Below are 55,893 nucleotides of genomic sequence, written 5' to 3' on the forward strand. Positions count from 1 at the left end.
CCGGCATCGCCGGCCGCAATCAGCAGCGCCAATTGCTCGGGCGTGGTGAGCAGGATATCGGGCGGCGCCAGCTTCTGGCGCTGCCGCTTGTGGGAAGGCGTGTCGCCGGTGCGCGTCTCGATGGTGACGGGCAGGCCGATCTCCGCGACCGGCTTGCCGAGATTGCGCTCGATGTCGACGGCCAGCGCCTTCAGCGGCGAAATGTAGAGCGTATGGATGCCGCGCCGCGCCATACCGGCTTTGCGTCTGGGGCGGTTGGCCAGTTCGGTCAACGATGGCAAGAAGCCGGCCAGTGTCTTGCCGGCGCCGGTCGGTGCGATCAAGAGCACCGATTGCCCGGCTTGAGCCTTCGCCAGCAGCTCGATCTGGTGAGCGCGCGGCGACCAGCCTTTTTCGCCAAACCATCTGATGAATGGCTCGGGCAGAAGGACGGCGGCATTTTGTTTGGCAAGGCGCGGCTGCTCGGTCACGCGAAAGAGGTAGCGCGACGGCGCGCGATCGCCAAGGAAAATCGGAACAAAAGGTGATCGGGTGAGTTATCCTCACCCCGTACGGGAGAGGATGCCGGCAGGCACGTGAGGGGCAGCGCGAGCTTTCAATCGCTGGCGCCGCCCCTCATCCGCCGTTCGGGCACCTTCTCCCCGTGAACGGGAGCGAAGGACGAGGCGCTACGGCCGCCGAAAGCCCGTCGGCCCGCCATAGAGATACCCAATCCGGCCGATCGCCTCCTTCAGCCCTTCGCGCGAGACCAGCATGGTGTGGCCGTTGGCGTGGATCATGGTCTCGGCGTCGGTCATGATCGCGACATGGCCCTTCCAGAACACCAGGTCGCCGCGTTTCAGTCCGGCATAATCGAATCCCGGATCGAGCGGCTCGCCGAGGCCTGCCGCTTGCATGTCGGAATCACGCAGCACATTGCGGCCGGCCATGCGCATGGCCAGTTGCACGAGGCCCGAACAGTCGATGCCGAAGCCGGAGGTGCCGCCCCAGAGATAGGGCGTGCCGAGAAACATCTCGGAGACCGAGACATAGTCGGCGGCGATGTCACTGACCGGGCAAATATGGCCGGCGCTCAGCGCCTCGCCGGAGGGCAACAGCGCATAGTGCGTGCCGCGCGTTTCGGCGGCACCGGTTACCGTCACCGTCGAGCCCATCGACAATTGGCCGCTGATCGGGAAGCGCAGATCCGGGCCAGGATAGAGGAAGGTGCGCGGCGCCGTGACGATGTGGGTTGGCGCATGCTCGCGTGCGCCCAGCATGGTGGCGCCGACGTAGCCGACATAGCCGTCGCGTTCGGCCTGGACCCAGGCCCATCCCTCGGCTTCCTCGAAGACAAGCACATCGTCGCCGAACAGTACCTGCGTGTTGACGCCGGCATCCGGGCGCGGTGCCTTGCGCACGTCAGCCACGGAGGCTGTGATCCGAGCCGGACGGCCGGTGACGAAGCGATCGGCCGAAACCTTCCCTTTCAGCCTTGCATCGGCGAGGTCGGAACGGAAGGCGTGGAGGCGGGCATCCCTGGCAGTCAAATCGGTACTCGTTCTAATTCATGGATTGATCAGATGGGCAGTTCATGAGCCCTGGCAACGATACCATCCCCGAAGCGCTCGACAAAGAGCGCGCCTTCGACCGTGCGCCGGATCAGCACATTGCGCTTGTCGAGCTCGTCGCGATGGCGTGACACCAGTTTCAGCGCACCCATAGTGTCGAGGGCGCGGGTGATGACCGGCTTGGTGACATTGAGGCGGGCTGCCAGGCCGCGCACCGTGTGCGGCGGCGGGTCGAGATAGATGGTGAACAGGATCGCCGTCTGGCGCATGGTGAGATCTGGCGCGCCGGCGCGCACCTGCGACAGCATCACCTGCTGCCATAGTCGCATCGCCTGGCTCGGACGCATCGAAATCGACATCGCGCGAGCATGACGGCAAATTGTTTCGGTTCCGTTTCAGTTTAGAGGCAGTGTGCTTTGCTCACGACCCTAGGCATAGCGCCTCGAAATGACCCGCTCCAGTGCACGGATGCCTTGCGCCTCGCCGCCGGCGGGTCCATAGGGGCGATCGGACGGGTTCCAGGCGAAGATGTCGAAATGCGCCCAGCCCGTTGTCCGTTCGACAAAGCGCTTGAGGAACAGCGCCGCGGTGACCGAGCCGGCGAGACCGTCCGTGGTGACGTTGTTGATGTCGGCGATCTTCGACGCCAGCCTGGCGTCATAGGGCCGCCACAACGGCATGCGCCACAACGGATCCTCGACGGCCACCGAGGCCGCAGCCAGTTCGGACGCCAGCGCTTCGTCGCCAGTGTAGAAAGGCGGCAGATCGGGACCGAGCGCGACACGCGCTGCCCCGGTCAGCGTCGCCATGTCGATCAGCAGTTCCGGCTCCTCGTCATCGGCCAGCGCCAGCGCATCGGCCAGCACCAGCCGCCCTTCGGCGTCGGTGTTGCCGATCTCGACGGTAATGCCCTTGCGGCTGGTCAGTACATCTCCAGGCCGGAAAGCGTTGCCGGCAATCGAATTCTCGACCGCCGGGATCAGGACGCGCAGCCGGATCTTCAGCCCGGCAGCCATGATCATCGAGGCCAGGCCCAGCACATTGGCGGCGCCGCCCATATCCTTCTTCATCAAGAGCATGCCCGACGACGGTTTGATGTCGAGGCCGCCAGTGTCGAAACAGACACCCTTGCCGACCAGCGTCACCTTCGGCGCGCCTTCCGGTCCCCAAACCATGTCGATCAGTCGCGGCGCTCCGACCGAGGCCCGGCCGACCGCATGGATCATCGGGAAATTCTGCTTCAGGAGATCATCCCCCTTGATCACCGACACCTCGGCCTTGTGAGTGGCCGCCAGGGTCCGCACGGCCTTCTCCAACTCGTCCGGTCCCATGTCGCTGGTCGGCGTGTTGACGAGGTCGCGCGCCAGGAAGACGCCGTCGGCGATGCGCCGGACGCGTCCTGCATCTACGCCGAGCGGCAGCGCAAAACGCAGCGTCTTGCCTGATTTCTTTCCGTAGCGAGTGAAGACGTAACCGCCGAGCACCAAGGCTATGGCCGCGAGTTCCGGCTCGGCTGGAGCGGCGGCAAAATGCCAGTCGCCTTCCGGCAAGGCTCTCGCCAGCATGCCGACGGCCAGCGCGCCCTCGCCATCACCGACGCCGAACAAGGCGCCGGCAAGGGAACCGTTGTCGCCGGGAACGGCGAGCGTCCTACCGGCTTCGCCGGAAAAGCCGTTGGCGGCCGCCCATGCGGTCATGGAAGGCGAAAGCCCCAAGGCCTCCAGTCCATCGCTCGCGACCAGATGGACCGGCAGGGCAGTGTTTAGTGTCTCGATGAGTTCGACGGGCATTCGATGGTCTCCGGGAGGCTTGCAGGTCGTCCTCAGTCAAGTGACAGGGACGTCGGATGATTTCAACATCTATGCACAGGGGCCGGCATGGGACTGCTAGGCCAAAGGCTTCCGGCGGGCCGTTCACCGATCCGACGGCTCACTTTTTAACTGTCCGTTAGGGTTAACAGAATATTTCTGCGGGGATGAAGATGGCCACGTGAATGGCCACGCGCAGGAATGGAGAGCCCCGTGCCGATGCCCACCAACCGCAGGATGAACGTCACGGGCAAACGGTTGGTCACCACGGCACTGCTGATGGCGCTGGCGGCCGGTGTTGCCGGGTGCGGAACCAGCAAGCTCACGACCGGCTCGATCGGGCGCACCAGCGGCAAACCGCTGGAAACCATGTCGGCCAGCGAGTTGCACGGGGCGACCGGGCGGCTGGGCGAATCCTACGCAAAGAACCCCAACGACAAGCGGCTGGCGACAAATTTTGCGGCGGCGCTCCAGATGGACGGCGATGCCGACCAGTCGCTTGCCGTGATGCGCAAGCTGGCGATCGCCTACCCCAAGGATCGCGACGTGCTTGCCGCCTACGGCAAGGCGCTGGCCGCCAACGGCCAGTTCGAGCCGGCGCTCGACGCCGTGCGCCGGGCGCAGACGCCGGAATATCCGGACTGGCGGCTGATGTCGGCCGAGGCCGCCATTCTCGACCAGCTTGGCCAGAAGGATGAAGCGCGCCAGAACTACCGCAAGGCGCTGGACCTAAAGCCGAACGAACCCTCGATCCTTTCCAATCTCGGTATGTCCTATGTGCTGGAAGGCGATCTGCGCACCGCCGAGACCTATATGCGCTCGGCAGCCCAGCAACCGAATGCCGACAGCCGGGTGCGCCAGAACCTTGCGCTGGTCGTGGGACTGCAGGGCCGCTTCGACGAGGCCGAGAAGATCGCGTCGCAGGAGCTTTCACCCGAACAGGCGCAAGCCAATGTAGCCTATCTTCGCCAGATGCTTGCCCAGCAGAACGCCTGGAGTCAGCTCAAGGATCAGGACAAGGCAAAGCCGGCGACCAACTGAGCGCCGCATGGGCGCCGGCTCCGCACAGCGCAAATCCGTCCACGCATCAACGCTGAAAACCAAGAGCCGCACTGCATTGGCAGTGCGGCTCTTTTGTACGGCTGCAACCGAGGCCTACTGGCTTGAGGAATTGTGCTGGTCGCCGAAGATGCCGCGCTGACTGACCTGAATGCCGGCTGGGCCTAGAATGATGGCGAACAAAACCGGCAGGAAGAACAGGATCATCGGCACGGTAAGCTTCGGCGGCAGGGCGGCGGCCTTCTTCTCGGCGGCATTCATGCGCATGTCACGGCTTTCCGAGGCCAGCACGCGCAATGCGTGCGCCACGGGTGTGCCGTAGCGTTCGGCCTGGACCAGCGCCTGGGACACTGACTTCACCGACTCCAGGCCGGTACGAGCCGAGAGGTTTTCATAAGCCTGCTTGCGCTCCTGCAGATAAGAGAGTTCGGCGTTGGTCAGCACGAATTCCTCCGCCAGCGCCACCGACTGCGAACCGATCTCCTCGGAGACCTTGCGCAAGGCGGCCTCGACCGACATGCCCGATTCGACGCAGATCAGCATCAGGTCGAGCGCATCCGGCCACGCCGCCTGGATCGACTGCTTGCGCTTGGCGGCACGATTGTTGACGTAAAGGATCGGCGCGTAGAAACCGGCGTAGGCGACAAGGATGCAGACGAACAGTTTCACGAAGGCCGGCCGGTCAGGCAGTCCGCCGAGCACGAACAGATAGATCGCTGCCAGCGCGAAACCGACAAAAGGCAGGATCAGGCGGAAGAACAGGAAGCGGGTCAGCGGGTTCTGGCCACGAAAGCCCGCCACCTTGAGCTTCTGCAACGTGCCTTCATCGGCCAACGCACGCCGCAGGTCCAGCCTGTCGACGATGTTGCGCATGCCGATCGACTGCTCTTCGCGCAGCCCCTTGCGGCGACGATCGGCTTCATTGGCAAGCCGCGCGCGCTGCTTGGCGCGCAATTCGTCACGCTCCAGCGCCACCGATCTCATGCGAGTCTTGAGCTGATTGCCACCAAGGGCCGGCAGCACCGTGAAGACGGTCGCGAACACCGCAATGCCAACCAGCAACGCTATCAGGAAGGCAGGATCGGTCAGCGATTTTACGACTTGGTCGGTCATTCGTTTTCAGTCTTTTCGTTTCGAGCTTTCCAAGGTCGGCCTAAACTTCAAAGTTCATCATCTTGCGCATCACCAGAATGCCGATCGACATCCAGACGCCGGAACAGCCGAGGATCAGATTGCCGGTGCTGGTGGTGAACAGCGGCATGATGTAGTTCGGGCTCGACAGATAGACGAGAAGGGCGACGACAAAAGGCAGCGCGCCGATGATGACGGCCGACGCCTTGGCTTCCATGGAAAGCGCCTGGACCTTGGCCTTCATCTTCTTGCGATCGCGAAGCACGCGCGACAGGTTGCCAAGCGCCTCGGAGAGATTACCGCCGGCCTGTGACTGGATCTGAATAACGATGCCGAAGAAGCTTGCCTCGCTGCACGGCATGGTTTCAGCCATGCGCAAGGTGGCATCGGGGATGGACATGCCAATCTGCTGTGAATCGACGATCCGGCGGAACTCGGTCTTGACCGGCTCCGGCGATTCACTGGCGATCAGGCGAATGGCGTCGTTGAGCGGCAGGCCGGATTTGACGGCGCGCACGATGATGTCGAGGGCGTTGGGAAATTCGTTGAGGAACGCCTTGACCCGGCGCGCGCGGCGAAACGAGACGAACCAGCGCGGCAGGCCGAGCGCCCCCGCCAGCAGCGCGCCCGGCAGGACCAGAAGCGGCGCGCCGGCGAGATAGGCAAGCACCGTCAGCGCGATGCCGCAAATGACGGAGTAGATATAGAAACGCTCGATCGAGACCTGCATGCCGGCCTGACGAATCTGGGCCTTTAACGGCGGCTTCTTGACGGCGAGTTCGTTGGTTTTCTGCTTTTCGTCGAGCTGTTTCAGCGTGTCCTGGACAGATTTACGCCGCTTGACCGCCTCCGCGACACGGTCGCGCGAAGCCTTGACGACCGAACGATCGGTCTCGGCGGCCTTGATCGTCTCGAGCCGCTTGCCGGCCTGCTTCTCGTTGCTCATCTTGGTGAACAGGAAGGCATAGGCGACCGCACCGGCGCTGAAGCCGGCGAGCACGATGAACGCCAGTACGGTGGTGTCAATTCCGAACATCGACCTCGGTCCCCAGCGCATATCGCCGTTTCAAGGAAACGGCGATATGCGCTATCGCTTTGTTTTGACGCAATTCCCAAGGGAAAGCACTACGCGCTTTTCCCGGGAAAACCGCTTCACACTTTTTCTGGAATTGCTTCCAACCTCGATATGCGTCAGTCAGCGCGTTTCTCCATCGATTCCAGCGCATTGGCGAGGCGCTGTTCCTCGCCATAGTAGCGGGCGCGATCCCAGAAATGCGGACGGCCGATGCCGGTCGACACGTGCTCGCCAAGCAGCCTTCCATTCGAGTCCTCGCCCTTGATGTTGTAGAGCACGATATCCTGCGTGATGATGACGTCGCCTTCCATGCCGATCACCTCGGTGATGTGGGTGATGCGGCGCGAGCCGTCGCGAAGGCGTGCTGCCTGGATGATGACATCGATGGAGCCGACGACGATTTCACGCACGGTCTTCTGCGGCAGCGAATAGCCGCCCATGGCGATCATCGATTCGATACGGTTCAGGCATTCGCGCGGGCTGTTGGAGTGGATCGTTCCCATCGACCCGTCATGGCCGGTGTTCATCGCCTGCAGCAGGTCGAAAACCTCCGGTCCGCGCACTTCGCCGACGATGATGCGTTCGGGCCGCATGCGCAGGCAGTTCTTGACCAGGTCGCGCATGGTCACCTCGCCTTCGCCCTCGAGATTGGGCGGGCGGGTTTCGAGACGCACCACGTGCGGCTGCTGCAGTTGCAGTTCGGCCGAGTCTTCGCAGGTGATGACGCGTTCCTCGCGGTCGATATAGTTGGTCAGGCAGTTGAGCAGCGTCGTCTTGCCGGAGCCGGTACCGCCGGAGATGACGATGTTGCAGCGGACGCGGCCGATGATCTTGAGGATCTCGGCGCCCTGCGGCGAGATGGCGCCGAACTTGACCAGCTGATCGAGCGTCAGCTTGTCCTTCTTGAACTTGCGGATGGTGAGCGCGGTGCCGTCGATGGAGAGCGGCGGGGCGATGACGTTGACGCGGGAGCCGTCGGGTAGGCGGGCGTCGCAGATCGGGCTCGATTCGTCGACGCGGCGGCCAACCTGGCTGACGATACGCTGGCAGATGTTGAGCAGTTGCTGATTGTCGCGGAAGCGGATGCCGGTCTGTTCGACCTTGCCGTTGACTTCGATGTAGACGTTCTTGGAGCCGTTGACCATGATGTCGGCGATATCGTCGCGGGCGAGCAGCGGCTCCAGCGGGCCGTAGCCCAGCACATCGTTGCAGATGTCCTCGAGCAACTCTTCCTGCTCGGCGATCGACATTGCGAAATTTTTGATGGCGATGATGTCGTTGACGATGTCCCGGATTTCCTCGCGCGCGCTCTCAGGGTCGAGCTTGGCGAGTTGCGACAGGTCAATGGTGTCGATGAGCGCGGAGAAGACCTGGCTCTTGGTGTCGTAGTAGGTTTCACTTTTTTCGCGCTGGATCTTTTTTGGCGGCTCCGGCGCCATCGACGGCGCCTCAACGGCACGGCGAGTTGGCGGGGTTCCCGGCGCTCCAGGCGGCGCTGCCGCGGGCCGGGCAAGTACCGCCATGTCCGCAGGCGTTGCAGTGGCCGGCGCCGCTGGCGCCGGTGCTGGCTGACGGAACTCCGGGGTGAACCGGCCGCCTTCGTCGGAGCCTCTTTTACCAAACATGATCGACTACCAATTCCGTCCAGAACATGATGCCGAAGCGGTTTTCGAACGACATCATGCTCTACTTCTTGATTTGGAGGGGAGCGTCATTTCTTGTTACGCGAGAGCTTGCCGAGCAGGCCGCCAAGGCCTGCCTTCTTCCTGGCCTTGATTTCGCTGCGACCGGTCAGGACATGCGCGATTTCGTTGATCATGCCGACGACCGGGCTCCTGGCATCCATCTCGCCCAGCATGCGGCCGTTGTTGGCGGCATTTCCAAACAACAACGGGTCGAAGGCGATGACCGACATCGGCGTGAGGCTGAGCGGCTCGGCGAAGTCGGAAGCGGAAATCTCGGGCCGTTTCGGCACGCCGGCCTGGTTGATGATCAGCTTCGGCGGCGGATCGTTCGGGCGAAGCCTCGTCAGCATATCGACCAGGTTCTTGGTGTTTCGCAGATTGGCCAGTTCCGGCGTCGCCGTGATGACGATCTCGTCGGCCTTGATCAGTGTGTTCTTGGTCCAGCCCGTCCAGATATGGGGGACGTCGAGCACCAGCAGCGGCACGCTGCGCTGGGCGGTATCGATGAGTTGCGTGAAGGCATCGGGATCGAAATCATAGACACGTTCCAGTGTGGAGGGCGCGGCGAGCAGCGACAGATGTTCGGCGCACTGGGCAAGCAGACGGTCGAGATAGACCTCGTCGACGCGTTCGGGCGAAAATACGGCTTCGGCGATGCCTTGCGCAGGGTCCTGGTCGAAATTTATGTTGGCCGTCCCGAAAGCCAGGTCGAGATCGGCGACGACCACTTCCGACTTGAACAGCGATGACATCGCCCACGCTACATTGTGGGCGATGGTCGAGGAGCCGACGCCGCCCTTGGCGCCGATGAAGGCGATCGAGCGGCCGATCGGCTCGGCTTCCGGATCGACGAAGATCGATGACACCACGGAGACGATATCGGCCATCGACACCGGTGCGATGACATATTCGGAAATACCGAAGCGAATGAGTTCGCGGTAGAGACCGACATCGTTGTAGTGGCCGATCACCACGACTTTGGAGGAGGGATCGCAATATTCTGAAAGCTGGGCAAGCTGCTCCAGCAATTGCTTCGGTTCGCTGCGCGATTCCAGCAGGATGAGGTTCGGCGTCGGCGCCGATTGATAGAATTCGATCGCCGTGGCGATGCCGCCCATATGCACTTTCAGATGCGCCTTGGCCATGCGGCGATCCTCGCCGGCCCGCTCCACCGGATGCGCGACACCTTCCGTCTCGCAAAATGCCTGGATAGAAATACGCGGCACCGGCCGCAGCGCCTGCATCGCTGCAACATCCGATTGGGAGCTGTCGCCGCCGTCTCCGGGCGTGTCGTAGGCAAGATTGCTCATCGTCATGCTCTTTTCCGTGACTTCTCTTTCCGGTCTCTACGCGGGACCGGCGCTCCTAATACGTCACTTCCGAACTGCCGAGGAACTCGTCCGAAATACCTCTGCCGCGATAGACGTCGATCACCGCGCCGCGGTTCTCGGCGTCGATATCGGACGACTTTCTTGGCCCGAGCAGATCGGCCGGATTGGCGAGTTGCGCAGCGAGGTTGTTTTGAGAGGAGCAGCCGTAATCGGCGTAGTGCTTGTTTTCGGAGGTTGCGAGGATGTCTTCGGGCCAGCGCCCGCATTTGTCGGTCTGGGCTCTCACCGAAATATAGGAAACGCGGATAGGCGCCGAGGCTTCCGGGGAAACCGACTGGTAGGAGGTCACCACGATCCGGTTTCGCTTGATGCCGCTGGCAACCGCCAGCCTGGCGAAATCGCGCGCCGCGGCAGTCGCCGCCACCTCATTGGCCGAGCCGATCGGGGTTGCGATCGTCAGCGCCGGGGCAGCGCTCCTGTCGTAGCCGTCAAGGAAGCCCAGAAGCGTGTCGCGCTGCGAGCCGGTCATGCCGCGATCGCCGGCGCCGACCGGGAGGTCCAGCTTCTGGTTCTTCTCGGCAATCACGATCGGATGCGTGGTGCGATAATCATCGGGAATCGCCCCGACCGTGATGCTGTCGCGCTTGGCACAACCGGCGAGCGAGGCCGCGATCGCGATCGCCAGGATCGGCATTGCCGATCGGCTGATCCGCGCACCACCGGACCGCACTGTCGTGGCGACCGGTATGGCCTTCGATGCTGACTGAGACATGTCCGCTCCCCGCTTACTTGTAGATGAAGCCGACAACGCCGTGGTAGCGGCCGTTGGGCTTGTCTGTCTGCATGGTGCCGTAGACGCGGTTGACGCGGCCAAGGAACATGGCCGGGCCATCGCCGGCGGCGTTGAAATTGTCATCCGGCTTGGCCAGGTCGTTGCGCGCCACCGGCCGCGCCAGATAAGGCGTGATGATGATGACCAACTCGCTTTCGTTGCGGACGAAATCGCGGCTGCGGAACAGCGTGCCGAGCACCGGGATCTTGGTCAGTCCGGGCAAGCCGTTTACCGCCTGCCTGACGTCGTCGCGGACGAGGCCGGCTATCATCATCGATCCACCCGAAGGCAGTTCCACGGTCGTGTCGGCCAAACGTTTGCGCAGCGATATGACGTTGGTGTCTCCGAAAGAGACCGCGCCTTCGGTGGTCGGTTCGGAAACCGACGTCCTGACCTTCAGGCTGATGCGACCGGGCGACAGCACCACAGGCTGAAATTCCAGGCCGATGCCGTATTCGATTTTCTGAGCCGTCCAAACCCTGTCGGCATTCTGATTGGCATCCGACTTGGCATTTGTAACGGCGCTGACCATATTGTACTCGCCGCCGACCTTGAAGGTCGCCTTCTCGCCGGAGACGGCCGTCAAAGTAGGCTCGGCCAGCGTTTTCATGACGCCGGACTGCTCCATCGCAGTGATGTAGCCCTGCAGAGCAGAGGTGGCAAAATTGACCCCCGAACTCGACAACGGCTTGCCTAGGCCGGGGAAGGTGTCACTGGTCGCATTGAAGCTGATGCCGTTGGAGCTGCCTTTGCCAACCATGTTGACGCCGAGCTGCTTCATCACCGAGCGGCTGACTTCGGCCACGGTCACCTTCAGCGTCACCTGGTCGTCGCCGATGATCTGCAGCAGGTTGACGATCTTCGAGACCCGGCGTTCGGCATCCGGATTGTTGATGTCGACGCCGCCATTGGCATTGCCGCCTGCCGCGGTCTGCGAATACTGACCGGTCGTCGCTTCACCGCCGGACACGAAGATGGTTGCCAGATCGACGGCGCGCTTGGCATCGAGCGGCGTGTCCACCGTCCCGGTCAGGACGACGTTGTCGTTCAGCAACTCGACCTTGATCTCGGCATTCGGAAGGAAGCGCTTGAGATAATCTTCCAATCCGGCGACGTCGCGTTCGACGGCCAGATCCAGGCTGGCGATCTGCTCGCCATTGGGACCGAAGACGAAGATGTTGGTTTCGCCCACCGACTTGCCGAACAGATAGATCCGCCTTGCGGTGCGGGTCACCGCATCGGCGACCGCGGGGTTGGCGACCAGGATGTCGTAGGCGTCGCTCGGCAGATCGATGACCACCGATTTGTTGAGGCCAAGCTTGACACGTTGCGTGGCCGACGACGCCGTGACCCCGACGCTCTTTCCGGCGGCCTTGGCGTCGACAAGGCCACTTGCATGGGCTCCGAGAAAAAGCAGGCCGATGGCCGCAGCCGTGGTGACCGGCAGTCTAGCGACTAACCTCATTTCCTTGCCCCTACTTCGGAAACTTCGCCCGATTTGATCAACCGCACCGTTCCGCGCCGCCCATTGCCGGAAACGAGGTAGTCGGCTTCATCGGTACCCTTTTCCTTGTTGTCGGTGATCGAGCGCAGCGCCAGCGTCAGGCGATCGGCCATCTGCTGGGCGACGGTGATGATCTCGGCCTGCTGCGGCGTCAGCTCCAGCGTCGCCGTCTGTCCGACCCTGGTCTTCTTGCCTTCCTCGTCCTCCTGGATGGTCTGATCGATCGCCAGGACGCGGATGTTCTTGAGGATGGTCTCGGTGGTGAATCCGCTACCGCCGTTGCCGGTGTCGGATCTGCGGGTCATGATGACGTCGACAAAATCGTTAGGCAGTATAAAGCCGCCTGCCGACGTGTCGGCCGAGATCGCGGTGGCGACGGCACGCATGCCGGTGGGCAGGATCGAAGACATGAAGCTCTGCCCCTCGCCGATCAGCTTGGAGCGCCGCAACGGCTCACCGGTGTACATCGCCATGCGGGCGACGGAGCCCTTCAGCTTCTCCCGCGCTTCGGGTTCGGCGGCACGGGTGATGAAATTCGCATTGATGCCATCGGACGGCCAGGACTCCCAGCTGAGATTGTTCTCAAGCGGGCTTCCCATCGGCACGTCGCCGGAAAGCACGAGCACATCCTGCAAGGCGATGGCCGGCGCCTGCGGGGCATCGACGACGACCTGCTGGGGCGGGACCGCCACCATATTCTTGGCAACATAACCTGCACCACCCGCCGCGGCCACCGCCACGCCCAGAATGATCAGTCGGGATGCTGGCATCTGTCCGAACCCTCGCCTTTAGGCAACCACCTAGCCAGGCCGGACTTTGCAGCGGCAATCGTCAAAACAAGGTTAATATAATGCTTACGATCGTGATTAATTCAAGGTTTACATAATTACACGACCATGCTCCGACAAATGAAAAAGGCGGCCAAGCCGCCTCTTTTCAGGATCGATGCCGGAAGGGCAGAGGAGGTTCGCTACATCAGGTCGCCAACCTTGCCAATGCCCATTCCATCAAGGGCGAATCCGGATAGGTCAGCAGCCCGCCAATGCCGAGTGCGATGCCATAGGGAACGCCATTCATCTCGTCGGCGAAATGGCGCAGGACCGGATTGTGACTGGTGTAGGTCGCCAGCGGCGATTTCCGATAGAGGAGAATGGCGAGCGTCAGCAGGCCACCGATGAACGTCGAAGCCACGAGGTAATTGACAAGGTGAATGTTGAGCCCCATCCAGATGGACGTGGCTGCCAAAAGCTTGGCATCGCCGCCGCCCATGCCGCCGAGCGCAAACAGACCGAAAGTCACGGCCAGCACCAGGCCGCCGGCGGCGAAATGCCAGCCATAAGTTGCCCAGTCCATACCCGTCAGTGGCGCAACCACGGCAAAGACGGCCACAAGCAGCACCGGCACCCGATTGGAGATTGTCATCGACAGCGCGTCGGAGATCGCCGCAAAAAGCATGCAAAACGGAAAGACAACGAAGATCAGTGCGTTGAGCATCGGTCTCTCATGGTTGGAAAGGCAACGATGGCTGCAGGTTAGGCGGCTTGGGTTAAGGATTGGTGAGTTCTGCTCATCCGGGTCAAATCCCGAGAAATGTCAGCGCGCTAAGCGGCGCAGCAAGACCAAAGCCAAACGATCTTCAAAAGACAAAAGGGCCGCCAGCGAGGCGGCCCTTCCAGTCTACCCGTCGAAACGGGATGCTAGATCATTACTTACAAGCAGCGTTCGTCGGATCCTTCACGCAATCCGCGATGGTCGTGAACTTGGCGTTCAGGGCATTGCCGAGCTGACCAGCGCCAACCATGATGGCAAGCGCGATGAGAGCGGCGATCAGACCGTATTCGATAGCGGTCGCGCCGGATTCGTCCTTCGCGAAACGTGCGATGAGATTAGACATTCGAGAGCTCCTACTCCACGTGTTACAGCACTTCCGTCAACTTCTGTGGTGGTTGATCGGATGCTGCCAATCTACGGAGAAGCTCTTTCAATCGGCTTAATAAACAGCCTTACCGATTCCTTTCCCGCTTCGAACAGCTTGCGTGGTTAACCGTAAACTAAACGCTGGACAGTAGCTCGCCTGCCCGTGAAGAGCTGTAATTTCACGGCTATCGGCAGGATGCATTGTTACATTAGCTGGCAGCAGGATTGGTGCGAATACCCCGGCGCCGGTCAAGGGTTTAACCGTTGGTTCACCAATCTCCTTCATGTTTCTTTGAACAAGTTTTGCCGCTGTGGAGCGCCTTGATGACTGCCATGAAATCGTCATTCCTGCTTGTCGCGCTTCTCGCCGTCCCGGCTTTTGTGCTGCCGGCCAAGGCCGGAGCCGGCATCGAAGTGACGATGAATCAGGCCAAGATCGTCAAACTGACACGCCCCGCCGACACCATAGTCGTCGGCAATCCGGCGATTGCCGACGCCTCCGTCCAGGATGCATCGACGATCGTACTGACTGGCAAGGGGTTCGGCGTCACCAATCTGGTTGTCCTCGACCACGATGGCAGCCCGATCGTCGACGAGCAGGTGACCGTGGTGCGCCAGGACGCGTCGTCGGTGCGTATCTACAGGCGCGCCTCGGTACAGACCATGTCCTGCACGCCCTATTGCGAAAGCTCGTACAAGAGCGACTCGGAAAAGTCGTCCGAAGCCGAGATGAGCGCTGGGCAGTAAGCGCCTCAGTTGGCTCGATTGTCTCGGGAAAGCCGCGTCGGTTAGCGGCCGGTTAATGTCGCCTGGTCGAATTTAACGGTCATTCAAACCGGAGCTAAATGGGTTCTTGATAGTGGTGCTGACGGTACCGCATCAGGATCGCAGGAACGGGATATGGGCGACGTTTTGGACGAGGATTCAGAACGCGAGATCTGCAAGGCCAAGGCAGGGCGCGTGACGTTTGCCCGTCGTTTCCTTCGTGATCGGCGCGGCAGCACGGCGATAGAATTCGCGATGCTTGCGCTACCGTTTGCGGCTCTCGTCTTCGCCATCCTCGAGAGCTGCGTTTCATTTGCCGGACAGGAGGTGATGGCCAACATCACCGATGATATCGCCCGTCAGTTGCGTACTGGCCAGTTGAGGCAAGCCGATGTGACGGAAGAGAAGCTGAAGGGCTTGGTCTGCGCCAGACTCGAGATCATTGTCGCGAAGGGTTGCCCCGGTTTGCTGGTGGATCTGCGCCCGTTCAAGACCTTTGCCGGGGCAGCCAGTGCGGGTTTCACGATTTCCGGCTCGACCATCACGCTGACGGGCAAGGATCCGGATACAGGCAAGGACCCGGCTTTCGGGACCCCTACAATAGGTCCGGCAGAATCAAAGAACATGCTGCGGGTCTTTTACCCTTGGCCGGTCATGACCGATTTCATGGCTCAATACATGTCGAATATGGATGGCGGCAAGACTCTGCATTACGCGACGACAACGTGGCAAAACGAGCCATTCGACAACTGAAATTGCACGTGTAAGCAAAAGGAAAAGTGCATGTTTCGTGCGGGGGCACATCCGGGGATGTCGGTTAGCTGGAAGAGAGCGGAGCGGTTTTTTTCCGATCGGCGCGGCATAGCGGCCGTCGAGTTTGCCCTCATCGTGCCTGTCTTGCTGATCATGTATTTCATTACGATGGAGGCCTCGCAAGCCATCGAGGCCAGCAAGAAGGTCAGCCGCATCAGCTCCATGGTTGCCGACCTCGTCACGCAGCAAACGTCGGTGGTCAACGCAGATCTCACCGACATCATGAAGATCGGCAACTCCAGCCTTCAGCCTTACAACCGCTCGGTCGCCAATATCTCCATTACGGCAATCGACATCAGAACCGACCCGAACAATCCGATACCGCAAGCAAAGGTGGCGTGGTCCTGGAGCGTGCTGGATGGGAAGACTGGCCGCGACTCCAACCCGACAACTTCCACCACCGTTCCGGCGACGCTCAATGTTGCGGGGACTTTCCTCATTCGTGTCAAAACCACTCTAGCATACCAACCGATCATCTCCTGGTCGGAAGGCTCCGAAAAGCCGCTCGGATTTATCTCGGCTTTCAACGAAGGCAAGATAACGATGAGCGAAACCTACTATCTCAGGCCGCGCCGGACCACGTCGATCCCCTGCAGCGATTGCTGAAGCAGCTCTGGCCCATCCGACCCCGGCTTTATTGCGCGCCGCTGTCGGTGCTGCCCGACACCAGGCGCACGATGGAATCGGCCATCGCATAGTCACTCGCAGCGGCGAGCGTGAACCCTCCCGAATGTTTCGATTCCACGAAATCGTAGACTTCCGGCGACTGCGATCTGAGATTGGTGAGGAAGACGGTCAGTCGGCGTTTGGCTTCGGGGTCGAGATCGCTGCGGACGGCGTGAGGGCCGTATCTGAGCACGCCGGAGGTCCAGATGATCTGGAGCGCGGCTTCTGGAATGCCCGCCGCCTCCAGTCGCGCCGCCGTGCCGTCCGGATCAGCCGGCTGATCGCCAGCAATCGCCGTCCGGTTTTCCGCCGTGGCCCGCTCCCAGCCGAACAAGGCATCGGCCTGGCCATCGACCAGCATCGCTTCTGCGGCGGCAGCCGAGCCGGCATGAGCGAGGAATGGCGCATCCTGGCTGATCTTGATGCCGTCGGCCGCCAGCCCGGCGAGCGGTAGAAGCGAACCGCCGACATTGTCGGAAGGCGCCATGGCGATGCGGTGCGTTTCCAGGGCCGCGAGATCGGAAAGCCTGCCGTCGCGCGTCAAAAGCACGGAGCGGATGCCCGTGGCACCGTCGGCATCGACCGGCGCCACAAGAGGTTCGACGCAGCCGCAGCGCTCCGAGGCGGTGGCGTAGGCGGTCGCCGAATAGACCGCGTACTGAATCCGGCCATTGGCCTGTGCCTCTATCAGCGCCGCATAGTCATGCGCGACGACGAATTCCACCTTCATGCCGAGCGCCCTGCCGTAGGCGTCAGTCAGCATGGCCAGACCCGGAACCGTGTTGCCGGCGCCCGGCTCGGCAACGATGCCGATCCGAAACGTGCCGATCTGGTCGCGCCAGTCGGCGTGCGCGGCGAGCTGCGAGGCCAGCAGCGCTACAGTGGTCGCCAGTGCACTCCAACCCAGGTCAGCCCGTCTCATCGATCCATGCCCCGCACGCCGTTCCTTGAAGCGCATCGCATGTCTCAAGGATGCGTACAGCGCGCCTGCCCGACTTCGCGACCATCGCGTCAGGCCGTTGCCGCCTGGTTTACGATTTGCCAATGCCGCGACGGGACCTTATGTCTGGTCAACCAGACTGGCAATGACGGCACCGATGGCACGCGCTTTCCTCTTCGTTCTCGATTCTTTCGGCATTGGCGGCGCCGCCGATGCCGAACCCTATGGCGACGCCGGCTCGAACACATTCGGACATATCGCGCTGGCCTGCGCGGAAGCCCGCGCCGATCGCGAGGGCCTGCGCGAGGGACCGCTGAAGGTGCCCACCATGGTTTCGCTCGGTCTCGGCCGCGCAGCAGAAACCGCAACCGGCTTCCAATTCGACAGCAAAGCCGCTGTTTCAGCCTCCGCTTTCCACGGCGCCGCGCAGGAGATTTCGAGCGGCAAGGATACGCCGTCGGGTCACTGGGAAATCGCCGGGCTGCCCGTGCGGTTCGACTGGGGCTATTTCCCCGATAAGGTGCCCACCTTCCCTGCCGAACTGACCGAAGCGATGATCCGCGAGGGTAAGGTGCCGGGCATTCTCGGCAACTGCCATGCGCCCGGCACGGAGATCATCGAGCGCTTCGGCGAGGAGCATATCCGCACTGGCCAGCCGATCTGCTACACCTCGGTCGATTCCGTCCTGCAGATAGCAGCGCACGAAGTTCATTTCGGCCTGGAGCGGCTCTACGAGTTCTGCAAGACGGTACGCCGGCTGGTCGATCCGCTGAAGATCGGACGGGTGATCGCACGGCCTTTCCTGGGCGAAACATCGGCCACCTTCGAGCGCACCTACAACCGCCATGACTACGCCGTGCCGCCGCCTGAGCCGACGCTGCTCGACCGCTTGACCGGGCGCGGCAGCCGGGTGATCGCGGTCGGCAAGATCGGCGACATCTTCGCCCATCGCGGTATCTCGGAAGTACGCAAGGCGCCCGGCAACATGGCAATGTTCGACAAGGCGCTGGGTGCGATGGACGATGCCGGCGACGGCGACCTGGTGTTCGCCAATTTCGTCGACTTCGACACCGATTTCGGCCATCGCCGCGACGTCGCCGGCTATGCTGCAGCGCTCGAAGCCTTCGACCGCCGGCTGCCCGAGGCACTGGCAAAGCTGAAGCCGGGCGATCTGCTCATCCTCACCGCCGACCATGGCAACGATCCGACATGGCGAGGCACCGACCACACGCGCGAACGCGTCCCGGTCATCGGCACCGCACCGGGTCTCACGGGCGGCGACATCGGGCTCAGGACCACCTTCGCCGATATCGGCGAGACGGTCGCCGAACACCTCAAGCTGGCGCGCGGCCGCCACGGCGCTTCCTTCCATGCGGCGATAGGCGGCCATGCCTGAACTGCCCGAGGTCGAAACCGTCCGGCGCGGCCTGCAGCCGGTTCTGGAAAGCGCGCGGATCGTACGCGTCGAGGCGCGCCGGCCCGATCTCAGATTTCCGTTTCCGGCGAAATTTGCGCAGCGGCTGACCGGCAAGACGGTCATCGCGCTTGGCCGCCGCGCCAAATATCTCACCATACACCTGGACGATGGCCCGGTGATGATCTGCCATCTCGGCATGTCGGGCTCGTTCCGCATCGAGACCGCCGATGAGAAAGAGACGCCCGGCACGTTCCATCAAGAGCGCTCGAGGAATGCCAAGCACGACCATGTGGTGTTCCATGTCGTGTCGCCTGTCGGCGTCCAGTCTCGCGTGGTCTTCAACGACCCGCGTCGGTTCGGCTTCATGCTGTTTGCGGAAGGCCTGGCCGAGGCGCATCCGATGCTCGCGGGACTGGGCGTCGAGCCGACCGGCAATGCGCTGGAAGGCGCCCTGCTCGCCTCTCTGCTGAAGGGCCGCAGATCGCCGTTGAAGGCGGCGCTGCTCGACCAGAAGCTGATTGCCGGGCTCGGCAATATCTATGTGTCGGAAGCGCTGTGGCGCGCCGGCCTTTCGCCATTGCGCGAGGCAGGCACCATCGCCGGGACCAGCAAGAAGGCCAAGGAACAGAGCGAACGACTGGCCGAGGCAATCCGTTCGGTGATCGCCGATGCGATCGCCGCCGGCGGGTCTTCGCTGCGCGACTATGTGCACACAGACGGGTCGCTGGGCTATTTCCAGCATTCCTTCGCGGTCTACGATCGCGAAGGCGAGCCCTGTCCGACGCCCGGCTGTCGCGGCCACATCGAGCGCATCGTGCAAAGCGGCCGCTCGACCTTTTATTGCCGGACGTGCCAGCGGTAAGCTAGACGGTCCTTCAGTGCCGCAACCAGGAGGCCAGCCCATGAGCTATGAAACCATCATCGTCGAGACGCGCGGCAAGGTCGGCCTGATCACGTTGAACCGGCCTAAGGCGCTCAACGCGCTGAACGCGCAGGTGCTGGCGGATTTGCTGACGGCGGCAAAGGGGTTCGACGCCGATCCCGGCATCGGCGCCATGGTCATCACCGGTTCCGAGAAGGCTTTTGCGGCGGGCGCCGACATCAAGGAAATGCAGGCCGTCACCTACGCGGAGGCCTATGTGCAGGATTTCTTCGTCGGCTGGGAAGAGTTTACCCGTGCGCGCAAGCCGATGATCGCCGCTGTCGCGGGCTATGCGCTGGGCGGCGGCTGCGAACTGGCGATGATGTGCGATTTCATCATTGCCGCCGACACGGCCAAGTTCGGCCAACCCGAAATCACGCTTGGCGTCATTCCCGGCATGGGCGGCTCGCAACGGCTGACCCGCTTTGTCGGCAAGTCGAAGGCCATGGACATGTGCCTGACCGGTCGGATGATGGATGCCGCCGAAGCCGAGCGCAGCGGCCTGGCCTCGCGCGTCGTGCCGGCCGGCGAGTTGATCGAGGAGGCGATGAAGGCCGCGGCCAGGATATCAGAGTTTTCACTGCCATCGGTGATGATGGCCAAGGAGGCAGTCAACCGCGCCTACGAGACGACGCTGGCGGAGGGACTGCGCTTCGAACGCCGGCTGTTCCACTCGCTGTTTGCGCTCGACGACCAGAAGGAAGGGATGGCAGCCTTTGCCGAGAAGCGGAAGCCGAATTTCACCAATCGCTAGAGTGGCGGCGGCGAGGACCAAAAAGAAGCCAAAGCGGCGTTGACGCGCCGGAAAAGCTGAACTATAAGCCGCTCCAACCGAGGCGGCCGTTGGCTGCCCGTTTGTTTTTTGCGCCCTGCGGCATCCCGCATGCGCCCACCAGATCAGAAGAGAGGCATCATGGCCAATACCTCCTCGGCCAAAAAGGCAACGCGCAAGATCGCCCGCCGCGCAGCGATCAACAAGAACCGCCGCTCGCGCGTGCGTACATATGTCCGCCAGGTCGAAGAGGCACTGGCTGCCGGCGACAAGGCAGCCGCGCTGGAAGCCTTCAAGACCGCAGAGCCGGAATTGATGCGCGCCGCGACCAAGGGCGTGATCCATAAGAATACGGCATCGCGCAAGGTGTCGCGTCTGGCTCACCGCCTCAAGGTGCTGTCGGCCTGATTGACCGTTCCTGAACTGTCGTTCTTTCAAACCCGGCCAATCGTGCCGGGTTTTTTCGTTTGCCGGCAAGCACTTAAAAAGAACGGCCGCAAAGCACGCCCGAGCCGCATTCCAGAGTCTGGAATGCTTTGCCGGCACATACACTCCCACTGATATTCCAATCCGCCGAAACGGCCCACGCCAATAAATTTGGCTGTCACAAATTGCTGATATTTTTCAACGACTTGCTGGAAGTGATCCACAGCTTGTTCACATCGCCTGTGGGCGATAGGCAGCAAGTTGGTGTCAAGCGAATTATTTCAGAAAATTTCAAACCGCACAGCCATTTTCATATTCGCGGCAAAAGGGTTTGAATCCCAATGGCTTTGTCAAAATATGCGCTTCCAGCACGGAGCCCGAACCGTTGTTCATCAACCAGATTCCTTAAAAATCCGTTAGAGGTGGCCTTGCCCTATCCACAGCGATTTCGGTAATGTCGATCTATCGAAAGGGACGGGCCATTAGCCCTTAACCCAGCCTGAATCGGCCAGCTAACAGTGGCAGAATTCATGACGTGGATCAATTCCGCGAACGGGTATGGCTTGCCTTTTCGATACGATAGGGGACTGGCGTAATTGTACATGGCAGCTTGATGGCGCACCGGCGTTTTCGCCGGGCAGCACCGCTTTGCCCGAACATGTCAGACGGACTGGCTTTAAGCAGCCGGGACCGATCCCTTTTTGACGAGGCAACGTCATCCGCCGGCGGCGGCGGTGGTGTTGTAGCGAAGATACGGTCGCCGGAAACATGGGTGCAGGAGGCGCACTCCCGGCGGGAAAAAGGTACAAAGGAAAAAGGGACGCACAATCATGCAGAGCGGCATCGAGCGGGAGCTTACGGGCGACCTGCCATTTCCCGGAACATTGGTCGGAGCGCACGATATGGTGGCTTCCAGCGACGCGGAACAGAAGTTCGACCGGGTCAAGGCCCAGTTGAAGGCGCGCCTGGGAACCGAGGTCTATTCGAGCTGGTTCGGCCGTATGAAGGTGGCTGAGGCTTCCCGGGGCATTGTACGCATCTCGGTGCCCACGGCCTTCCTGCGCTCGTGGATCAATGGCCATTATCTCGATCTCATCGCCGATCTGTGGAAGCACGAGGATCCCGAAATCCTCAAGATCGAGATGGTCGTGCGCACCGCGACCCGTCCTGCCCGCAATGGCGTCGAACCCGAGGCCGTGCCGGCGCGCAAGATGACCAAGCATACGCAGACCGCATTGGCGGCCGGCACGGTCGGCCCCGGCAGGATGGAGCGGGCGCCCGCCCCTCGTCCCGGCACGCCGGTCGAGAGCGAATTCCGGCACAATGTGCTGGGGTCGCCGCTCGACCCGCGCTACACGTTCGGCTCCTTCATCGAAGGCCCGTCGAACCGGGTGGCTTTCGCCGCAGCCAAAGCCGTGGCGGAATCGCAGTCGAGCGCGGTGCGCTTCAACCCGCTGTTCCTTCATGCAACCGTCGGGCTCGGCAAGACGCACCTTTTGCAGGCGATTGCGGCCGAATCCCTGAAACAGAACCCGAAATCGCGCGTCGTCTATCTGACGGCCGAATATTTCATGTGGCGCTTCGCCACCGCGATCCGCGACAACAATGCGCTGACGCTGAAGGAACAGCTGCGCGACATCGACCTCTTGATCATCGACGACATGCAGTTCCTGCAGGGCAAGTCGATCCAGCACGAATTCTGCCATCTCATCAACATGCTGCTCGACAGCGCCAAGCAAGTGGTGGTAGCCGCCGACAGGCCGCCGTCGGAACTGGAATCGCTGGAACCGCGGGTGCGCTCGCGCCTCAATGGCGGTGTCGCGCTGGAAATGTCGGCGCCGGACTTCGCCATGCGCATCGGCATGCTCAAACTTCGGCTTGCCACCGCCAAGGTCGACGATGCATCGCTTAATATTTCGGAGGAGATCCTCAACCATGTCGCCCGCACGGTGACCGGCAGCGGTCGTGAGCTGGAGGGCGCGTTCAACCAGCTGCTGTTTCGTCAGTCGTTCGAGCCGGCGATCACCATCGACCGCATCGACGAGATCCTCGGCCACATCTATCGCTCTGGCGAGCCGAAGCGGGTGCGCATCGAGGACATCCAGCGCATCGTGGCGCGCCACTACAATGTGTCGAAGACCGAGTTGCTGTCCAACCGGCGCACGCGCACCATCGTCAAGCCCAGGCAGGTCGCCATGTACCTGTCGAAGGTATTGACGCCGCGCTCGCTGCCGGAGATCGGCCGGCGTTTCGGCGGCCGCGACCATACCACGGTGCTGCATGCGGTGCGCAAGATCGAGGACCTTTCCGGCGTCGACAACACGCTGGCGCAAGAACTGGAACTGTTGCGCAGGCTGATCAACGACCAAGCCTGATCGACGCGGCAAACGGAGCGCCGGGTTAGAGTATTCGGTCGTCGCGCTTTAAATTCTCTTGTTTTGATGCATGTCGTTGTTCCAAAACCGCTGCGCAGTTTTGGGCGACATGCACCGGTTGCCGGCCAACGTCTGCTTTATCCCCAGAAAGCCCGCTTAACCGGCGCGAACCGGTGGCCCGGACTTGCGTTTGCTGGCTTTTTCCTGTCAGTTTGCATAGATTCTGAGCCTGTTCAGACCTTTCGCGGGGCGCCGCCCACTGGTGACCCGTCCATTCATTCAAGCGAGCCTGTTTCGTCATGCGTGTTATCCTGGAACGGTCCAATCTCCTGAAGTCGCTCAACCACGTTCATCGCGTGGTCGAGCGGCGCAATACCATACCGATCCTGTCGAACGTGCTGCTCAGCGCCGAGGGCGCCAGCCTTGAAATGAAAGCCACCGACCTCGACCTCGAAGTGACCGAAGCGACGCCGGCAAAGGTCGAGCGCGGCGGGGCGACGACGGTTCCGGCGCACCTGCTCTACGACATCGTGCGCAAGCTGGCCGACGGCGCCGAAGTGATGCTGAAGACCGACGAGGACGGCAACGCCATGACGGTGACGTCGGGCCGCTCGAGCTTTCGCCTGCAATGCCTGCCGCAGTCCGATTTCCCTGAGCTTTCGGCGGGATCCTTCTCACACATCTTCCGGCTCGATTCCGTCGCCCTGAGAGGCCTTATCGAAAAGACCCAGTTCGCCATCTCCACCGAAGAGACGCGCTACTATCTCAACGGCATCTACCTGCACACGCATGAAACCGGCGGCAAGCTGAAGCTGCGTTCGGTGGCGACCGACGGCCACCGCCTGGCGCGCGCCGAAATCGACGCTCCGGCCGGGTCCGAAGGCATGCCGGGCATCATCATTCCGCGCAAGACGGTCAGCGAGTTGCAGAAGCTGGTCGACGATCCCGATGTCGCGGTGACCACCGAATTGTCCGACACCAAGATCCGCTTCACCATCGGCAGCGTGGTTCTGACCTCGAAGCTGATCGACGGCACTTTCCCGGACTACCAGCGCGTCATCCCGACCGGCAACGACAAGAAGCTGATCATCGACCGCCAGAGCTTCGCCGCCGCCGTCGATCGCGTCTCGACCATCTCCTCCGAACGCGGCCGCGCGGTGAAGCTTTCGATCACCGAAGGCCAGGTGACGCTTGCCGTCAACAATCCGGATTCGGGCAGCGCCACCGAGGAACTGGCCGCTGATTACTCCTCAGACCCGATCGAGATCGGCTTCAACGCCAAATATCTGCTCGACGTCGCTGCTCAACTGACCGGCACGGAAGCCAAGTTCATGCTGGCCGATGCCGGCTCGCCGACGCTGATCCACGACATGGCCGATGAGACCGCGCTCTACGTGCTGATGCCGATGCGGGTGTAGCAGCCGCACTGCGGCACACTGCAGCATAGTGATTGCGGCGACTTCTACAGGCGGATAGCGGTTGCCGGAACAAAATCACATAAGTAAGCTCACACTTACGAACTTCCGCAATTATGCGGCGTTGTCGATCGGCTTTTCACCCGGCGCGGTGGTGTTTTCCGGCGACAATGGCGCCGGCAAGACCAATCTCCTGGAAGCCATCTCGCTGCTGACGCCTGGCCGCGGCCTGCGCCGGGCGCCCTATGTCGACGTGGCCCGCGAAGGCGGCGATGGCGGCTTTGCGCTGCACGCAAGGCTCGACGGGCCGGAGGGGCAGGTCGAGATCGGCACCGGCATCACCGGGGGTGAAGCGGCCGGCGAGGGCGGTCGCAAGGTGCGCATCAATGGCGCGCCGGCACGGTCGGCCGACGCCATGCTGGAATGGCTGCGCGTCGTCTGGCTGACGCCGGCCATGGACGGCCTGTTCCCCGGACCTGCCGCGGACCGGCGGCGCTTTCTCGACCGGCTGGTTTTGGCTGTCGATCCCGGCCACGGCCAGCGCGCGCTCGACTATGAGAAGGCGATGCGCGGACGTAACCGATTGCTTACGGAAGGTTCGCGAGACGGCGCATGGTTCGACGCCATCGAGATGCAAATGGTCGAAACCGGCGTGGCGATTGCCGCGGCGCGCGCCGAGCTGGTGCGCCTGCTGGCCGCCATGATCGACAGGTTGCCGTCCAGCGGGCCGTTTCCGCAAGCCGACATCAGCCTCTTCGGCGACCTTGAAAGCCATGTCGCCTCAGCACCCGCTGTGGATGTCGAGCAACGCTATCGCGACGCCCTTGCCGACGGCCGCGAGCGCGACCGCGCCGCCGGACGCACGCTCGACGGCCCGCACCGTTCGGATCTGCTGGTGCGCCACCGCCCCAAGGCGATGCCGGCCGAACTCTGCTCGACCGGAGAGCAGAAGGCGCTGCTGGTCGGCATCGTGTTGTCGCACGCAAGGCTGACCGGCGAGATGTCGGCGATGACGCCGATCCTGCTGCTCGACGAGATTGCCGCGCATCTCGATGCCGGCCGGCGCGCCGCGCTGTTCTCGATCCTGGAGGAGCTGAACTGCCAGGCCTTCATGACCGGAACCGACGCCGCGCTGTTTTCCAGCCTGAGGGGACGCGCGCAGTTCCTCACCGTCGACCACGGCACGGTTGGGCCAACCGAAGAGACCTGACAAGGTTTTTGCTCCGCTATATGGTCGGGCAATGACCCCTGCCGCCCTCACCGACGAAGAACTCGAACGCTATGCCCGCCACATCGTGCTGCCTGAGATCGGCGGCGCCGGCCAGCAGAGGCTGAAGCGGGCGCGAGTGCTGGTGATCGGCGCCGGCGGCCTCGGCGCGCCGGTGCTGGAATATCTCGCTGCCGCAGGCGTCGGCACGCTTGGCATCGTCGACGACGATATTGTCTCGCTGTCCAATCTGCAGCGGCAAGTGATCCACGCCACCGATACGGTCGGCACGGCGAAGACTGAGAGCGCCAAAGCAGCGATCGCTCGGATCAATCCCCATGTCGCGGTGGAATTGCACGATTTCAGGCTGACGGCCGACAATGCTGCCGTTCTCGTGGCGCGCTACGACGTGGTCGTCGACGGCTCCGACAATTTCGAGACGCGCTATTTGGTGGCGGATGCCTGCGCGGCGGAAAAGCGGCCGCTCGTGCATGCCGCCGTCGGCCGCTTCGACGGCTCGGTTACGGTGTTGATGCCGTTCGGCACCGGCACCGACGGCAGACCGAACCCTGGATATCGCGACCTCTTTCCTGAAGCGCCGCCGGAAGGACTGGTGCCGTCCTGCGCGGTGGCCGGGGTCGTCGGTGCGCTGACCGGCGTCATCGGCACCTTGCAGGCAATGGAAGCCATCAAGCTGATCACCGGTATCGGCGAACCACTGGTCGGCCGGCTGCTGCTCTACGATGCACTGTCGGCGCGCTTCGACACGATCCGTTACAAGAGAAACTGAGCTTATGGATCAGTCCACCAGCGTCCTTGTTACGCAGCTTGCCTCCGATTTCGAGCGCTGGGACGAACTGCTCAGCCTGATCATGCGCGCCTTTGCACCGATGGACGGCGTCATCGACCCGCCCTCCTCGGCACATCTGCTGAACGCCGGAAACCTCAGGGACAAGGCTGGCCGAGAGACCGTGTTGCTGGCCCTGCAGGATGACAGGATCGCCGGCTGCGTTTTCGCGCTGGAGAGAGCCGATGATTTCTACATCGGCAAGCTCGCCGTCGAACCTGAGCTTCAAGGGCAAGGCATCGGCAGGCGGCTGATGCAGGCTGTCGAATTTCTCGCCCGCAGCCGGAACAAACCGGCCATCGAACTGCAGACGCGAATCGAACTGACCGTAAATCATGCAACCTTTGCCGGTCTCGGCTTTCGCGAGACTGAACGCACCGCGCATGACGGCTATGACCGGCCGACCTCGATCACCTTGCGCAAGGAGTTGGCGTGAGCCTTGCACTCAGCTCACAGGAGCAGACAGTCGCCTCCGGCCATGACGGGGCGGCGATGGCGATGCGCATCGTTGCCGAAAGCGCTGCGCTGCTCGGCGCGCCGCGACTTATCCCGATCGCCTCGACGCATATAGACGGCGCGCTCTATCACGGCGATTCCGGCACGCTGTTTGCCGAAAGGCTGGTCGATAGCGGCGCCAGGGTCGCGGTGCGCTCGACGCTCAATGTCGGCGCGCTCGACCTGATGGGCTGCTCGCGCGTGCGCCTCGAAGAGCCGGCGCGCGGCATGGCGCGACGAATGATGGAGGCCTACCGCAAACTGGGCTGCGAGCAGAGCTGGACCTGCGCGCCCTATCAGGCCGGCCACAGGCCGGCGCTTGGCAGCGATGTCGCCTGGGGTGAATCCAACGCGGTGGTGTTCTGCAATTCGGTTCTGGGGGCACGCACCAACCGCTATGGCGACTTCCTCGACATCGCCTGCGCCATATCGGGCCGCGCGCCGGATTACGGCCTGCATCGCCCCGAGAACCGGCAGGCACGGCTGTTGTTCGATGTGTCCGGCCTATCCGCCTCGTTCCTTGGCTCCGAGATCGCCTGGCCGGTGCTGGGCAACCTCTACGGCCGTGAGGTCGGCAATGCGATCGGCGTCGTCACCGGCATATCCAGCCATCCCGGCGAGGATGCGCTGAAGGCCTTCGGCGCGGCGGCGGCATCGTCGGGCGCCGTCGGCCTGTTCCACATTGCCGGCGTGACGCCCGAGGCGCCCGACGCCGAGACCATCCTGGTGGGCGGCAGGCCGGAAACGATGATCCGCGTAACGCCGGAGATGGCCATGAAGGCCCGCGCCGGCCTGTCCACCGCAGCCACGCAGACCGCCATCGATGCCGTGGCGATCGGCAGTCCGCATCTGTCTTTGGCCGAATTCGATGCACTTGAGCGGCTGATTGGCGGGCGGCGGCTCAGCGTGCCGATTTACGCCTGCACCGGCCGCCACGTGCTCACCAGGCTGGAGCAGAACGGCAAGCGCAAGATGCTCGAAGCCAGCGGCGTCATCATCGTCGCCGACACCTGCGTGGTGGTGACGCCGATCCTGCCGGATCTGGCCGGCGGCGTGCTGATGACCAATTCGGGAAAATTCGCGCACTACGCGCCGGGCAATACCGGTTACGCCGTGCTTTACGGCTCGCTGGCCGACTGCGTGGAAAGCGCAGTTGCCGGTAAGCCCAGGTTTACGGACATCGCCGCATGAATGCTGCAGCCGACATACTGGTGCCGGGCAGCGGAGGCGAAGGGCTGGCCTTGGTGCTGACCGCGCCAATCAGCTTCTGGGGTGGCGTCGATCCGAAGAGCGGCCGCATCGCCGATGTCCGTCACCCGCATCATGGCGAGACCATTTCCGGGCGTGTGCTGTTCCTGCCCGGCACGATCGGCTCGTCCTCAGCGTCAGCCGTGCTGATGGAACTCGTCCACAATGGCCATGCGCCGACGGCACTCGTGCTGCACGAGCCGGACGCGATCCTGCTGCTTGGCTTGATCGTGGCCAGGGAAATGGGCTGGCCGACGCCGGTAGCGCTCAAGCTCGAGCGCGACGATTTTGAGGCCTATCGCGGCAAGCGTGTGAGTGTCGCGGCGGATGGCGCCCTCACAACCGCATCCTGAACGCGGCCCGCTTCAAGTCCGTAGCGGCAGCACGCGGTCCGGCGGCCGGTGGCCGTCGAAGAAGGCGCGGATGTTGATGATCACCTTCTCGCCCATGTCGATGCGGCCCTCGATCGTCGCCGAACCCATATGCGGCAAAAGCACGACCTTGTTCTTCGCGGCAAGCTTCAGCAGTTTCGAGTTCAGCGCCGGTTCGTGCTCGTAGACGTCGAGCCCGGCGCCGGCGATCTTGCCGTCCTGGATCAGCTTGACCAGCGCTTCCTCGTCGATGATGTCGCCACGCGCGGTGTTGACCACATAGGCGGTGGGCTGAAGCAGAGCCAGGCGCCGCGCCGAAAGCAGATGAAAGGTCGCCGGCGTCGACGGGCAATTGACCGAGATGATGTCCATGCGGGCAAGCATCTGGTCGAGGCTTTCCCAATAGGTCGCCTCAAGCCCTTCCTCGACCGCCGGCAGCACGCGATGGCGGTTATGGTAGTGGATCGACAGGCCGAAAGCCTTGGCGCGCCTGGCAACCGCGGTGCCGATGCGGCCCATGCCGACAATGCCGAGGCGCTTGCCCCAGATGCGCCGGCCGAGCATCCAGGTCGGCGACCAACCGGCCCATTTCTTATCGCTGGTGAGCACATTGGCGCCTTCGGCCAGCCGCCGCGGGCCGGCCAGCATCAGCGCCATGGTCATGTCGGCCGTATCCTCGGTCAGCACGTTCGGCGTGTTGGTGACGGTAATGCCTTTCCTGGCCGCCGCCGCCACATCGATCTTGTCGACGCCATTTCCGAAATTGGCGATCAGCTTGAGATTGTCGCCGGCCTGGGCAATCAGCGCCGCATCGATCTGGTCGGTGATGGTCGGCACCAGCACATCGGCTTCCTTGATCGCCGCGACCAGCTCCGGCTGCGTCATCGGGCGGTCCTCGACATTCAGCCTGGCGTCGAAGAGTTCGCGCATGCGGGTCTCGACCGGATCGGGCAGCTTGCGCGTGATGACGACGAGAGGCCGTTTTTTGCCTGCCATTGTTTCCTCGAACCCGATCTCGTTGAGACCTCTTTAACCAAGACAGGCGAAACTGAATACCGGTCGCGGTGCCTGCCACTCCTGTAACAAGCGGTGCCGCCGAAGACAAAGAAAAAGGGGCGCCCGGACCAAAGGGCACGCGCCGAAAGGAATGAAAGTGTCTGGTTTCGCGTCGCTTCGCCTGATCCTCAGCGCAGCGCTTCTCGGCGCTCTCCTGCATTCCCCGCAAGCCGCGGCGCAAGGTGCCGCCGCACCTGTGCAGACGGTCACGCTCGGGCCGAGCGGCCTGCCGCTGCCGCGTTTCGTCAGCCTGAAATCGGCTCGCGTCAACTCGCGCGTTGGCCCCGGCGCCAACTATTCCGTCGACTGGATGTACACAAAGGCCGGCCTGCCGATGGAAATCATCCAGGAATTCGATACCTGGCGGCGGGTGCGCGATGCCGATGGCTCGGAGGGTTGGATCAACCAGTCGCTGCTGTCCGGCCGCCGGACCGCGATCGTCGCCCCTTGGCAACGCACCAAAGGTGGCCGAATCAATCTGCTCGACGATGCCGATAAGGACGCCAGCGTCATCGCCATCATCGAGCCGGGCGTTACGGGCACGATCAAAACCTGCGATGGCCAGTGGTGCGAAATGACCTTCGACGGCCACACCGGCTGGATCGCCCAGTCGCAGGTGTGGGGCGCCTATCCCGGCGAGCACGTCAAGAATTGAGATTGCTGGAGGCCTAACGGCCGATACGGCCGAGATGGGTGTCCTGAAAACCGGTCGACAGTTTGAGACCGTAGCCGAGCGCGCGGTCGACGGCGATGTGGATGATCCAGATCAGACCAATCGCGGTCGCCGTCGAATCGGCCAGAACATATCCGGCGAGGGCCAGCAACAGCGGGACGATCAAGATGTGCAACGCGTTGTAAGCGACAGCGCCGATCCGTGCCCCGGCGAGATAGCCCAGCATCGACAGGTCGGGCGCCAGAATAAGCAGGGCGAACAGCCACCAGGAAACGCCTGACGCGGCATAGGCGACTATAGCCACGACCGCGACCGCAACCCATTCGAGCCGGATTGCAAAATCGACAGGTTTCACGGGTTGGGGCTTAAACGCTGCGCTTCGGGCGCAGCCTCACCACGATGTCGACATTGGCGATCTCCATGCCTGCGGGTGGCTCCGGCAGGTTGGAGACGGTCACCGGACCGCTTTCTATATCGAAGATCCTGTTTTCGCCTTCGATGTAAAAATGATGGTGATCGGAGGTGTTGGTGTCGAAATAGGTCTTGGACCCCTCGACCGCCAGGATGCGCAGCAGGCCGGCCTGGGTGAACTGGTGAAGCGCGTTGTAGACGGTGGCGAGCGAGACCGGCACGCCGGCGGCGACCGCCTCTTCATGCAGTTCCTCGGCCGAAAGGTGGCGGTCGCCCTTGGCAAACAGCAGATCGGCCAGCGCAATGCGTTGGCGTGTCGGCCTAAGGCCGGCTTCGCGAACCCGCTTGTCCACAGCGACATTTTCCTTCCGGCAGCCCAGATCCATCTATCCGTCCAAGCCCACAGTTCTGCCTCAAGACACGCCCAGAGTGGCGAAAAAACGTCATCGGCCGAAACTGGATACCTCCCGACATATATTCTGTTGGCCGAATACGATCAATAGAGCGACGTGCGTCCAGTTGGACGCACCAACTGCGCTCTATCACTCTTTTGGCGTCGCATCGTGCTTTCCGGAAATCGAATCGATTTCCAGGCCGATGCGAGAGCGCGCATTGACCCGGGCAGACGGGCGGGTTAAGCGCAAACGCCGGTTTCCGGCCCGAAAGGGATTGTGTTAGGAAACCAACGACAAGGGCGCCCCACCGCCCAGGACGATCATGGGGACGAGACATATGGCGGGTAAATCCAGCTACGGTTATGAGGAATTGCTCGCCTGCGCCCGCGGCGAGCTGTTCGGGCCTGGCAACGCCCAGCTGCCCTACCCGCCGATGCTGATGTTCGATCGCATCACCGAGATCAGCGAAACCGGCGGCGCCCACGACAAGGGCTTCATCCGCGCCGAATTCGACATCAAGCCGGACCTGTGGTTCTTCGCCTGCCATTTCATCGGCAATCCGGTCATGCCGGGCTGCCTCGGCCTCGACGCCATGTGGCAATTGACGGGGTTTTACCTCGGCTGGCTCGGCGAGCCGGGCAAGGGCATGGCGCTGTCGACCGGCGAAGTCAAGTTCAAGGGCATGGTGACGCCATCGGTCAAGAAGGTCGAATACGGCATCGATTTCAAGCGCGTGATGCGCGGACGCCTGGTGCTCGGCATCGCAGATGGCTGGCTTAAGGCCGACGGCGAACCCATATACGCGGCGACAGACCTCAAGGTGGGGTTGTCCAAGCAATCGGCCGCCTGACCGGCGCCACTGCAGCAGGGCGTTCCGGACGCGCAACGACGCTGCGGCATTTTGATTTTGCGTATGATCGCCGGCCAAAACCGGCTACGGTTTCGGGATCATCCGCTGGAAGGAGTTGCGAATGAGAAGGGTCGTCGTCACAGGCCTCGGCATCGTATCGTCGATCGGCAACAACGCCAACGAGGTGCAATCCTCGCTCCACGATGCCAAATCAGGCATCAGCTTCTCCGATTCCTTCGCCGAACACGGCTTCCGCTGCCAGGTCTGGGGCGCGCCGACGCTCGACCCGACCCCTATGATCGACCGGCGTGCCATGCGCTTCCTGAGCCAGGGCGCGGCCTGGAACCATGTCGCGATGGACCAGGCGATCGCCGACGCCGGGCTTGGCGAAAGCGACATCACCAATGAGCGCACCGGCATCGTCATGGGCTCGGGCGGCCCCTCGACCCGCACCATCGTCGAGGCGGCCGAGACCACGCTCAAGAACAACAGCCCCAAGCGCATCGGTCCGTTCGCGGTGCCGAAGGCGATGTCGTCGACCGCGTCGGCGACGCTCGCCACCTGGTTCAAGATCCACGGCGTCAACTATTCGATCTCGTCGGCCTGCTCGACCTCGGCGCATTGCATCGGCAACGCCTACGAACTGATCCAGTGGGGCAAGCAGGATGTGATGTTTGCCGGCGGCCATGAAGACCTCGACTGGACGATGTCGGACCTGTTCGATGCCATGGGCGCGATGTCGTCGAAGTATAACGATCGTGCGCCGACAGCTTCCCGCGCGTATGACGCCAATCGCGACGGCTTCGTCATCGCGGGCGGCGCGGGCGTCCTCATCCTGGAGGAGCTCGAACACGCCAAGGCGCGCGGCGCCAAGATCTACGCTGAGATCGTCGGCTATGGCGCGACGTCGGACGGTTACGACATGGTGGCGCCGTCGGGCGAAGGCGCGGTGCGCTGCATGCGCCAGGCTCTGGCGACGGTGTCCACGCCGGTCGACTACATCAACACCCACGGCACCTCGACGCCGGTCGGCGATTCCCGGGAAATGGGCGCCATCCGAGAGGTGTTCGGCGACACGATGCCGTTCATCACCTCGACCAAGTCGCTGACCGGCCATTCGCTGGGTGCCGCCGGCGTACAGGAATCGATCTACTCGATCCTGATGATGCAAGGCGGCTTCATCGGCGAGAGCGCCCATATCGAAAACCTCGATCCCGAATTCGAGGGCATGCCGATCGTGCGCAAGCGCATCGACGACGCCAGGATCGACACGGTTTTGTCCAACTCGTTCGGCTTCGGTGGCACCAACGCAACGCTGATTTTCCAGCGCTATTCCGCATAAGGCCAGCGTTTTTTTGTAGGGGGATTGCCGGCCATGGACGGACTGATGAAGGGCAAGCGCGGGCTTGTCATGGGCGTCGCCAACGATCATTCGATCGCCTGGGGCATCGCCAGGAAATTGTCCGAACACGGGGCGGAGCTTGCCTTCACCTATCAGGGCGACGCCTTCGGGCGCCGCGTCAAGCCGCTTGCCGAGAAACTTGGGGCGTCACTGGTGGTGCCGTGCGACGTCGAGGACAGCGCATCGGTCGCCGCCACCTTCGAGACGCTCGGCAAGGAATGGGGCGGGCTCGACTTCGTCGTCCACGCCATCGGCTTTTCCGACAAGAACGAGCTCAAAGGGCTCTACGCCGACACCAGCCGCGACAATTTCGTCCGCACCATGGTCATCTCCTGCTACTCCTTCACCGAGGTCGCCCGCCATGCCGCCCCGCTGATGAGCGAAGGCGGCGCGATGATCACGCTGACCTATGCCGGCTCTGTCCGCGTCATGCCGAACTACAACGTCATGGGCGTCGCCAAGGCCGGGCTGGAAGCCAGCGTGCGCTATCTCGCCAACGATTATGGCCCGCGCGGCATCCGGGTGAACGGCATATCGGCGGGACCGGTGCGTACTTTGGCCGGCGCCGGAATCTCGGACGCCCGCCACATGTACTCCTACCAGCAGCGCAACTCGCCGCTGCGCCGCACGGTGACCATCGACGAGGTCGGCGGCTCGGCGCTCTATCTTTTGTCCGACCTCTCGTCAGGCGTCACCGGCGAAATCCATTATGTGGATTCCGGCTATCACATCGTGTCGATGCCGACCCTGGATGAGTTGAAGCAGACCGACAGCGTACGCGATTAACTCACCAGTAAAATTAGATGCATCGGCGGAAACTCATTTTAAGGAGATATCCGCTAGAAGTCCTATGGGCTTGGGCTCTGCGCGTTCTTGCTGGGCGCAAAGGATGCTTTAGCCTTTATGAAATTTGCGCTTGATATTTCCCGAAAGTCGATTTGATTTCGGGATCATGCGACAGGGACTGAGCAATGCCTGCTGTCAGCAACCCGAAGCGAACACCTGTGTTCCGGCTGCTCACCGTCGCCAGTTCGGGCCTTGGCAGTTTCATCCTTGGGCTTTGGGGCCTCCGGCATGGTTTCGGGGACGGCTTTGCCGGCATGCAGGCGGAAACCATGATCGGCGTCGCGTCGGCGCTATGCGCGCTGGCCGCCGCCGGTGCTGCCTTGTCCTTCTTCGCCGGCGTCGATGAATCGGTGGACTACGTTTTCAACGAAACCCATTTTGACAAGCTGACCGGGCTTTTTGCGCGGCCGGCGATGGTCGGCAGGATTGCCGACGCGGCGTCCGCGACGATCAGGACCGGTGAGCCGGTGTTCCTCATCGACATCGACATCGATCGCTTCAAGCAGATCAACGACGCCATCGGCTACAGCCATGGCGACGAACTGATCCGCGGCTTCACCAAGCGGTTGAAGGCCTGCATGCCCGAAGGCGCGGTGATGGGGCGCATCGGCGCCGGCGAGTTCGCTATCCTTGTCTGGGAACACCAACTCCAAAGGTCCATGGAAAGCACCGTCGAAACCATGATCGAGGAGATGCTGAAGCCGTACCAGCTCGATTCCCACCTGCAGTCGGTCGGCCTGTCGGTCGGCATCGTGGCGATGCCAAAGGATGGCGTCGATCCGGTCCTCATCCTGCGCCGCTCCAACCTGGCGCTGCAGAATGCCCGCGCCGGCGGCGTGGGCAACTGGTCGGTCTTCCATTCCGACATGGGCCAGGTCGCCGACTACCGCCACTGGATCGAATCCGAACTGCACATCGCCTTCGTCCGTGGCGATTTCGACCTTCACTACCAGCCGCAGCTCGACCTGCCGACCGGCCGTATCGTCGGCTACGAGGCGCTGATCCGCTGGAAGCACCCGGAACGCGGCATGATCCCGCCGATGGAATTCATTCCGATCGCCGAAGAGACCGGCATGATCCACCCGATCGGCAATTGGGTGCTGAACAAGGCCTGCAGCGATGCCCGTCATTTGCCCGAGGACTGCTTCGTTGCCGTCAACATCTCGCCGGTCCAGTTCATGACCAAGGATTTCGTCGGCATCGTGCGCGATACGATGGCCAGCACCGGCATCAAGCCGTCGCGGCTGGAGCTCGAAGTGACCGAGACGGCGATGATGCAGGACCGCGACCGCGCCGCCACCATCCTGCAGCAGCTTGCCGACATGGGCATTTCGGTGGCCGTCGACGATTTCGGCACCGGCTATTCCAATCTCAGCTACCTGATCGACTTCGCCTTCGGCAAGCTGAAGATCGACCGCTCCTTCGTCAGCCGCATCGACACCGATTCGAATTCGGGCGCCGTCGTCTCTACCATCGTCGGCCTGTCGCGGGCGCTCGGCGTCGGCATCATCGCCGAAGGCGTCGAGACCGAGAACCAGGCGACGCTTTTGCAAGCAGCTGGTTGCGAGATGGTGCAGGGCTATCTGTTCGGCAGGCCGGCGCCGCTCAAGATCAAGCCTGGCGACATCAGACCGACCATTCCCGTCCACGAGCCGGCGCGCATCGTCAGCATGCATTGAGGCGACCGGCACCGTCCTATCGGCGCGCGGAGAAAACCTTGAACATGCCGTCGCGGGCGAGCTCGGCATGGCTGGAGAAGACGGCCTTCAGAACCGGTTCGTAAGGCAGCTGACGGTTCGCCACCATGAACAGCCGCCCGCCCGGCTTCAGCGCCTTGCCCGCCGCCTGGATCATGCCGGCGCCGATTTCCGGCTCGGCCGCCCGGCTGCGATGGAAGGGCGGGTTCATGACGATGGCATCATAGCGCCGCTCGACCGGCTCGCTCAGCAGATCGGTCCAAAAGAAGCCGGGCTCGAAGCCTGTCTGGCCGATATTGCCCTTGGCCGCCTCAAGCGCGTCGAAATCCGCTTCGTAAAGGTCGAGCCCCGTTATGCCGGATGAACGTGCCGCGACCTCGGCGGCGACATAACCCCAGCCGGCGCAGAAATCCGCAATGTTGCCGCGCAGGTCTTTGGGCAGGTTGTCGACCAGAAGTTTCGAGCCGGCGTCGATCCGGTCGAAGGAGAACATGCCGGGCGCGGTGCGGAAGCGGTCCTCTACGACCAAGGCGGGATTGGCGACGCGCAGTTTTTCCGCAGGCGCCAGATCGACCGGACGGCGAAGCCAGAAGGCGATGCCGTGATATTTCGGCAGATGCCCTTCGATCGGAACAAGCTCGTCGATGCGCTTGCGCAGGCTGGCGATGCCTTCGTCCTTGCCGCCGGCGACAATGATCAGACCGCCCGGCGTGACGCGTTCGATCGCCTCGGCAATACGCATCTCGTTTAGCCCACGATGGCGGCCGGCAAGCACGAGCGCTGCATCGAATGCATCGCCTTCCGCGCGCGGCGTTACCTTGTGGCCGGCACGCTCCAGCGCTCGGAGATACGGCCGGAAACCCTGTGCAAGATGGAGCTCTGCCTCGAAGCCTTCCGGCAAGCGGAAGCCGGGCTCCGCACCCAGGAACAACACACGCTCGCCCTTTTGCGGCAGAGGGAGCCCCTCGGCCTCGAAGGGATGGAACAGTGTCTTCAGCGGCTCAGCGGCCATTCTTCGATTCTCATGTCGTAGACGGGTCTTAAACGAAAACGGGCGCGACATAAGCCGCGCCCGTTCAACTCTATTGTCAGACCACTCAGGCGGCGTTTTCTTCGCCTTCGGCCTTCTTGTCGCGGGCGATTTCCTTGCCGGTGGCCTGGTCGACGACCTTCATCGACAGGCGGACCTTGCCGCGCTCGTCGAAGCCCATCAGCTTGACCCAGACCTTGTCGCCTTCCTTGACGACGTCCGAGGTCTTGGCGACCCGGTCGTTGGCAAGCTGCGAGATGTGGACGAGGCCGTCACGCGGACCGAAGAAGTTGACGAAAGCGCCGAAGTCGGCGGTCTTGACGACCGTGCCTTCGTAGATTTCGCCGACTTCCGGCTCGGCGACGATGGTATGGATCCACTTCTTGGCCGCCTCGATCTCCTTGGCGTTCGACGAAGCGATCTTGACCGTGCCGTCGTCCTCGATGTTGATCTTGGCGCCGGTCTTCTCGACGATCTCGCGGATAACCTTGCCGCCGGAGCCGATCACGTCGCGGATCTTGTCGGTCGGGATGTGCATGACCTCGATGCGCGGTGCGAACTCACCGAGTTCGGGGCGGGCGCCGGTCAGAGCATGCGCCATCTCGCTGAGGATATGCTGGCGGCCATCCTTGGCCTGGTCCAGCGCGATCTTCATGATCTCCTCGGTGATGCCCTCGATCTTGATGTCCATCTGCAGCGAGGTGATGCCGCCTTCGGTACCGGCGACCTTGAAGTCCATGTCGCCGAGGTGATCTTCGTCACCCAGGATGTCGGACAGAACCGCGAAGCGCTCGCCTTCCTTGATCAGGCCCATCGCGATACCAGCAACCGGCTTGGCCAGCGGAACGCCGGCATCCATCAGCGCCAGCGATGTGCCGCAGACGGTGGCCATCGACGACGAACCGTTGGACTCGGTGATCTCCGAGACGACGCGCAGCGTGTAGGGGAACTGGTCCGCGCTCGGCAGCATCGGACGGATGGCGCGCCAGGCGAGCTTGCCGTGGCCGATTTCGCGGCGGCCCGGCGAACCCATGCGGCCGGTCTCGCCGACGGAGTAGGGAGGGAAGTTGTAGTGAAGGAGGAACTTCTCCTTGTACATGCCGGTCAGCGAATCGACATACTGCTCGTCCTCGCCGGTGCCCAGCGTGGCAACGACCAGCGCCTGGGTCTCGCCGCGGGTGAACAGCGCCGAACCGTGCGTGCGCGGCAGGACGCCGACTTCCGAGACGATCTTGCGGACAGTCTTGAGGTCACGGCCATCGATGCGCGAACCGGTGTCGAGAATGTTCCAGCGCACGACCTTGGCCTGGAGTTCCTTGAACACCGAACCGATCTGCTCGGAGGTGTACTTGGCGTCTTCGCCTTCGGCCGGAGCGAACGCTGCCTTGACCTTCGCCTTGACGGCGTCGACGGCGGCGTAACGCTTCTGCTTATCGACGTTCTTGTAGGCATTGCTGAGCTCGTCGCCGACGATCTTCAGCATTTCGGCTTCAAGCGCGGAGTAGTCCGGCGCTGTGAAATCGCGCGGCTCCTTGGCGGCAACTTCGGCCAGCTTGATGATGGCGTCGATCACCGGCTGGAAGCCCCTGTGGCCGAACATGACGGCGCCGAGCATCAGCTCTTCGCCGAGTTCCTTGGCTTCGGACTCGACCATCAGCACGGCGTCGGCGGTGCCGGCGACAATGAGGTCGAGCCTGGATTCCTGCATCTCATCGACATGCGGGTTGAGCACGTATTCGCCGTTGATGTAGCCGACTCGGGCGCCGCCGATCGGGCCCATGAAGGGAACGCCCGACAGCGTCAAAGCGGCCGAGGTGGCGACGATCGACACGATATCGGGATCGTTCTCGAGGTCATGCTGGACGACGGTGACGACGATCTGGGTGTCGTTCTTGTAGCCGTCGGCGAAGAGCGGGCGGATCGGGCGGTCGATCAGGCGGGAAACCAGCGTTTCCTTTTCGCTCGGACGTCCCTCGCGCTTGAAGTAGCCGCCGGGGATCTTGCCGGCGGCGTAGGTCTTTTCCTGGTAGTTGACGGTCAGCGGGAAGAAATCGAGGCCTGGCTTCGGCTCCTTCATCGAAACGACGGTGGCGAGAACCTTGGTTTCGCCGTAGGTCGCAAGCACCGCGCCGTCAGCCTGACGTGCGATCTTGCCGGTTTCCAGGATGAGCGGACGGCCGCCCCATTCGATTTCCACTTTGTGGTAGTTGAACATATCTTGTCCTTAATAAGCGGAAAGGGCCGCGCCGTTTCACGGTGCGCGGATGCCCTTTCCCTGGCTTCCTTTCTCGGGCAGCCACGGGCAAGACAACGGGAAGCTCGGGTAGATTTCGGCACTGGTTAGCGCACGAGCGTCCTGCAATCCTGCCCCATGACCGTCCATGGGCGGTTTCGAGTGGCCTCTGCGCGCTCGAAACCGGGTCTAGCCAATCGATGCGACTGGCAGAATGCGCGACCGGCGGGCTCTCCTTCGAAAGCCCGCCGGTCAATTCGTCAACGGCGCAGACCGAGCTTCTCGATCAACGTCTGATAGCGCGCGTCATCCTTGCGCTTGAGATAATCAAGCAGGCTGCGGCGCTGGGAGACGAGAGCGAGCAGACCACGGCGGGAATGGTTATCCTTCTTGTGGTCCTTGAAGTGGTCGGTCAGGTTCTTGATGCGCTCGGAAAGGATGGCCACCTGGACTTCCGGAGACCCGGTATCGCCCTTGGCGGTTGCGAATTCACCCATCAATTCCTGTTTGCGCTCGGCAGTAATCGACATCGTGTTTTTCCTTATCTGTTTGAGGAAACGGGTCGCCCTCAGCCGGGATGTCGTCCAGCAGGGGCCGGTGCAAGCAAAGCGACATGGCGCGATGCTGCGGCGCATATAGGGCAATTCCCCGGAAAACACCAGCCCATTCATAAAGCCGGCTTGTCGCAGCCCTTTGCTCGGGAATCCAGGATTCCCCTGACACCGAAACCTTACAGCCACTTCTTGCTTTTGAAGAAGACGATCAGCCCGACAGCAACGGCCAGCATGAACAGCAGCGAAGCCGGGTAGCCATAGTAGGCTTTCAGTTCCGGCATGTTCCACGGCGAGCTCTCGGGATCGAAATTCATCCCCCAGATACCGACCAGGAAGGTTAGCGGCATGAAAATCACCGAGACGATGGTGAGATAAGAGATCACATCGTTGGTGCGTGCCTGGCTCAGCGACAAATGCATTTCGATCAAGCCGGTCAGCATATCACGCTGGTTCTCGACCAGCTCGATCAGCCGCAATGCGTGGTCGAGCGTGTCGTTGAAGAAGATTTTCGTCTCCGGCTTCACATAGGGCACGTCGTTGCGGATCAGCGTCGCCAGCGCGTCGCGCATCGGCCACAGCACGCCCTTGAGCACATTGGCGTCGCGCCGCAATTCGTGCAGCTGGCGCATCTGATGCTTGTGAGGCGTGTTGAGCATCTCGTCCTCGATGCCATCGACCTCCTCGCTAGCGGCCTCAATCGGCGGGAAATAGCTGTCGACGATGGAGTCGATGAGCGCATAGGCCAGATAGTCGGCGCCGCGCATCCGCAAGCGGTTGGGCAACGCTGCCGCGATGCGCTTGCGTACGGGGTCGAACGGATCGCCTTCGCGCTCCTGGAAGGTGACGACGAATTTCTTGCCGAAGAACACCGCGATCTGCTCATAGCGATGCACCTTGACGTCGTCGATCATGCGCATGACGACGAAGGCGTGGTCCTCGAAGAAGTCGACCTTCGGCCGCTGGCCGGTGTTGACGACATCTTCCAGAGCCAGTGGATGCAGGTTGAAGATCCGGCCGATCTCCTCGATCAGCTGGATGTTGGCGAGACCGGTGCAGTCCAACCAGACGACCGGCCAGTTGTCGCAATGGGTGTTGAGATCGTCGATACTGGCATCGTTGATGGTCTTGAATTTTTCAGGCGAAATCAGCGTCAGCCGCAGCTCGGACCGTCGCGCCGCCGGATCGGCGATCAGCGTGCCAGGCGAGGCGCCAACCGGCGGCCGGCGCGTTGTCACCGGCGCCCGCTTCTTCACCGCCTCAGCCTTTGCCATGTGCCCCTCGGATGTGACGTCGACGTAAGACTAGACGAGAGTGGTCAGCCGGCAAAGACCCGCTTCGGCTTGAACATGCCCTGCTCGATGGCGCCGATGGCGACAAGCTTGCCGCGCGCGGTGGCGCAGGCTTCCTCGGCTTCCACGGGCGCGTCGCGGCCGCGGATGATGACGGGATTGCCAAGGCGGATCTTGGTCGCCGCTTCGTCGCTGATGGCGATCTGGGGCAGGCAGTCGAGCGCGGCGGCCGTGTCGACAAGCAGCGCATCGATGGCGCCAAAGTCGATCGGCGCATCGGCAACATCGGCGTCGCCCTCTCCGTCAGCTTCGCGCTGTTCGCCGAAACGGGCGACTTCCAGTTCGGCGAGGGTGACGAAATCCTCCTGGGTGAACGGCTCGACCTCGACCCGGCGCAATTCGGCGATATGACCGAAGCAGCCGAGGTCGCGGCCCATGTCGCGGGCCAGCGAGCGCACATAGGTGCCCTTGCCGCATTCGACCTCGAACGAAGTGTGGTCGGCAGCGTGCTCGACGATGTCCAGACGGCCGATCTCGATCTCGCGCGCGGGGATGTCGACCGCCTCGCCCCCACGGGCGAGATCGTAGGCGCGTTCGCCTGATATCTTGATGGCCGAGAATTGCGGCGGTGTCTGCATGATGACGCCGGTGTAGTTCGGCAGCAGCGCCCTGACGTCGTTTTCCGCCGGACGGCGGTCGGAACTTTGCGTCACCGGGCCTTCGAGATCGTCGGTCGAACGCTCCTCGCCCCAAGCGACGGTGAACCGGTAGATCTTGGCGCCGTCCTGTACATAAGGCACGGTCTTGGTTGCCTCGCCGAGCGCGATCGGCAGCATGCCAGAGGCCAGCGGGTCGAGTGTGCCGGCATGGCCGGCCTTTTCGGCCTGGAAAAGCCATTTGATCTTGGAGACGGCTTCGGTCGAACCCATGCCAACCGGCTTGTCCAGCACCACCCAGCCGGAGATCGGCCGGCCCTTCTTCTTGCCGCGGCGCCCCACTATTTCTCGTCCTTGTCGTTGTCTTCGCCATCGGCACCCAAGTCTCGCGCGACTTCGGGCGATTTCAGCAAATCGTTGATCCTGGCGAAATTGTCGAAGGACGTATCGAGCTTGAAGCGGAACTCCGGCATGAACTTCATCTGGCGGAGCGCGCCGGAGACGCGGCCACGGACGAACTTCGCATGCTTGTTGAGCGCGTCGATGACCGCACCCGTGTCCTTGGCGCCGAGCGGCGAAACGAAGGCCGTTGCGACCCTCAGATCAGTCGACATGCGCACTTCCGAGACCGAAACCACGGTGTTCTCGATCAGCGGGTCGATAATCTCGCCGCGCTGCAAGGTTTCCGACAGCGCATGGCGCACCTGTTCGGCGACGCGAAGCATGCGCTGGGATGGGCTGGAGGCGGTTGGACGGGGCATTTTTCTCAATCCGGAAAGCGTGAGGCGCGGGATGGGACCGTGCCGCATGTCTCATACTTGTTTCTATGCATGTCGTTTATCCCGCACTTTTGGGCGACAGGCATTAAAGTTAGGGCGGCGGTCTTTCGACCACCGCCCGGTCGTATCGACAGTATACGAACTCAGAGCGTCCGGGTCACCATCTCGACGCGGAAGCACTCGATGATGTCGCCAACGCGCATGTCCTCGTAGTTCTGGAAGGCCATGCCGCACTCCTGGCCGCCCGGAACTTCCGCGACTTCGTCCTTGAAGCGCTTGAGGGTCTTCAGCGTGCCTTCATGGATGACGACGTTGTCGCGGATCAGGCGCACGCCCGCTCCACGCTCGACCTTGCCTTCGGTGACACGGCAGCCGGCGATCTTGCCGACCTTGGTGATGTCGAAGATCTCGAGGATCTCGGCATTGCCGATGAAGGTCTCGCGGCGTTCCGGCGACAGCAAGCCGGAAAGTGCTGCCTTCACATCGTCGACGAGGTTGTAGATGATCGAGTAGTAGCGGATTTCGATGCCCGCGGCCGCCGCGGCCGCACGTGCCTGCACGTTGGCACGGACGTTGAAGCCGATGATCGCGGCCCCCGAGGTCTCCGCCAGCGACACGTCGCTTTCGGTGATGGCGCCGGCGCCGGCATGAACGATGCGCGCACGCACCTCGTCGGTGCCAAGCTTGTCGAGAGCGGCGTTGATCGCCTCGATCGAACCCTGCACGTCGCCCTTGATGACCAGCGGGAATTCCTTCAACCCGCTCGTCTGCAGCTGCGACATCATCTGTTCGAGCGAGCCGCGCTGGCCGGCATGGCGAGCCACTGCCTTCTCGCGCGCCAGACGCTGGCGATATTCGGTGATCTCGCGGGCGCGGGCCTCGTTGTTGACGACAGCGAAGCGGTCGCCGGCTTGCGGCGTGCCCTGCAGGCCGAGCACCTCGACCGGCATAGCCGGCGGCGCCTCCTTGATCTGCTCGCCACGGTCGTTGACCAGAGCGCGCACCCGGCCCCACTCATTGCCGGCGACGAGGATGTCTCCCGGCATCAAAGTGCCGGTCTGCACCAGCACGGTGGCGACGGGACCACGGCCCTTGTCGAGCTGGGCTTCAATGACGACGCCCTCGGCGGTACGGTCCGGATTGGCCTTGAGGTCGAGGATTTCGGCCTGCAGCAGGATCGCTTCCAACAGCTTGTCGAGGTTGGTGCCCTTGGTCGCCGACACTTCGACGTCCAGCACTTCACCGCCCATCGATTCAACGAACACCTCATGGCGCAGCAGTTCCGACCGCACCTTCTGCGGATCGGCATCATGCTTGTCGATCTTGTTGATCGCCACGATGATCGGAACGCCGGCCGCCTTGGCATGGCTGATCGATTCGATGGTCTGCGGCATGACGCTGTCGTCGGCCGCCACCACCAGGATGGCGATGTCGGTCGCCTGAGCGCCGCGGGCGCGCATCGCCGTGAAGGCGGCGTGACCGGGCGTGTCGATGAAGGTGATCTTCTGACCGTTCTTCTCGACCTGGTAGGCGCCGATATGCTGGGTGATGCCGCCGGCTTCGCCGGAGACGACATTGGCATTGCGGATGGCGTCGAGCAGCGAGGTCTTGCCGTGGTCGACATGGCCCATGATGGTCACGACAGGCGGCCGCGACACTAGGTCCTCGGCATTGTCGGCAATGTTGAACAGGCCTTCCTCGATGTCGGACTCGGCGACGCGGCGGACCGTGTGGCCGAATTCGGTGGCGACCAGCTCGGCCGTGTCGGCGTCGATGATGTCGCCCGGCTTCAGGATCTGGCCCTGCTTCATGAAGTACTTGACCACATCGACAGCGCGCTCGGACATGCGCTGCGCCAGTTCCTGGATGGTGATGGTTTCAGGCAGGATCACTTCGCGCATAACCTTCTCGCGCGGCTCATTATGCATCGCGCGCTTGAATTTTTCCTGGCGGCGACGCATCGACGACAGCGAGCGGGCGCGCGCGTCCTCGTCGGAAAGCGCCGTGTTGAGGGTCAGCTTGCCGCGACGACGGTCTTCCTCGGCCTTGGTCGGCTTGGCCGGGCGCGCCACTTCGGGCGTAACCGGACGGCGTACCGGGGCGCCGGCGGCGGTGCGCTTCGGCTTGACCTCTTCCTCGTCGTCCGATGCCACAAGCTCGGCAGCCTGCGGCGCGCGGCGGCGCGCTTCTTCCTCGGCGCGGCGGCGGGACTCGGCCTCGGTCTGCAGGCGGGCTTCTTCCTCGGCCTGACGGCGCGCGGATTCCTCGCGCTCGCGCTTGCGGCGTTCCTCATCCTCGTTGCGGCGCTTGGCCTCTTCGATGGCGCGTTGGCGGTCCTCGACGTCGCGAACCTTGGAGCCTTCGAGCGCCCTGCGGCGCGCTTCCATTTCATTGCGCGACAGTTCGTTCAGCACCATGCCGCCGCGTTCGGCCGGCGGCGGCGGAGGCGGCGCCTTGGGCGCTTCCTGCACGACGGGGGCTGCCACAACCGCGGGCTTGGGCGTAAATACGGGTGCAGCCACCGGCTCCGGCTTGTCGCCGGGCATGGAGAATTTGCGCTTCTTGATCTCGACCTGGACCTGCTTGGTGCGGCCATGCGAGAAATTCTGGCGCACGACGCTCTGCTCGGTACCGGGGCGCTTCAGCGTCAAGGTCTTCTTCGGTGTAACACTCAACGTCTTGTCGTCGCCCGATTTCGTATCGCTCATTCCATATCCTCTGCAGCATCATCTTCGTCAGCAACGGCCGCAAGCATTGCCAGATCGTCGGGGGTTCCGCCCCGATATCGGTCGAGCGCAACCATGCGCCTCTCAACCGCCTTGCCCGCGTCTCCCGCGAGAACGGCAGCATGTATCACATTTGTACCCCCCAATGCCAAGCTCAACTCGGCCTCGGAGAAAAGTTTGTAGGCAAGGACTGCAGGCCCGCCGAGGTGGACAGTTGCCCGCCGCGCCTGACTGATCTTGCGCACGCCATCGGCGGATGCCTCGGTCGCGTGGAGCACGAAAAGCGCCAACCCCGAGCGCACCGCGCTCTCGACCTTGGTTGCGCCGAGTGCGATCGAGCCAGCCTTGCGGGCAAGGCCAAGCATACCCAAAGCGGATCGTGCAAGCAGTCCGTCGACCATGCCGCCGAGATCGGGCGGCACGACGACCTGCGCCTTGAAGGCGCGGGCAAACAGGTTCTTCGCCGCCGCCTTGTCGATATGTAGGCGGTCGGCGCTCACCCAACAACCACGGCCGGGCAGATTTCTCTTCAGGTCAGGAACGACGGCCGAATCCGGGCCGACGACGAAACGGATCAGCTCATCCGGCTCGGCTTGCTTGCGCGTGACGATGCAGGTGCGATCGTTCATCTCGTCCTGGGGCGGGTTGTGTGCGATGCGGTTTCACCTCACGCACCAACGGCTTCGTCAGCCGGGACCTGTTCGGCTGCAAGCTCGTCTTCGGTGATCCAGCCGGCCTTGAGGCGGGCTGCCAGAACCATCTGCTCGGCGTCGGCGCGCGACACGCCGTGATTGGCGAGCACACCCGGGAATACCTTGGTCTCGCCGTCCTTGCGTTCCTTCCAGCCGGTCAGGTCGTCGGCGGCATAGCCGGCGAAATCCTCGATCGTCTTCACGCCATCCTCGCCGAGCGTCACCATCATGGCGGTGGTGACGCCAGGGATCTCGCGCAGTTCGTCGGTGACGCCCAGCGCCTTGCGCTTGTCGTCATGCTCGGCTTCGATCTTCTCCAGATATTCGCGGGCGCGGGTCTGGATTTCCGAAGCGGTGTCTTCGTCGAAACCGTCGATCGAGGCGATCTCGCCCGAATCGACATAGGCAACTTCCTCGACGCTGGTGAAGCCTTCGGAGGCCAACACCTGGCCGACCATCTCGTCGACATCTAGGGCTTCCATGAACAGCGACGAACGCTCGACGAATTCCTTCTGGCGGCGCTCGGACTCCTCGGCCTCGGTCAGAATGTCGATGTCCCAGCCGGTGAGCTGCGAGGCAAGACGCACGTTCTGGCCGCGACGGCCGATGGCCAGCGACAGCTGGTCGTCGGGAACCACCACTTCAATGCGCTCGGCATCCTCGTCGAGCACGACCTTGGCGACTTCCGCCGGCTGCAGGGCGTTGACGATGAAGGAGGCGGCCGAAGGCGACCACGGAATGATGTCGATCTTTTCGCCCTGCAATTCGCCGACCACGGCCTGGACGCGGCTGCCGCGCATACCGACGCAGGCGCCGACCGGATCGATCGACGAGTCACGCGAAATGACGGCGATCTTGGCGCGCGAGCCTGGGTCGCGGGCGACCGACTTGATCTCGATGATGCCGTCATAGATTTCCGGCACTTCCATGGTGAAGAGCTTGGCCATGAACTGCGGATGGGTGCGCGACAGGAATATCTGCGGGCCGCGCTGTTCGCGGCGCACGTCGTAGACATAGGCGCGGACGCGGTCGCCGTACTTGTAGTTTTCGCGCGGGATCAGCTCGTCGCGGCGGATAATCGCCTCGCCACGGCCGAGATCGACGATGACGTTGCCATATTCGACGCGCTTGACGGTGCCGTTGACGATCTCGCCGATGCGGTCCTTGTATTCGTCATACTGGCGGTCGCGCTCGGCCTCGCGCACTTTCTGCACGATAACCTGCTTGGCTGACTGGGCGGCGATGCGGCCGAAATCCATTGGCGGCAGCTGTTCGGCGATGAAGTCGCCAAGCTGGGCGTCCGGATTGCGCTCGCGGGCCGAGGAAATGGCGATCTGGGTGGCGTAGTCGTCGACCTTCTCGACCACTTCCATCAGCCGCTGCAGCTTCATCTCGCCGGTGTTGGCGTTGATGTCGGCGCGGATGTTGGTTTCCTGGCCGTAGCGCGAGCGAGCGGCCTTCTGGATCGCATCAGCCATGGCGGCAATGACGATCGACTTGTCGATCGACTTTTCACGCGCCACCGCGTCGGCGATCTGCAGCAGTTCAAGTCTGTTGGCGCTTACAACCATCTTATTTCTCCCGAGCTTGTTGCCGAGCTTTTAGGCCCGGCCGCTCATCATAGTTCCTGTTCGATTTCGTCTTCCGCGCCGCCTTCAGCACCTTCGGGTGCATCATCAGCTTCGCCGCGGCGTTTCTTGGCTTCCTTGCGTTCCCGGTTGTCCTTCGAAAGGGCATCGCGAATAAGGTCGTCGGTGAGGATCAGCCGCACATCGGCGATCGCGTCATAAGGAATGCGAACCGTCGGCTCTTCGCCGTAGGCGGCCTTGTCGCGCTCGAGCAGCATGTCGTCTTCGCCGGCTTCGGCGATCTTGCCCTTGAAGCGCTTGCGGTCGGCGACCGGCACCGAGGTTTCCATCTTCACCAGATGGCCGGTCCAGGTGACGAAATCCGACTTGCGTACCAGCGGCCGGTCGATGCCCGGCGACGACACTTCGAGATGATAGGCCTTCTCGATCGGGTCATCGACGTCGAGCGCCGGCGACACAGCGCGGCTGACCTCTTCGCAATCCTCGACGGTCATGGTGCCGTCCTCGCGTTCGGCCATGATCTGCAGCGTCAGGCCGTTCTGGCCCGACAGATGCACCCGCACGAGGCGGAAGCCAATGCCTCGCAACACCGGCTGAACGATCAGCGCGATGCGCGCATCGATACCGCTTTCGCGGATGATGCGGTCGTCGGCTTCGCTTGCCGTTGCAGTCATGCGGTTCCTGTCGTTCTCTGGATCAGGATGATCGTCGTCCCGAACCATCTCTTTGCTGATGGCTGACCGGCAGGTAATAAAAAAGAGCGGGACCGGGTGGACCCACTCTTCGTCATACCGACCAAGAATTTGAGGCTGATATAGACGATCCCGGCCGGTGTTTCAAGTCTGTTGACGGGCCGGGCAGAGTGCAGCCGGGGACGGCTGGCAGGATTGCGCGCGGCGCATGCCGGCTATGCGGTAACGGCCCTGTGATCCCGGATTTCACATCCCTACTATGTTGCACTGCACAAATCAAAGATGAGCGCGCGGTGGCGCGCGAAAGGTCAAGACAATGAGCAACCGTACCGTGTTTTCCGCCATAGGCGACGCCTTTGCCCTGTTCGGCAGCGCCGTTGCCGCCTCGCGGGCCGTCGAAGCCGGCCGCAAGCCGCGCGCCAACGATCTGCGCCGGCTCGGCATGGACCCGACCGCTTTCGGCAAGATCGGCCGTTTCTGAAGCCAGACCGGCTGTTGATGCGGGACACTTTCCCGCATCGAACTATTTTCTGATGAAGGTGAGATAGGCCGGCCGTCGGCCCTCGCGAATGGCTTTCGCCTCGTAGCGTGTGCCCGGCCAGCCTTCATAGGGCCGATGCCAGTCGGCCCCACCTTGCGCCTGCCAGAGGAGCGCGCCATGCGCCCGACAGTGCAACAAGGTCCAGTTCACATAGGTGTCGATGTCGGATGCGAAGCGGAATTTTCCGCCCAGCTTCAGCACGCGCGCGAACCGATCGAGGTTGAGCGGGCTGACGAAACGCCGCTTCCAGTGCTTTTTCTTCGGCCAGGGATCGGGGTAGAGCAGATCGATGCCGTCGAGCGACGCCTGCGGCAACCAATCGAGCAGGCGCGTGGCGTCGTCATCATAAACGCGAAGATTGGCAAGCGGCTTTTCCCGCACCGCCATCATCAGCTTGGCCATGCCGTTGACGAACGGCTCGACACCGATGAAGCCGGTCGCCGGTGCCTCCGTGGCACGGTGCAGCAGATGCTCACCGCCGCCGAAGCCGATTTCCAGCCGAACCGTTGAAACATCCGCTGAGAATAGCGCGCGCAATTCTGCCGGCGCCTGGACGGAGAGGTCGAGGCCATAGGCCCCAAGACCGCTTTCCAGCGCCGCCGCCTGCTGCGGGCGAATGGTCTTGCCGTGCCGGCGGCCGAAGAACCCTTCGGTCGAGCGGCTCCGCCTGTCCTGTGGATCCATGGCCTGGTCGCGCGCCGCGCTTAGATTGAGATGAGATTTGGGATTGAGATGAGATTTGGCTGAAATCTCATCTCAATCTAATCCTTTGTTGGAGCACGATCTTTTCCAAAAAACCGGTACCCACTCTTTGGAATCATGCCTAAGCAGCGATCGCGTCCTTGAGCGCCTTGGCCAGATCGGTCTTTTCCCAGGAGAAGGACCCGTCTCGGCCGGCCTTGCGGCCGAAATGGCCGTAGGACGAGGTCTTTGCGTAGATCGGCTTGTTGAGGTCGAGATGCCTGCGGATGCCGGATGGCGACAAATCCATCACCGTGCGCAGCGCTTCCTCGAGCTTGGCCTCGTCGACCTTGCCGGTGCCGTGCAGGTCGACATAGACCGACAGCGGCTGAGCAACGCCGATGGCGTAGGACAGCTGGATGGTGCAGCGGTCGGCGAGCTTGGCCGCCACCACATTTTTGGCGAGATAGCGCGCCGCGTAGGCGGCGGAGCGGTCGACCTTGGTGGTGTCCTTGCCGGAGAAGGCGCCGCCGCCGTGCGGGGCAGCACCACCGTAGGTGTCGACGATGATCTTGCGGCCGGTCAGGCCGGCGTCGCCGTCCGGCCCACCGATGACGAACTTGCCGGTCGGGTTGATGTACCACATGCAATCGTCGGCGATCTTGAGGTCGCCGAGCGCCTCACGGATGTAAGGCTCAACGACCTTGCGGACCTTCTTGGAATCCCAGGTCGCGTCGAGATGCTGCGTCGATAGCACGATCTGAGTCGCTTCGGCGGCCTTGCCATCGACATAGCGAACGGTGACCTGGCTCTTGGCGTCAGGCCCGAGCTTGCCGGCTTCGCCGTTGTTTTCGTGACGGGCAGCGGCGAGCAGTTCGAGAATCTTGTGGCTGTAATAGATCGGCGCCGGCATCAGGTCCGGGGTCTCGCGGCATGCATAGCCGAACATGATGCCCTGGTCGCCGGCACCCTCTTCGCCCTGGCGGTCGGCGGCGTTGTCGACTCCCTGGCCGATGTCGGGCGACTGGCCGTGCAGCAGAACCTCGATCTTTGCCGTCTTCCAGTGGAAGCCGGCCTGCTCGTAGCCGATTTCGCGGATCGCCTTGCGGGCGACCGACTTGAACTTGGCCGGGTTGACGACCGAATGCCCGGCGGCGTCCTTGAGGATGTTGCCGGCTTTGTCCCGCTTCAGCAGAGTATCGGGAACCCTTACTTCGCCGGCGATGACGACGCGGTTGGTGGTTGCGAGCGTCTCGCAGGCGACGCGGACTTTCCATGGGTCCATGCCGGTCTTCTTGGCCTCGCGATAGACCAGATCTACGATCTCGTCCGAGATGCGGTCACAGACTTTATCGGGATGACCCTCGGCCACGGATTCCGAGGTGAAGAAGTAGTTCTGCCGCGTCACGGGTGTCCCCTCTTGAAAAAACGATCGGCAGGGCTGCCGATTTTGGCGCGCCACGTGTTAACGGTGCCGGGCGCCGCTCGTCAAGCGGTGCCGCGGTTCTCGCATGAGTGCCGCAGCAATATATCTTGTACCACCGGCGGCTTGGCGCCGCCGGCAGTCGAGCCTCTGGGCTACTCGGGCCCAGGGGATTACTGGGGCCAATGGGTCAATCGACCCACCGAATCACTCGGCATCTTCGGCAGAAAGGGACTTCACAAGGTCGATAATCCGGCGGCGCACCTTTACATCCGCGATCTTGACGAACGCGCGGTTGAGCTGAAGCCCTTCCGGACTGCCGCAGAATTCGACGGCGAAAGCCATCGAAGTGTCCTCGGCAAATCCTCTATTACCCACCGGCTCCTGCCCTGGCGCATCCTCGAAAAAGAAGGCGACAGGCACGCTGAGTATCGAGGCTATTGCCTGCAGACGGCTGGCGCCGACGCGGTTCGTTCCTTTTTCATATTTTTGGATCTGCTGAAACGTAATACCGAGATTTTCACCAAGCTTTTCCTGGCTCATTCCAAGCATATTGCGCCGAAGGCGGACGCGACTTCCGACATGGATGTCGATCGGATTCGGTTTCTTCTTGTTTTCTTCTGTCATTTTTTCCTCGCCGAATTTTTCCGGCCTTTTCTATTTTTCTCGCCCAAACGAAGCCGGAGCCAACTGCCCCAACAGAAACACCAACCGACTTCGAGAAAATTAGGCGGTAACAGTATGAGTTTCTAATGTGTCGACTGTCAATTCACCCGTAGCCGTTGCCTTACGTTCAAGCTGAGGGCGATTGCGGCAAACACCAACATGATCAGCATTCCGTTAATGCGCCGCCCCGCGGCGGAGATGAAGGCTTGGCCGGAGATCGGCACCCGCACGTCGATGGCGCCACGTGCATCGACCGCCAATGCGTCGACGATGCGTCCCCGCGTATCGACAACGGCGGAAATGCCGTTGTTGGCGGCGCGCAACAGCGGCAATCCGTTTTCCACCGCGCGAATCTGAGCCTGCCTGAAATGCTGGTACGGCCCGGGCGTGTCGCCGAACCATGCGTCGTTGGTGACGTTCACAATAAGCTGGGATGACGTTGCGTCAACAGCCACAAGATCAGGAAAGATCACCTCGTAGCAAATAAACGGCAAGGCGCTGATGCCGCCGGGCAAAGCGATCGGATGGCGCTCGTTGCCGGCGGCGAAATTCATCGGCCCGGCGACGAGCTGTCCGATGCCGAAGCGGCTGAGCAGACCGGAAAACGGCAGATACTCGCCGAACGGCACCAGATGGACCTTGTCGACGGCATCAGCGATTTCGCCCTTGTCATCGATCGCCACCACCGAATTGTAGTAGCGGCTGTCGGCATCCGCCCCCGATCCGCGCTCCTCGCGCACGACGCCGGCAATCAGCATCTGACCAGGCTGCAGCATGTCGCCGAGCGCGGTCAGCGCGTCCGGACGCTCGGTGAACAGGAACGGTACCGAGGTCTCCGGCCACAGGATAAGTTGCGGTTTGTCATGACCGGGATCGGGCGCTGCGGCCGACAGGCCCATCATCGTGGCGAAGATGCGGTCGCGCACCGAGGCGTCCCATTTTTCGCTGAGGTCGACATCCGGTTGCACGATACGGACATCGAGAGTGCGGGTTGTCGGCTTGTCGGGGGTCGCGAGCCTGACATAGCCGAAGCCGGCATGGGCGGCGACAAGAATGGCAAGCAGGACCACACCGAGACGGACATGCCGGCGTGCTGCAAGCAAGGCCGGCATGGCGAAGACAAAGACCGCCAGCGCGTTCATGCCGACCATGCCGGTCACCGACACGCTTTGCATCAACAGCGGCACGGGCATCGCCGCATAACCGACGGCATTCCAGGGAAAGCCGGTGAACAGGAAGCCGCGCAGCCATTCCGTCAGGCCAAAAGCAAAGGCAAGGGCGGCAATGCGGCCAATGTCGTTGGTCCATAACAGCCGCGCGACGACGGTGGCGAAGCCGTAGAAAAATGCCAGCGCCAAAGGAATGCCGACGACCGCGAAGGGTAAGGCCCAGGCGAAACTGTCGGCCTCGACCAGAAGCGCCTCGCCTATCCACCACAGGCCGGCGAGGAAATAGCCGAAGCCGAACCACCAGCCAATGGCAAAGGCCGGCCGCAGGCGCCTGAGCCAGCCGTCGGAAGCCTCGCCGGTGGCGCCGTCGAGCAGCCAGACCAGCAGTGGAAACGAGACGAAACAGACGGCGAAGAAATCGTAAGGCGCCTGGGCGAGCACCGCCAGCGCCCCGGCAAGAAACGCCACCAGCGCGCGCCGCCAGCCCCAAAGCAGAATTATCCGGCCGGCAAGGCGCTCCATACAGACTTCCCAGGTCGCGCGAATCAAGAGCCAAGATTTATCAGATTTATTGAAACGCGAACCGGCCGATCGCTGCGCTATCGGGGCCATCCCTCGATGGTTAGCCCGCTCAGGTGCTCGGCCTCCTCGCGCGGCACCGCGCGCAAGGTCTGGGTGAAGGTCCAGACATGGCCTTCGGGGTCGCGCGCCCGATACTGCCGTTCGCCGTAGAAATGGTCGGCAGGCTCCTCGACGATTTGGGCTCCAGCCGCCATTGCCCGCTCACAATGCACGTCCAGGCCGTCTTTCAGATGCACACAGACCGACTGAGTGTTCTTGCCGCCGACGCTTACCGGACTGGCAATATGATCGGCCCATTCGCAATCGACGATGATGTAGCCGTCGCCAAAACGCATTTCGGCATGGACCAGCCGTCCGTCGGCGTCGCTGACCACCATGCTCGGCTCGAAGCCGAAGGCCGTTTCGAGCCATTTCAATGCGGCTCGCGGGTCCTTGTAGAACACACCCGAGCCAAAGGTTGAGTGCTTGAAGGGATCGTCGATCGTCATCGGCCGGGCGACGTTCTGTCCTAGGCCTGCTCGGTGCGGGGGGCGGTCACGCGGCGGCGACGCTCGCCCTTCTGGTTCTGGACGATGCGCACCCGCTTGACGCGGCGCGGATCGGCGTCGAGCACGTGGAATTCGAAGCCGGGGATGGCTTGCACAACCTCACCACGCGCGGGCACGCGGCCCAGCGTGTTGAAGATCATGCCGCCGATCGTGTCGACATATTCACCATGCTCACCGGCGGTAAAGTCCTCGCCGATCATCTTGGCGACCTCGTCGATCTCGGCCTTGCCGTCGACGACGAACACGCCCTCGCCGGTCTGGGTGATCAGCGGCTCGTCCTCGTCATGCTCGTCCTCGATATCGCCGACGACCATCTCGACGATGTCTTCCAGCGAGGCGAGACCATCGGTGCCGCCATATTCGTCGATGACCAGCGCCATCTGGGTTCGCGTCGTCTGCATATGGCCCATCAGGTCGGAGGCAAGCATCGAGGGCGGCACGAAAAGCACCGGGCGGATCAGATTGAGGTCGCCGATGGTGCGGCCGAGATCGACCTGGGCGAGGTCGAGAAGCGTCGTTGCCGGCGTCTTCCTGGATGTTCTGCCCTTCTTGACCCGGGCGACCTTGGTGATGTGGGCCAGCACGTCGCGGATGTGAACCATGCCGCGCGGATCGTCGAGCGTCTCGGAATAGACCGGCATGCGGGAATGGCCGGACTGCTCGAACAGACCGAGCAGATCGCCCAACGTCGTGGTGATCTCGACGGCCTCAATATCGGCGCGCGGCACCATGACGTCCTCGACGCGTACCTCGCGCAGGCGCAATATGTTGTTGAGCATGGCGCGTTCGCCGGGCGAGAAAGACCCGGCATCGCTGGTCGTTTCGGCAAGCGCGCCGGCGATTTCCTCGCGCAGGCTGGTGCCGTTCCGCTGCCTGAAAAGGCCCAAGACGCGGTCGAACAGGGACGGACCGGCAGGCGATGGCTCGCTGGCAATGCCACCAGAAGCGGGGCTGCCGGAACTGGGACTCGGACTCGATCCCTCTTCCGTCGTATCGGAAGGCTTTGTCGCACTGCCAGCCTCGGGGCGGGCGGCAGTTTCTGGTTTGTCGTTCATCGTCGTCCGGTCAATTGGTCTTTTGTCATTACGTGTAGGGATCGGGAATGGCAAGCCTTGCGAGCGCTGAGCGCTCGATGGCTTCCATCTCATCGGCCTCTGCATCGGTCTCGTGATCGTAGCCCAGCAAATGCAGCAGGCCGTGGATGACGAGATGGGTGATATGGTTCTCGAAGGGCTTGTCTTCCAGGGCTGCTTCGCGCGCCACCGTCTCGGCGGCCAGCACGATGTCACCCAGCATGGGCGGCAGCTTGCCACCCCTGGGGAACGGAAAAACAGGGAAAGACAAGACGTTGGTCGCCTTGTCCTTGCCGCGCCAGCCGGCATTGAGGGTACGGATATGGGCATCGTCGGAAAAGACGATGCTGAGTTCGGAAGGACCGGCAGCAGCGGTTTCGGCAAAGGCAGCCGACACGGCGCGATCGACCAGACGCGTCAGCGCCGCCTCATCGGGCCAGTCGCCGGCCTCGACCGACATATCGATCTCGACGGGAACCGAACTATCCCCGCCGCCAGGTCTTATGTCTTCAGGCATGAGCCCGCATCGTCACATCAGCTCTCGGCGCCGAGGCCGCGCGCCAGCTTGGCGTCGCGGTCATAGGCCCTGACGATTTCGGCCACCAGCGGGTGGCGCACAACGTCGACATCGTTGAAGCGCACGGTTACCGCGCCCGCCACGCCGTCAAGGACACGCAAGGCTTCGACGAGGCCCGACTTGGTGCTTGGAGGCAGATCGATCTGCGTCGGATCGCCGGTGACGATCATGCGCGAATTCTCGCCGAGGCGGGTCAAAAACATCTTCATCTGCATCGGCGTGGTGTTCTGCGCCTCGTCGAGGATGACGGCGGCATGCGCCAGCGTGCGGCCGCGCATGAAGGCCAGCGGCGCGATCTCGATGACCTCGGCGGCAATGGCGCGCTCGACCTTGTCGGCCGGCATCATGTCGTAAAGCGCGTCATAGAGCGGCCGCAGATACGGATCGACCTTTTCCTTCATATCGCCGGGCAGAAAACCCAGCCGCTCGCCGGCCTCGACCGCCGGCCGTGACAGGATGATGCGCTCGACCATGCCGCGTTCGAGCAGCATC

Annotated in this window: 59 protein-coding genes (2 of these 59 only partly in view); 22 read left to right on the top strand and 37 right to left on the bottom strand. The window is 62.7% G+C overall.

The annotated features are described in order from the left end of the window. Positions 1-425: the beginning of a ligase-associated DNA damage response DEXH box helicase gene (locus NKI05_RS21005; protein ID WP_245261941.1), read on the bottom strand. The gene continues 2,080 nt to the left of window position 1, outside the view; 425 of the gene's 2,505 nt are visible here — the first part of the coding sequence; it begins with the start codon at positions 423-425; the stop codon falls past the left edge of the window. Here NKI05_RS21005 and NKI05_RS21010 point away from each other — a divergent pair. Beyond that, on the top strand, positions 333-527 hold the full coding sequence (locus tag NKI05_RS21010) for a hypothetical protein (protein ID WP_245260071.1): 195 nt from the start codon (positions 333-335) through the stop codon (positions 525-527). The two genes, NKI05_RS21005 and NKI05_RS21010, sit on opposite strands and share 93 nt — an antisense overlap. A gap of 141 nt (positions 528-668) precedes the next feature. Here NKI05_RS21010 and NKI05_RS21015 read toward each other — a convergent pair whose 3' ends face one another. The 3 genes from NKI05_RS21015 to NKI05_RS21025 form a co-directional block, all read right to left on the bottom strand. Further along, the gene (locus NKI05_RS21015) at positions 669-1,529 is read right to left on the bottom strand and encodes a C40 family peptidase (protein WP_023816185.1); all 861 of its coding nucleotides are present in this window, start codon (positions 1,527-1,529) and stop codon (positions 669-671) included. A 29-nt stretch (positions 1,530-1,558) separates the two neighbouring features. After that, a complete protein-coding gene (locus NKI05_RS21020) occupies positions 1,559-1,909 on the bottom strand; it encodes a MarR family winged helix-turn-helix transcriptional regulator (RefSeq protein ID WP_023669596.1) in 351 nt (116 codons plus the stop codon). A gap of 69 nt (positions 1,910-1,978) precedes the next feature. Next, positions 1,979-3,340, bottom strand: coding sequence for a leucyl aminopeptidase family protein (locus tag NKI05_RS21025; protein WP_023816184.1), 1,362 nt, complete (start codon positions 3,338-3,340; stop codon positions 1,979-1,981). 237 nt (positions 3,341-3,577) lie between these two features. Between NKI05_RS21025 and NKI05_RS21030 the strand changes: the two genes are divergently transcribed. After that, positions 3,578-4,399, top strand: coding sequence for a tetratricopeptide repeat protein (locus tag NKI05_RS21030; protein ID WP_023669594.1), 822 nt, complete (start codon positions 3,578-3,580; stop codon positions 4,397-4,399). Positions 4,400-4,513: 114 nt separating this feature from the next. Here NKI05_RS21030 and NKI05_RS21035 read toward each other — a convergent pair whose 3' ends face one another. The 9 genes from NKI05_RS21035 to NKI05_RS21075 all read right to left on the bottom strand — a co-directional run bounded on the left by NKI05_RS21035 (position 4,514) and on the right by NKI05_RS21075 (position 13,869). Continuing rightward, a complete protein-coding gene (locus NKI05_RS21035; RefSeq protein WP_023696714.1) occupies positions 4,514-5,530 on the bottom strand; it encodes a type II secretion system F family protein in 1,017 nt (338 codons plus the stop codon). 40 nt (positions 5,531-5,570) lie between these two features. Next, a complete protein-coding gene (locus NKI05_RS21040) occupies positions 5,571-6,584 on the bottom strand; it encodes a type II secretion system F family protein (protein WP_023669592.1) in 1,014 nt (337 codons plus the stop codon). Between the two features lie 155 nt (positions 6,585-6,739). Further along, a complete protein-coding gene (locus NKI05_RS21045) occupies positions 6,740-8,248 on the bottom strand; it encodes a TadA family conjugal transfer-associated ATPase (protein WP_023816183.1) in 1,509 nt (502 codons plus the stop codon). A gap of 86 nt (positions 8,249-8,334) precedes the next feature. After that, the gene (locus tag NKI05_RS21050; protein ID WP_023692561.1) at positions 8,335-9,618 is read right to left on the bottom strand and encodes a CpaE/TadZ family protein; all 1,284 of its coding nucleotides are present in this window, start codon (positions 9,616-9,618) and stop codon (positions 8,335-8,337) included. 55 nt (positions 9,619-9,673) lie between these two features. Continuing rightward, positions 9,674-10,411, bottom strand: a complete 738-nt coding sequence (locus tag NKI05_RS21055) for a CpaD family pilus assembly protein (protein WP_023692562.1) — start codon at positions 10,409-10,411, stop codon at positions 9,674-9,676. A gap of 13 nt (positions 10,412-10,424) precedes the next feature. After that, positions 10,425-11,936, bottom strand: coding sequence for a type II and III secretion system protein family protein (locus NKI05_RS21060; protein WP_023732428.1), 1,512 nt, complete (start codon positions 11,934-11,936; stop codon positions 10,425-10,427). Continuing rightward, on the bottom strand, positions 11,933-12,745 hold the full coding sequence (cpaB, locus tag NKI05_RS21065) for a Flp pilus assembly protein CpaB (protein ID WP_023669587.1): 813 nt from the start codon (positions 12,743-12,745) through the stop codon (positions 11,933-11,935). The genes NKI05_RS21060 and cpaB overlap by 4 nt, the downstream gene beginning before the upstream one ends. A 205-nt stretch (positions 12,746-12,950) precedes the next feature. Beyond that, a complete protein-coding gene (locus NKI05_RS21070) occupies positions 12,951-13,469 on the bottom strand; it encodes an A24 family peptidase (protein WP_023688722.1) in 519 nt (172 codons plus the stop codon). A 211-nt stretch (positions 13,470-13,680) separates the two neighbouring features. After that, a complete protein-coding gene (locus tag NKI05_RS21075) occupies positions 13,681-13,869 on the bottom strand; it encodes a Flp family type IVb pilin (RefSeq protein WP_023688723.1) in 189 nt (62 codons plus the stop codon). Positions 13,870-14,216: 347 nt separating this feature from the next. On the opposite strand from NKI05_RS21075, the gene NKI05_RS21080 reads away from it, so the two are divergent. From NKI05_RS21080 to NKI05_RS21090, 3 genes are all read left to right on the top strand, one after another. Next, positions 14,217-14,639 carry a pilus assembly protein N-terminal domain-containing protein gene (locus NKI05_RS21080; RefSeq protein WP_023681988.1) on the top strand — a complete coding sequence of 141 codons (423 nt, stop codon included), beginning with the start codon at positions 14,217-14,219 and terminating at the stop codon, positions 14,637-14,639. A gap of 153 nt (positions 14,640-14,792) precedes the next feature. Then, complete coding sequence (locus tag NKI05_RS21085; protein ID WP_050587055.1) at positions 14,793-15,410, top strand: TadE/TadG family type IV pilus assembly protein; 618 nt, start codon at positions 14,793-14,795, stop codon at positions 15,408-15,410. A gap of 30 nt (positions 15,411-15,440) precedes the next feature. Next, the gene (locus NKI05_RS21090; protein WP_023688725.1) at positions 15,441-16,076 is read left to right on the top strand and encodes a TadE/TadG family type IV pilus assembly protein; all 636 of its coding nucleotides are present in this window, start codon (positions 15,441-15,443) and stop codon (positions 16,074-16,076) included. A 28-nt stretch (positions 16,077-16,104) separates the two neighbouring features. Here the strand turns inward: NKI05_RS21090 and NKI05_RS21095 are convergent, their stop codons facing one another. Beyond that, positions 16,105-17,058 carry a phosphate/phosphite/phosphonate ABC transporter substrate-binding protein gene (locus tag NKI05_RS21095; protein WP_023669581.1) on the bottom strand — a complete coding sequence of 318 codons (954 nt, stop codon included), beginning with the start codon at positions 17,056-17,058 and terminating at the stop codon, positions 16,105-16,107. Positions 17,059-17,233: 175 nt separating this feature from the next. Between NKI05_RS21095 and NKI05_RS21100 the strand changes: the two genes are divergently transcribed. From NKI05_RS21100 to rpsT, 4 genes are all read left to right on the top strand, one after another. Next, positions 17,234-18,472, top strand: coding sequence for a phosphopentomutase (locus NKI05_RS21100; RefSeq protein ID WP_023681992.1), 1,239 nt, complete (start codon positions 17,234-17,236; stop codon positions 18,470-18,472). After that, positions 18,465-19,355 carry a bifunctional DNA-formamidopyrimidine glycosylase/DNA-(apurinic or apyrimidinic site) lyase gene (mutM, locus tag NKI05_RS21105; protein ID WP_023681993.1) on the top strand — a complete coding sequence of 297 codons (891 nt, stop codon included), beginning with the start codon at positions 18,465-18,467 and terminating at the stop codon, positions 19,353-19,355. The genes NKI05_RS21100 and mutM overlap by 8 nt, the downstream gene beginning before the upstream one ends. Before the next feature lie 40 nt (positions 19,356-19,395). Continuing rightward, complete coding sequence (locus NKI05_RS21110; protein WP_023681994.1) at positions 19,396-20,169, top strand: enoyl-CoA hydratase; 774 nt, start codon at positions 19,396-19,398, stop codon at positions 20,167-20,169. Positions 20,170-20,328: 159 nt separating this feature from the next. Then, positions 20,329-20,595, top strand: coding sequence for a 30S ribosomal protein S20 (rpsT, locus tag NKI05_RS21115; RefSeq protein WP_023681995.1), 267 nt, complete (start codon positions 20,329-20,331; stop codon positions 20,593-20,595). A 26-nt stretch (positions 20,596-20,621) separates the two neighbouring features. On the opposite strand, the gene NKI05_RS21120 is transcribed toward rpsT, so the two are convergent. Next, positions 20,622-20,837, bottom strand: coding sequence for a hypothetical protein (locus tag NKI05_RS21120; protein ID WP_155923752.1), 216 nt, complete (start codon positions 20,835-20,837; stop codon positions 20,622-20,624). Between the two features lie 606 nt (positions 20,838-21,443). On the opposite strand from NKI05_RS21120, the gene dnaA reads away from it, so the two are divergent. Then, positions 21,444-22,988, top strand: coding sequence for a chromosomal replication initiator protein DnaA (dnaA, locus tag NKI05_RS21125; RefSeq protein WP_031205767.1), 1,545 nt, complete (start codon positions 21,444-21,446; stop codon positions 22,986-22,988). A gap of 25 nt (positions 22,989-23,013) precedes the next feature. On the opposite strand, the gene NKI05_RS21130 is transcribed toward dnaA, so the two are convergent. Further along, the gene (locus tag NKI05_RS21130) at positions 23,014-23,289 is read right to left on the bottom strand and encodes a hypothetical protein (RefSeq protein ID WP_155929713.1); all 276 of its coding nucleotides are present in this window, start codon (positions 23,287-23,289) and stop codon (positions 23,014-23,016) included. Between NKI05_RS21130 and dnaN the strand changes: the two genes are divergently transcribed. From dnaN to NKI05_RS21160, 6 genes are all read left to right on the top strand, one after another. Further along, positions 23,288-24,406: a DNA polymerase III subunit beta gene (gene dnaN, locus NKI05_RS21135; RefSeq protein WP_023669575.1), complete on the top strand. Its 1,119-nt coding sequence runs from the start codon at positions 23,288-23,290 to the stop codon at positions 24,404-24,406. The two genes, NKI05_RS21130 and dnaN, sit on opposite strands and share 2 nt — an antisense overlap. A 61-nt stretch (positions 24,407-24,467) precedes the next feature. Beyond that, complete coding sequence (gene recF / locus NKI05_RS21140) at positions 24,468-25,613, top strand: DNA replication/repair protein RecF (protein ID WP_023816180.1); 1,146 nt, start codon at positions 24,468-24,470, stop codon at positions 25,611-25,613. A 31-nt stretch (positions 25,614-25,644) separates the two neighbouring features. Next, positions 25,645-26,400: a molybdopterin-synthase adenylyltransferase MoeB gene (locus NKI05_RS21145; protein WP_352793077.1), complete on the top strand. Its 756-nt coding sequence runs from the start codon at positions 25,645-25,647 to the stop codon at positions 26,398-26,400. 4 nt (positions 26,401-26,404) lie between these two features. Continuing rightward, the gene (locus NKI05_RS21150) at positions 26,405-26,893 is read left to right on the top strand and encodes a GNAT family N-acetyltransferase (protein WP_023699472.1); all 489 of its coding nucleotides are present in this window, start codon (positions 26,405-26,407) and stop codon (positions 26,891-26,893) included. After that, complete coding sequence (locus NKI05_RS21155; protein ID WP_023816179.1) at positions 26,890-28,143, top strand: aconitase X; 1,254 nt, start codon at positions 26,890-26,892, stop codon at positions 28,141-28,143. The genes NKI05_RS21150 and NKI05_RS21155 overlap by 4 nt, the downstream gene beginning before the upstream one ends. After that, positions 28,140-28,553, top strand: coding sequence for an aconitase X swivel domain-containing protein (locus NKI05_RS21160; RefSeq protein ID WP_023816178.1), 414 nt, complete (start codon positions 28,140-28,142; stop codon positions 28,551-28,553). The genes NKI05_RS21155 and NKI05_RS21160 overlap by 4 nt, the downstream gene beginning before the upstream one ends. A 12-nt stretch (positions 28,554-28,565) precedes the next feature. Here the strand turns inward: NKI05_RS21160 and NKI05_RS21165 are convergent, their stop codons facing one another. After that, positions 28,566-29,567, bottom strand: coding sequence for a 2-hydroxyacid dehydrogenase (locus tag NKI05_RS21165; RefSeq protein ID WP_023669570.1), 1,002 nt, complete (start codon positions 29,565-29,567; stop codon positions 28,566-28,568). A 157-nt stretch (positions 29,568-29,724) separates the two neighbouring features. Between NKI05_RS21165 and NKI05_RS21170 the strand changes: the two genes are divergently transcribed. Beyond that, the gene (locus NKI05_RS21170; RefSeq protein ID WP_023669569.1) at positions 29,725-30,282 is read left to right on the top strand and encodes an SH3 domain-containing protein; all 558 of its coding nucleotides are present in this window, start codon (positions 29,725-29,727) and stop codon (positions 30,280-30,282) included. Between the two features lie 13 nt (positions 30,283-30,295). Here NKI05_RS21170 and NKI05_RS21175 read toward each other — a convergent pair whose 3' ends face one another. Together NKI05_RS21175 and irrA are read right to left on the bottom strand one after the other, a co-directional pair. Continuing rightward, positions 30,296-30,655 carry a DUF4260 domain-containing protein gene (locus NKI05_RS21175; protein ID WP_023816177.1) on the bottom strand — a complete coding sequence of 120 codons (360 nt, stop codon included), beginning with the start codon at positions 30,653-30,655 and terminating at the stop codon, positions 30,296-30,298. A gap of 10 nt (positions 30,656-30,665) precedes the next feature. Continuing rightward, positions 30,666-31,097 (bottom strand): iron response transcriptional regulator IrrA, encoded by a 432-nt coding sequence (gene irrA / locus NKI05_RS21180; RefSeq protein WP_023688734.1) that lies wholly within the window; start codon positions 31,095-31,097, stop codon positions 30,666-30,668. A gap of 346 nt (positions 31,098-31,443) precedes the next feature. Between irrA and fabA the strand changes: the two genes are divergently transcribed. From fabA to NKI05_RS21200, 4 genes are all read left to right on the top strand, one after another. After that, positions 31,444-31,956 carry a 3-hydroxyacyl-[acyl-carrier-protein] dehydratase FabA gene (fabA, locus tag NKI05_RS21185; protein WP_352793081.1) on the top strand — a complete coding sequence of 171 codons (513 nt, stop codon included), beginning with the start codon at positions 31,444-31,446 and terminating at the stop codon, positions 31,954-31,956. Positions 31,957-32,077: 121 nt separating this feature from the next. Beyond that, a complete protein-coding gene (gene fabB / locus NKI05_RS21190; RefSeq protein WP_023696728.1) occupies positions 32,078-33,298 on the top strand; it encodes a beta-ketoacyl-ACP synthase I in 1,221 nt (406 codons plus the stop codon). Between the two features lie 33 nt (positions 33,299-33,331). Beyond that, positions 33,332-34,144 (top strand): enoyl-ACP reductase FabI, encoded by an 813-nt coding sequence (fabI, locus tag NKI05_RS21195; RefSeq protein WP_023669564.1) that lies wholly within the window; start codon positions 33,332-33,334, stop codon positions 34,142-34,144. Positions 34,145-34,329: 185 nt separating this feature from the next. Continuing rightward, complete coding sequence (locus NKI05_RS21200) at positions 34,330-35,883, top strand: putative bifunctional diguanylate cyclase/phosphodiesterase (RefSeq protein WP_023696729.1); 1,554 nt, start codon at positions 34,330-34,332, stop codon at positions 35,881-35,883. A gap of 16 nt (positions 35,884-35,899) precedes the next feature. On the opposite strand, the gene NKI05_RS21205 is transcribed toward NKI05_RS21200, so the two are convergent. From NKI05_RS21205 to rimP, 10 genes are all read right to left on the bottom strand, one after another. Further along, positions 35,900-36,913, bottom strand: coding sequence for a class I SAM-dependent methyltransferase (locus NKI05_RS21205; RefSeq protein WP_023708182.1), 1,014 nt, complete (start codon positions 36,911-36,913; stop codon positions 35,900-35,902). Between the two features lie 85 nt (positions 36,914-36,998). Beyond that, positions 36,999-39,146 carry a polyribonucleotide nucleotidyltransferase gene (pnp, locus tag NKI05_RS21210; RefSeq protein ID WP_023816176.1) on the bottom strand — a complete coding sequence of 716 codons (2,148 nt, stop codon included), beginning with the start codon at positions 39,144-39,146 and terminating at the stop codon, positions 36,999-37,001. A 278-nt stretch (positions 39,147-39,424) separates the two neighbouring features. Then, entirely contained in the window at positions 39,425-39,799 is a 375-nt protein-coding gene (rpsO, locus tag NKI05_RS21215) for a 30S ribosomal protein S15 (protein WP_280790898.1), read from the bottom strand. Positions 39,800-39,894: 95 nt separating this feature from the next. Continuing rightward, complete coding sequence (corA, locus tag NKI05_RS21220; RefSeq protein WP_023682006.1) at positions 39,895-40,989, bottom strand: magnesium/cobalt transporter CorA; 1,095 nt, start codon at positions 40,987-40,989, stop codon at positions 39,895-39,897. A 44-nt stretch (positions 40,990-41,033) separates the two neighbouring features. Beyond that, positions 41,034-42,005, bottom strand: coding sequence for a tRNA pseudouridine(55) synthase TruB (truB, locus tag NKI05_RS21225; RefSeq protein ID WP_023816175.1), 972 nt, complete (start codon positions 42,003-42,005; stop codon positions 41,034-41,036). Next, positions 42,005-42,424: a 30S ribosome-binding factor RbfA gene (gene rbfA / locus NKI05_RS21230; RefSeq protein WP_023669558.1), complete on the bottom strand. Its 420-nt coding sequence runs from the start codon at positions 42,422-42,424 to the stop codon at positions 42,005-42,007. The genes truB and rbfA overlap by 1 nt, the downstream gene beginning before the upstream one ends. A gap of 161 nt (positions 42,425-42,585) precedes the next feature. Beyond that, positions 42,586-45,150 carry a translation initiation factor IF-2 gene (gene infB, locus NKI05_RS21235; protein ID WP_023669557.1) on the bottom strand — a complete coding sequence of 855 codons (2,565 nt, stop codon included), beginning with the start codon at positions 45,148-45,150 and terminating at the stop codon, positions 42,586-42,588. Beyond that, positions 45,147-45,797 carry an RNA-binding protein gene (locus NKI05_RS21240; protein WP_023816174.1) on the bottom strand — a complete coding sequence of 217 codons (651 nt, stop codon included), beginning with the start codon at positions 45,795-45,797 and terminating at the stop codon, positions 45,147-45,149. Before NKI05_RS21240 ends, infB begins: the two co-directional genes overlap by 4 nt. A gap of 38 nt (positions 45,798-45,835) precedes the next feature. Further along, on the bottom strand, positions 45,836-47,431 hold the full coding sequence (gene nusA / locus NKI05_RS21245) for a transcription termination factor NusA (protein WP_023669555.1): 1,596 nt from the start codon (positions 47,429-47,431) through the stop codon (positions 45,836-45,838). Positions 47,432-47,478: 47 nt separating this feature from the next. Continuing rightward, positions 47,479-48,123, bottom strand: coding sequence for a ribosome maturation factor RimP (rimP, locus tag NKI05_RS21250; RefSeq protein ID WP_023669554.1), 645 nt, complete (start codon positions 48,121-48,123; stop codon positions 47,479-47,481). A 334-nt stretch (positions 48,124-48,457) separates the two neighbouring features. Here rimP and NKI05_RS21255 point away from each other — a divergent pair, with 334 nt between their 5' ends. Further along, a complete protein-coding gene (locus tag NKI05_RS21255; RefSeq protein WP_023669553.1) occupies positions 48,458-48,622 on the top strand; it encodes a hypothetical protein in 165 nt (54 codons plus the stop codon). Between the two features lie 42 nt (positions 48,623-48,664). Here NKI05_RS21255 and trmB read toward each other — a convergent pair whose 3' ends face one another. The 8 genes from trmB to NKI05_RS21295 all read right to left on the bottom strand — a co-directional run. After that, positions 48,665-49,366 (bottom strand): tRNA (guanine(46)-N(7))-methyltransferase TrmB, encoded by a 702-nt coding sequence (gene trmB, locus NKI05_RS21260; RefSeq protein ID WP_023816173.1) that lies wholly within the window; start codon positions 49,364-49,366, stop codon positions 48,665-48,667. Positions 49,367-49,505: 139 nt separating this feature from the next. After that, complete coding sequence (gene metK, locus NKI05_RS21265) at positions 49,506-50,771, bottom strand: methionine adenosyltransferase (protein WP_023669551.1); 1,266 nt, start codon at positions 50,769-50,771, stop codon at positions 49,506-49,508. Between the two features lie 222 nt (positions 50,772-50,993). Next, positions 50,994-51,413, bottom strand: a complete 420-nt coding sequence (locus NKI05_RS21270; RefSeq protein WP_023669550.1) for a helix-turn-helix domain-containing protein — start codon at positions 51,411-51,413, stop codon at positions 50,994-50,996. Between the two features lie 137 nt (positions 51,414-51,550). Then, the gene (gene lnt, locus NKI05_RS21275; RefSeq protein WP_023816172.1) at positions 51,551-53,143 is read right to left on the bottom strand and encodes an apolipoprotein N-acyltransferase; all 1,593 of its coding nucleotides are present in this window, start codon (positions 53,141-53,143) and stop codon (positions 51,551-51,553) included. 77 nt (positions 53,144-53,220) lie between these two features. Continuing rightward, positions 53,221-53,691 (bottom strand): VOC family protein, encoded by a 471-nt coding sequence (locus tag NKI05_RS21280; protein WP_023816171.1) that lies wholly within the window; start codon positions 53,689-53,691, stop codon positions 53,221-53,223. Between the two features lie 20 nt (positions 53,692-53,711). Next, positions 53,712-54,806 carry a hemolysin family protein gene (locus NKI05_RS21285; protein WP_023669547.1) on the bottom strand — a complete coding sequence of 365 codons (1,095 nt, stop codon included), beginning with the start codon at positions 54,804-54,806 and terminating at the stop codon, positions 53,712-53,714. Between the two features lie 28 nt (positions 54,807-54,834). Beyond that, positions 54,835-55,341, bottom strand: a complete 507-nt coding sequence (gene ybeY, locus NKI05_RS21290; protein WP_023669546.1) for an rRNA maturation RNase YbeY — start codon at positions 55,339-55,341, stop codon at positions 54,835-54,837. 17 nt (positions 55,342-55,358) lie between these two features. After that, positions 55,359-55,893, bottom strand: the 3' portion of a protein-coding gene (locus tag NKI05_RS21295; protein WP_027049340.1) for a PhoH family protein. It continues 458 nt past the right edge of the window; 535 of the gene's 993 nt are visible here — the last part of the coding sequence; the start codon falls outside the window, past its right edge; the stop codon is at positions 55,359-55,361.

It is taken from the genome of Mesorhizobium sp. M0771, assembly GCF_040320155.1.
In the GTDB taxonomy this organism is placed as follows: Bacteria; Pseudomonadota; Alphaproteobacteria; order Rhizobiales; family Rhizobiaceae; genus Mesorhizobium.

Bases quoted from the DNA above. Each gene is read 5' to 3' on its own strand.
- NKI05_RS21020 (WP_023669596.1), bottom strand. From the start codon at position 1,909: ATGTCGATTTCGATGCGTCCGAGCCAGGCGATGCGACTATGGCAGCAG.
- NKI05_RS21025 (WP_023816184.1), bottom strand. From the start codon at position 3,340: ATGCCCGTCGAACTCATCGAGACACTAAACACTGCCCTGCCGGTCCAT.
- NKI05_RS21030 (WP_023669594.1), top strand. From the start codon at position 3,578: ATGCCCACCAACCGCAGGATGAACGTCACGGGCAAACGGTTGGTCACC.
- NKI05_RS21035 (WP_023696714.1), bottom strand. From the start codon at position 5,530: ATGACCGACCAAGTCGTAAAATCGCTGACCGATCCTGCCTTCCTGATA.
- NKI05_RS21040 (WP_023669592.1), bottom strand. From the start codon at position 6,584: ATGTTCGGAATTGACACCACCGTACTGGCGTTCATCGTGCTCGCCGGC.
- NKI05_RS21045 (WP_023816183.1), bottom strand. From the start codon at position 8,248: ATGTTTGGTAAAAGAGGCTCCGACGAAGGCGGCCGGTTCACCCCGGAG.
- NKI05_RS21050 (WP_023692561.1), bottom strand. From the start codon at position 9,618: ATGAGCAATCTTGCCTACGACACGCCCGGAGACGGCGGCGACAGCTCC.
- NKI05_RS21055 (WP_023692562.1), bottom strand. From the start codon at position 10,411: ATGTCTCAGTCAGCATCGAAGGCCATACCGGTCGCCACGACAGTGCGG.
- NKI05_RS21060 (WP_023732428.1), bottom strand. From the start codon at position 11,936: ATGAGGTTAGTCGCTAGACTGCCGGTCACCACGGCTGCGGCCATCGGC.
- cpaB (WP_023669587.1), bottom strand. From the start codon at position 12,745: ATGCCAGCATCCCGACTGATCATTCTGGGCGTGGCGGTGGCCGCGGCG.
- NKI05_RS21070 (WP_023688722.1), bottom strand. From the start codon at position 13,469: ATGCTCAACGCACTGATCTTCGTTGTCTTTCCGTTTTGCATGCTTTTT.
- NKI05_RS21075 (WP_023688723.1), bottom strand. From the start codon at position 13,869: ATGTCTAATCTCATCGCACGTTTCGCGAAGGACGAATCCGGCGCGACC.
- NKI05_RS21080 (WP_023681988.1), top strand. From the start codon at position 14,217: ATGACTGCCATGAAATCGTCATTCCTGCTTGTCGCGCTTCTCGCCGTC.
- NKI05_RS21085 (WP_050587055.1), top strand. From the start codon at position 14,793: ATGGGCGACGTTTTGGACGAGGATTCAGAACGCGAGATCTGCAAGGCC.
- NKI05_RS21090 (WP_023688725.1), top strand. From the start codon at position 15,441: ATGTTTCGTGCGGGGGCACATCCGGGGATGTCGGTTAGCTGGAAGAGA.
- NKI05_RS21095 (WP_023669581.1), bottom strand. From the start codon at position 17,058: ATGAGACGGGCTGACCTGGGTTGGAGTGCACTGGCGACCACTGTAGCG.
- NKI05_RS21100 (WP_023681992.1), top strand. From the start codon at position 17,234: ATGGCACGCGCTTTCCTCTTCGTTCTCGATTCTTTCGGCATTGGCGGC.
- mutM (WP_023681993.1), top strand. From the start codon at position 18,465: ATGCCTGAACTGCCCGAGGTCGAAACCGTCCGGCGCGGCCTGCAGCCG.
- NKI05_RS21110 (WP_023681994.1), top strand. From the start codon at position 19,396: ATGAGCTATGAAACCATCATCGTCGAGACGCGCGGCAAGGTCGGCCTG.
- rpsT (WP_023681995.1), top strand. From the start codon at position 20,329: ATGGCCAATACCTCCTCGGCCAAAAAGGCAACGCGCAAGATCGCCCGC.
- dnaA (WP_031205767.1), top strand. From the start codon at position 21,444: ATGCAGAGCGGCATCGAGCGGGAGCTTACGGGCGACCTGCCATTTCCC.
- dnaN (WP_023669575.1), top strand. From the start codon at position 23,288: ATGCGTGTTATCCTGGAACGGTCCAATCTCCTGAAGTCGCTCAACCAC.
- NKI05_RS21130 (WP_155929713.1), bottom strand. From the start codon at position 23,289: ATGACGAAACAGGCTCGCTTGAATGAATGGACGGGTCACCAGTGGGCG.
- NKI05_RS21145 (WP_352793077.1), top strand. From the start codon at position 25,645: ATGACCCCTGCCGCCCTCACCGACGAAGAACTCGAACGCTATGCCCGC.
- NKI05_RS21150 (WP_023699472.1), top strand. From the start codon at position 26,405: ATGGATCAGTCCACCAGCGTCCTTGTTACGCAGCTTGCCTCCGATTTC.
- NKI05_RS21160 (WP_023816178.1), top strand. From the start codon at position 28,140: ATGAATGCTGCAGCCGACATACTGGTGCCGGGCAGCGGAGGCGAAGGG.
- NKI05_RS21165 (WP_023669570.1), bottom strand. From the start codon at position 29,567: ATGGCAGGCAAAAAACGGCCTCTCGTCGTCATCACGCGCAAGCTGCCC.
- irrA (WP_023688734.1), bottom strand. From the start codon at position 31,097: ATGGATCTGGGCTGCCGGAAGGAAAATGTCGCTGTGGACAAGCGGGTT.
- fabA (WP_352793081.1), top strand. From the start codon at position 31,444: ATGGCGGGTAAATCCAGCTACGGTTATGAGGAATTGCTCGCCTGCGCC.
- fabB (WP_023696728.1), top strand. From the start codon at position 32,078: ATGAGAAGGGTCGTCGTCACAGGCCTCGGCATCGTATCGTCGATCGGC.
- fabI (WP_023669564.1), top strand. From the start codon at position 33,332: ATGGACGGACTGATGAAGGGCAAGCGCGGGCTTGTCATGGGCGTCGCC.
- NKI05_RS21200 (WP_023696729.1), top strand. From the start codon at position 34,330: ATGCCTGCTGTCAGCAACCCGAAGCGAACACCTGTGTTCCGGCTGCTC.
- NKI05_RS21205 (WP_023708182.1), bottom strand. From the start codon at position 36,913: ATGGCCGCTGAGCCGCTGAAGACACTGTTCCATCCCTTCGAGGCCGAG.
- pnp (WP_023816176.1), bottom strand. From the start codon at position 39,146: ATGTTCAACTACCACAAAGTGGAAATCGAATGGGGCGGCCGTCCGCTC.
- rpsO (WP_280790898.1), bottom strand. From the start codon at position 39,799: ATGCGCCGCAGCATCGCGCCATGTCGCTTTGCTTGCACCGGCCCCTGC.
- corA (WP_023682006.1), bottom strand. From the start codon at position 40,989: ATGGCAAAGGCTGAGGCGGTGAAGAAGCGGGCGCCGGTGACAACGCGC.
- rbfA (WP_023669558.1), bottom strand. From the start codon at position 42,424: ATGCCCCGTCCAACCGCCTCCAGCCCATCCCAGCGCATGCTTCGCGTC.
- infB (WP_023669557.1), bottom strand. From the start codon at position 45,150: ATGAGCGATACGAAATCGGGCGACGACAAGACGTTGAGTGTTACACCG.
- NKI05_RS21240 (WP_023816174.1), bottom strand. From the start codon at position 45,797: ATGAACGATCGCACCTGCATCGTCACGCGCAAGCAAGCCGAGCCGGAT.
- nusA (WP_023669555.1), bottom strand. From the start codon at position 47,431: ATGGTTGTAAGCGCCAACAGACTTGAACTGCTGCAGATCGCCGACGCG.
- rimP (WP_023669554.1), bottom strand. From the start codon at position 48,123: ATGACTGCAACGGCAAGCGAAGCCGACGACCGCATCATCCGCGAAAGC.
- NKI05_RS21255 (WP_023669553.1), top strand. From the start codon at position 48,458: ATGAGCAACCGTACCGTGTTTTCCGCCATAGGCGACGCCTTTGCCCTG.
- trmB (WP_023816173.1), bottom strand. From the start codon at position 49,366: ATGGATCCACAGGACAGGCGGAGCCGCTCGACCGAAGGGTTCTTCGGC.
- NKI05_RS21270 (WP_023669550.1), bottom strand. From the start codon at position 51,413: ATGACAGAAGAAAACAAGAAGAAACCGAATCCGATCGACATCCATGTC.
- lnt (WP_023816172.1), bottom strand. From the start codon at position 53,143: ATGGAGCGCCTTGCCGGCCGGATAATTCTGCTTTGGGGCTGGCGGCGC.
- NKI05_RS21280 (WP_023816171.1), bottom strand. From the start codon at position 53,691: ATGACGATCGACGATCCCTTCAAGCACTCAACCTTTGGCTCGGGTGTG.
- NKI05_RS21285 (WP_023669547.1), bottom strand. From the start codon at position 54,806: ATGAACGACAAACCAGAAACTGCCGCCCGCCCCGAGGCTGGCAGTGCG.
- ybeY (WP_023669546.1), bottom strand. From the start codon at position 55,341: ATGCCTGAAGACATAAGACCTGGCGGCGGGGATAGTTCGGTTCCCGTC.